This window comes from Dyadobacter chenhuakuii, from assembly GCF_023821985.2.
Taxonomy (GTDB): domain Bacteria; phylum Bacteroidota; class Bacteroidia; order Cytophagales; family Spirosomataceae; genus Dyadobacter; species Dyadobacter chenhuakuii.
The window spans coordinates 5594044-5651714 of sequence record NZ_CP098805.1 but is presented as its reverse complement, the minus strand read 5'-3'; the positions used below and the strand labels follow the sequence as shown (position 1 = coordinate 5651714).

The following is a 57671-nucleotide window of genomic DNA, read 5'->3' as shown; positions in this document are numbered from 1 at the left end:
CAGGAACCAGGGAAACATCAAGGCTGCGAAAAGCAATATCAGTTATTTCAAAACGGCTGAAACGGCCAAAGTGAACAGCATTAACAACCAGGTTGACGCCGCATTACAGAAGGTTAATGTGGCTGAAAAGGCTTACCAGGGCGTCGAAAGCCAGTTCTCGGATCAGTTCCAGCTCCTTAGCAAAGGCATTTACGACAATTTCCAGAAAAGGAACATTACCCTCCTCGAATTCATCGATTTTATAGAAACCTACAACGAAAGCATCAAGGAATATAACCGCCTGCAAGCCGACCGCATCAAGGTTTACGAAGAACTCAACTTCGTAGTCGGTGAAGAGCTTTTTAACTAATCGAATTTATCACATCATGGCAATCGCCACTAATATTTTTCCAATGAAAAATTCTCTGAGCATGGTTCTGCTGGCCGCTGCGGGCCTATGGCTGACCGGATGCAATACTACAAAAGAAGATCCCGAAGAATCGAAGGCCTTTATGCTTTCGGACACGATGATGAGCCGGATCACGCTCGATACGGTGAAGACCGAGCCGGTCCGTAACGAGCTGACACTGGTTGGAAAAGTTGTTCCTGATGAAAATCAGGTAATTAAGATCTACCCCTTGGTAGGCGGCAATGTGGAAGAAGTCGACGTGGAATTGGGCGACAATGTTCGCAAAGGCCAGAAACTGGCTACGATCCGTTCGGGTGAAGTTGCTGATTTTGAAAGACAAATGATTCAGGCACAATCTGATTTGCTCATTGCCCAAAAGAATTTGTCGTCTACCGAGGATCTTTTTGAAAGTAAGCTGGTGCCTGAGCGGGACGTCATTACGGCGCGCCAGGTGGTAGACAAAGCGCAGGCGGATGTGAGCCGGGTGAAGGAAATTTTCTCGATCTATGGTTTGGGGAAATCCACAAACTACACGGTTAAGTCGCCTATCAACGGTTTTATCATTGACAAAAGCGTGAACCGCGGCATGCAGCTGCGATCGGATAATGCAGAGAGCCTTTTCACAGTCGGGCAGATTGCAGATGTGTGGGTAATGGCCAATGTGAATGAGAGCGACATTTCCAAGATTAAACTCGGAATGCCTGCTGATGTGCGTACGATCAGTTTTTCCAATGAAGTTTTTAAAGGAAAAGTGGACAAAATTTACAATGTCCTCGACCCGGATACAAAAGCGATGAAAATCCGTATTCAGTTGCAAAATGTAGGTTTAAAACTAAAACCCGAAATGCACGCAACGGTCAACCTGAACTTTGAGGAAGGTGGAGAAATGCAAGCCATTCCATCCCAGGCTGTCATTTTCGACCGTAGTAAAAACTGGGTCATGGTCTATCACGGCCGGTCCAACATTGAAACCCGTCCCGTCGAAATTTACCGCTCCCTGGCCAACAGGACCTACATTACCAGCGGCCTGAAACCCGGCGAAGCCATCATTTCCAAAAATCAACTTCTCGTTTACGACGCGCTAAATGACTAATGCTGAATGACTGAATGAGTGAATGAGTGAATAGAAAAAAAATCATTCAGTCATTCACTCATTCACTCATTCACTCATTCAAAATTCACTCATTCACTCATTCAAAAATGAATAAATTCATTCGGGGAATTGTGGGCTTTTCTTTGAAAAACCGCTTTTTCATATTCTTTATGACCGGCCTGCTGATCATCGCAGGGATCGTCAGCTATCGGGACACGCCGTTGGAAGCGTTTCCGGATGTTACTAATACACAGATCATTATCGTTACGCAATGGAACGGACGAAGCGCAGAGGAGATTGAGCGGTTCGTAACCGTTCCGATTGAAGTTGCGATGAATTCGGTTCAGCAAAAAACGAATGTGCGCAGCACAACAATGTTTGGTTTGAGCATTATCAAAATCATTTTCGATGATAATGTAGAGGATTTCTTCGCACGGCAGCAAGTTAATAATCAGCTCCGTAACATCTCGCTCCCCGATGGCGTCGAGCCGGACGTCCAGCCTCCGTACGGACCGACCGGTGAGATTTTCAGGTTTACATTAAAAAGTAAAGATCGTGACAGCCGTGAGCTGCTAACATTGCACAACTGGATCATCGACAGGCAATTGCGAAGTATTCCCGGCGTTGCAGACGTAGTTGCATTTGGAGGTAGAGAGAAGATCTACGAAGTGCAGGTTAACCCTACCAAGCTCGTTAAGTACAACATTACGCCGCTGGAAGTGTATCAGGCAGTAACGAAAAGCAATGTCAATGTGGGCGGTGATGTGATCGAGAAAAACGGGCAGGCCTATGTGGTGCGCGGGATCGGTTTACTGAACTCCATTCCTGATATTCAGAACATTATCGTCGAGTTCATAAAGGATAATCCGGTTTTGGTAAAGGATGTTGCGAATGTGAAGGAATCGGATATGCCACGTGTGGGCCAGGTTGGGCTAGATGGGAACGATGATGTTGTGGAAGGCATTGTGGTGCAGCGTAAAGGCGAAAATCCGAGCGAAGTGCTGGCGCGTATAAAGGATAAGGTTGAGGAGCTGAACACAAAAATTCTTCCGCCGGATGTCAAAATGGTGACATTCTACGACCGTGATAACCTGATCGAGTTTTGCGCGCATACCGTAAAGCATAACCTCATTGAGGGCATCGTGCTGGTAACCGTGATCGTTTTTCTTTTCATGGCCGATTGGCGCACGACGGTGATCGTATCCATCATCATCCCTCTCGCGCTTTTGTTCGCATTTATGTGCCTGAAATTGAAGGGAATGTCTGCTAACCTGCTTTCGATGGGGGCGATTGATTTTGGGATCATTATCGACGGCGCCGTTGTAATGGTCGAAGGGATTTTTGTGGCGCTGGATCATTTGGCGCATCGCAATGGAATGGATCGGTTCAATAAGTTATCAAAGCTTGGTTTAATCAAAAAAACAGGTGGGGAGCTTGGTAAGGCCATCTTCTTCTCCAAGCTGATCATTATCACCGCATTGATCCCCATTTTCAGTTTCCAGAAAGTAGAGGGTAAAATGTTCACCCCACTTGCCTATACGCTCGGATTTGCATTGCTAGGCGCATTACTCTATACATTAACGCTGGTTCCGGTACTTTGCTCGATATTGTTGAATAAAAACGTCCGCGAGAAGAGTAATCCGGTCGTTCGTTTTTTCGACAGGACGGTTACCAATGGTTTTGAATGGTGTTATAAACGGAAGAAGTTAAGTCTGGTATTTGCCACTGTTTTCCTGGGTCTCAGCTTGTTTTCAGCCAAATTTCTCGGAACCGAGTTCCTGCCGACACTTAATGAAGGCGCATTATGGGTCGAAGCGAAAATGCCGATGAGCAGCTCCCTGAACGAAACGATCAAAATGGTGACCACGCTTAGGGCTAAATTGAATGAATTCCCGGAAGTGAATGGCGTCTTATCGCAAACCGGCCGTTCCAACGACGGAACCGATCCGTCCGGTTTTTACTACGTTCAAATGCAGGTTAATCTTAAACCAAAGGACGAGTGGAAGCGGAAAATCACCCAGGATCAGCTGATTGAAGAAATGGATACGAAGCTGAAACAGTTCCAGGGTATTAATTACAATTATTCTCAGCCGATCATCGATAATGTGGCGGAAGCAGTTGCAGGGATGAATGCGAGCAACGCGGTCAAAATCTATGGGGACGATCTCGAAACACTGAATGCAAAGGCAGACCAGGTTTTGGAGGCGATCAAGAATGTGCCCGGGATTAAGGACGTCGGCATTTTGCGGAACATTGGCCAGCCAGAGATCAGCGTAATTTTACACGACCACAAAATGGCTCAATATGGTGTAAGTACAGCTGATGCACAGGCAGTTATTGAAATGGCTATCGGTGGAAAAACGGCTTCGATCCTGTATGAAGGCGAACGGAAATTTGACATTCGTCTGCGCTACGAAGAGCAATATCGCCGCACGGTGGACGACATCCAGCAACTCATGGTGCCCACGCTTACCGGCGGAAAGATTCCGTTGAAAGAAATATCATCCATCCGGACGGTTACGGGTCCCGCATTTGTATACCGGGACAACAACAAACGTTTCATAGGCGTCAAATTTTCCGTTCGTGAACGCGACCTGGGAAGCACCATTGCGGATGCTCAAAACCGGGTAAAACCATTGCTCAAAAACCTGCCTAAGGGTTATTCCGTGAACTGGTCAGGAGAATTTGAGAATCAGGTGAGGGCGACGGCTCGCCTGGGACAGGTGGTCCCTATCAGCCTTATCGGCATTTTTATACTTTTGTTTATCATGTTTAATAATGCAAAAGATGCCGGTTTGGTCTTGGTCAATGTCCCTTTTGCACTCATCGGCGGCATTCTGGCGCTGCACGTTACGCATATGAACTTTGGGATCTCGGCGGGTGTAGGCTTTATCGCATTGTTTGGTTTATGTGTACAAAACGGCGTTATCCTGATCTCAGTTTTCAACAAAAACCTGGCAGCAAGGATGTCGCTGGATGAAGCGATCCGGGAAGGCGTTAAGTCCAGGATCAGACCGGTGATTATGACCGCATTAATGGCCGCAATCGGCCTGCTGCCCGCTGCCACGTCCACCGGAATCGGCTCGGAAACCCAGAAACCGCTGGCCATAGTTGTCATAGGAGGCCTGGTTACCGCCACTGTGCTAACGTTGCTGATCTTCCCGATTATTTACGGATTTTTTAACAGGAAAAGTGGGGCTGTGCGCGGGGGCTTAGAGGGTTTAAGCTAGCAAGCAAGCTGGGAGTCACTCCTCCTGTCACCCTGAGCGGAGCCGAAGGGGGCGTTACTGCTTGGTGGTAACGCCCCTTCGGCCGCCCGGCGGCCCGGTCCGCTCAGGGTGACAGGGCCATCGGCCGCCCGGTCCGCTCAGGGTGACAGGGCCATCGGCCGCCTGGTACGCTCAGGGTGACAGGGGCCACGTGCTTACTACTTCCCGTTCTGAAACGTGATCGTAAACGTCGTCCCCGTCCCTATCTCCGATTCCACGTCGATGCGGCCGTGGTGGGCGTGGATGATGCTCATGGTTGTGGATAAGCCGATGCCCATTCCGTTGTTTTTTCCAGTGAAATATGGCTCGAAGATCTTTTCCATGTGTTCTTCACTGATACCGCAGCCGTTATCCGTAAAAATAACCTGAATGTTCTCTCCCTGGCTTTTGGTAGTAATCCTCAGAATGCCCTTATCCTCTTCCATCGCCTCAATGGCATTTGTAATAATGTTCAGGAAGGCCATTTGCAGGGAAACAGGATCAAGCGGCAATGCCATTTCCTCTTCAGCAAACTGGTTGACGATCTGAATGCGCTTCAGCTGGACCCGGTCGAGGGCAGCGCCGATAGCCTGGATGAGAACGGTGTGCACGGAGCTCGTAACGAGCTCTATATCAGCCGAGCTGGACGGTTGCAAAAGCTGCGATATAAGGTCATTGATCCGGTTGCAATTCCGTTTAATGATCTGTGTATAAAACTTCTGGTCTTCATCAACCAACTCCATTTCCAGCTGTTCAGCGGAAAGGTTAACATTGGTTAGCGGATTCCTGACTTCATGGGCAAGCATTCTTACCAAACGACCTGTAACGGCCATTTTTTCGGAAAACAATCTTTCTCTTTCGGATTGCTTGCGAGCGGTCATATCATGCAGCCTGCCTTGTATATACGGGTGATCGTCGTCCACTTCCAGCGTTGCTGAAAAGAGGCAATATTTCTTGTCACCATCTTTGGTCACCAGCCTTACTTCAAGATCGTGGATCGGATGGTCTTTTATATTGTTCCAGAATGAATCAAACTGCGCGTCTTCCAGCAATTCCAGGATATTTTTGAGCCGGAGATCGTCTTCCGTATATCCCGTTAATACGCTGGCCGAGGCGTTCAGATCGATAATGTTCCCGGCAAGGTCACTGATGAACAGGAAGTCATTGGATTCTTCAAAAATCCTCCGGTAACGCCGTTCACTGTGTTTCAAAGCTTTCAGCACCGAAGTCCTTTCCAGTGCATACCGGATACTTCTTTCAAGCTTTTCGGAATCCAGCTCGCTTTTGATCAGATAGTCAGCTGCACCCAGCCTCAATGCTTCTACGGCGATTTTAGTATCCCCTTTTCCTGTCAGCAGAATAATCGGTTCTTCACATTCAAACTGACAGGCTAGTTCGATCAGGTCTATCCCGGTGCTTTCACCTAATAAGTAATCAAACAGATACAGATCGTATTTATGATCCTTGATATGCTGCTGTGCATCCCTGAAAGTGGAGCACCAGGTTATATCAAACTTCCAGTTGACCAGTTCCTGAAAATATTCACGTGTGAGGAAGTAATCATCCTCGTCGTCATCAACCAGGAGGACCCTTATTAATTTTGTATTCATTCTAGTTTATAGCTCAGCGTAACTCAACAATTAAATGTCAAATTGTTTCATCTTATTGTAGAGTGTCTTCCTGTCAATGTTCAACAGCCGCGCTGCTTTACTTTTATTAAAATTAACATCCCGAAGCACCTGCATGATCATGTCATACTCGGCTTCATTGGCAACTGTTTTCAGGCTGGGCTTGGAATCATCGCCGTCCAGTGTTTCCATTACCGGAGCTGCTATGCTCGTGGTTGCTGCCAATGTTACAGGCTCCTCGTCCAGGTCTTTCAGCTTTTTATAATTGACAATTTCAAAAGGCAGTGACTTCTCCTCGATCAGGTCGCCATCGGAAAGCAGCGTAGCGCGTTTGATGACGTTTTTCAGCTCTCTCAGGTTACCCGGCCAAGAATAGCTCAGGAAATCGTTCTTAACATCCTCCGAAAACCCGCTTACATTCTTGTTCAGCTCCACATTGGTAGTATCCAGGAATGTCGTTGCAAAAAGCATCAGATCATCTTTTCTGTTTCTCAATGCAGGCACTTCTATCGTGAATTCATTGAATCGATAGTAAAGATCTTCCCTGAATTTCCCGTTTCTGGCCGATTCAAGCAACCTTTCATTACTCGCAACAATGATCCTTACGTCCAGATCGATCTCCTTTGATCCGCCGATGCGGCGCATCTTACGCTCCTGCACTACACGCAGCAAAGCCACCTGTATTTCATAAGACAAATTGGAAACTTCATCCAGGAACAATGTACCGCCATTCGCCATTTCGAAGTGGCCTATCTTGGTATTCAATGCACCTGTAAATGATCCTTTTTCGTGACCAAAAAGCTCGCTGCCGGCCAGTTCCTTGGATATGGCACCGCAGTCCATCGCTACAAAAGGCATATCCCGTCTTTTTGACCGGTTATGGATTTCTGCTGCAATGGCTTCCTTTCCAGATCCGCTTTCTCCGTAAATGATAACGCTGAAATTAGTAGGCGCAACAAGGTCAACCTGGCGGAAAAGATTATCCGAGACTTCACTCTGACCCATTACATAACCAGCCTTAGTCCGCGAGCTCATCTTGCGGGCAGGTTTTGTGGTTTCAGTAGATCCTCCGCTTGGGCCGGACGCAACCGCTGTATATTCAAATTCCTCGTTCTCTCTGGATTCCGCGTCAGCAATAGCCTTTTTCACCGTTACCAAAATTTCGTCCGGAAACAATGGTTTGGTGATATAGTCATATGCTCCTAGTTTCATCACGCTAACCGCCACCTTAATGTCGGAATAGCCGGTTATAATGAGTACGGGCACATTTGGACGCTTTGCTTTGATGGCAGTGAGCAATTCTGTTCCGGTGATGTCACCCAAACGGAAGTCGGTCATAACCAAATCAGGCGAGATGGAATCGATCAGCGCAAGGCCGTCTTTACCATTCTGTGCAGTTTCAACTATAAAGTCATTCTTTGATAAAAATCTCTTCAACAAGAAGCAGATATCTGCCTCATCATCAACAACAACAATTTTTTTCATGCCAGGTTTTTAGGGCTAAATCCAGTTGGTTTGTAAGCTGCTTAAATGGTTACTCTTAATCTTGCAGTCGGGATATTTAATTGTTCCCGGTATTTCGCAACGGTCCTTCTAGCCACAGAATAGCCTTTTTCAGAAAGCATGTCTGTAATTTGCTGGTCGTTGTATGGATGTCTTTTGTCTTCTGCTCCTACGATCTCCCGGATCGCCTCCTGAATTTCACGGTTGGAAACCTCTGTGCCGTCCTCATTGGTAACGCCTTCTGTGAAAAGGTCTTTGAGCAGTACGATCCCGAAAGGTGTCTGAACGTATTTATTCGTCGTTACCCTCGATACTGTCGAAATATCCATACTGATGATCTCGGCAACGTCTTTCAGGATCATGGGGCGTAACTTCTTGATGTCGCCCGTTTGGAAATAGTCGTATTGCAACTTAACGATGGCCCTTAATGTGCTCAGCATTGTGTTTTCACGCTGCTTGATCGCATCAATGAACCATTTCGCCGAATTCATCTTATTTTTCAGGAACTGGTTCGTTGCCTTATCGTTCTTTTGTTCGGCCATTTGGGTAAACAATTTGTTCAACCGCAAAGCCGGGCTGTTACCCCATGTAAGCTGCACTTCTATATCACCGTCCTCCGTATACCGAAGCATAAAATCCGGCTTAATGCTTTCATTCACGATGGAATCATTGCGGAGGCCGGATGCTGGTTTTGGATTCAATGTGGTGATCAGTGCGATGGCCTTCTTCAACGATTCCTCGTCGAGGCCGGTAATGCGCATGATCTTGTCATAATTTCTTGAACCCAGCTCATCAAACGCATCTGTAACAATTTTGCAGGCCCACTTCCAGGTGTCGTCCTGGTTTTCGATGCGGCCAAGCTGAATCAGCAGACATTCCCGAAGATCGCTCGCCGCGATTCCTGCGGGATCAAGCTGCTGAATGATTTTAAGCATCCAATTGACCTCTTCGGTGTCAATAAACATGCTGTTGGCAAAGGAAATATCATCGGCAATTACATCGCTTTCACGTCTCAGGAAACCATCTTCATCCAGGGAATCCAGAATAAAATCCGCAATCAGCTGCTGGCGCTCGTCCAGCCTCAGGAAATGTACTTGCTGTTTAAGGTCGTCCCGGAAGGAAATTGTTTCCACCATAGGACGTGTGTAAAGCTCATTATCAGGCGACTGGTTGTTGGCATAAGTCTTATAATCCGGAACATCATCGTCCCTGAACTCATCCCAGTCGTAATAATCCTGCATGGTATTATCATCACCGGTTCCGGTGTCGGCAGGATCTTGAAAGTCGTCAACAGTATCTTCCGAAGCATTATCGTCCTTACCCTCCTCTAAAATAGGATTTTCTTCAAGCTCCTCTTTAATTCTTTGTTCAAGCTCCATTGTTGTCAAATGCAGTAAATTCAGCATCTGAATTTGCAACGGAGAATATTTCAGGGTCTGTCTTTGCGTCTGCGTTTGTCTTTGCATATAGCAACCAAGGGTAAATAATTAGAATTCTTAAAGTTTAAATTTACGACTCTTTAGCCAATATCTGCAACGAGCGGGCCGATTCTAAATATTGCGTACTTATTTCCACATTCTGAGTACAATTATTCAGAATGCTCGACGAATAGACGAACATTTGTGCTTCTTACTATTTTCAGAACACCGGCGTAGCCGTATTGAACAGACCTGGTCAGGCTAAACGTTACAACATATTTATCTTTTGACCAAAATATCTAACTCCCATTCTCTCATTAAGTTACTACGAAAACCGGGTGGAAAACCAGAGCAGAATTCCGGGAACCCAGACTTTAACCATAACAAAAGAACGGACAGCCAACGATTTCATCAGTCCAATCGCGAAGAGGCATATCAACCAACTTTACAAAATTCTTGCCGCGGTCTGTTTGCAAAAAAAGAACCTTTCAGGACTGAAAGGTTCTATACTTCTAAGGAAATTGTAATTTATTAAGCCACATTAACAGGCTTCTCATCGGTATTTCTTTTTACCCAGCGAAGTCCTTTGAGTAGCAACTCCCTGCCTTCCGGCACACCGTGCTTCACGATTACATTTTTAACGATAAGCGGCACCACGTAATTAAGTGGCGGCGGCAGGCGACGCAATGCTGTTTTGGCAAGAATTGCACTTACGCCCATCTCAATACTTTTGCCTGAGCTGCTGTTCGGTCCTGCAAGAAACATGTTCTTCACATAATTGACAGTGCTCTCAATAGGTGTAGAAGTTTCCTCTTTCCCAGGGTTTGCTGATGAATATTTCATTGTATGATGAAGTGATAAAATTTCCGGCGGCTTACACCACCGGAAAAGATGTTATTGATATCTGTTGATTTCTTCTTTTGCAGTGTTCGAATATTCTTCTGCCTTGTCGAAAGCTGCGTTTTTATATTCTTCGCCTTCTTCCTTAATCTGTCCGGCTACATCAGAAGCCTTTTCTTTGCTTTTTTCGAGCGCGTCGATCAGATCAGATGCGAGGCTATTCGTTTTTTTCTTGATTTTCTTTATTGTCTTGTTACCGTCTTCTGGCGCAAATAGCAACCCGATTACTGCTCCAACCGCTGCTGCTGTTATGATTCCCCAAAATGCTTTATTACCATTCATGATTTTCTTCTTTTAATGTGAAAATTTCATTTACCCTCCACCATCCCCAAATCCTGTACCAGTAATTGGCTGCATAGCAAACGGGATAATCGTTCTACACATTACATGAAGCAACATCAACTTTCATTACCAAATCTATCTTAAACGCCTGCTGTGCCTCTCAGATGGCAGGATTATTGTAAATACGGCTTCTGTATGCATGTTTTAAAACAACCTGGAATACTTTTAAAATCTACCTTCCTTCAAATGACTAAAAATTCTATTTCTGACACATCGCTATGAGAATTGTAATTATTGAAGATGAAAAGGATCTGGGTGTGTTGATGCGCAATTTTCTAGTGAAACAGTTACATATTAAGTCTCCGGAGGCATCCATAAAGGTGGCTGCTTCGCTTACAGAAGGCTTTCAGTGTATAGTTGAACTTAATCCTGACTGGATTTTCATTGATAATAACTTGCCCGATGGAAAAGGAATTAATGAGATTCAGCGCATTAAGACTTCCATAATCGTTAAAGACACGAAGATCGTAATGATGAGTGCTATGACAAATCTGCGTGAGGAAGCTTTCAAACAAGGTGCGGATTACTTCCTGGACAAACCGATCAGTTTCGTTGAAGTGAAGAACCTGTTTGCTAATAACAGCAACGGTCACGAATAAGTAATGTGTAAGATTAACAGTAGAGAATATTGCGTATAGTGTGGATTTGCACGATAAATACGTAGAAATTAATTCTCAAATAGCATTTTACTAATATTCAGGAAGAATGTTGGATTAAAATAAAACCGGGCATTTTGTCCCTGATTTCCCACGCGATCCAGGCAGTTTTACCTTCTGACTTTTGTAGCGGATGTGCTTTTTCTTCTCCTTATCTCCCTTTTTCTTCTCATAAGGGATCATCTTAAAATCGTATTCCGGTATAAAATAGTCTTCCTTGTACTCAGCAACGGGAAGCGGCATGTAATGTCTTCCGGGAAATGTAAGCACATCATATTCATAATCGTAGAGATATATCGTCACAAAACCGTCACGGCTGTATTTTATCCCTATATCAGAAAACGGGCTGTTCTCATCGGCTGACGCTACGAGCCGCATCATTTCCTTCTGCTTTCCTTTGGCCAGAATAGTCATATTATACTGAAAAACGCGATGCAGCGAATCAATTTGTAATGCAACGCCCAGATAATATTTGGCCTCCTTCATCTTGTCTTTGCCCGCATACATGACCGCCGTATTATTCAATGCGCTTTTGTCCTGATAGGCCTGGTAACTCAGTTTTGCCTGATCGAAATTGTCGAGATAACGATATACATTCCCTTGGTTCACATTGTAAAATTTCCGCGAAGGTGCATTATCGAGGGCAGTTTTAAAATCGTTGTAAGCCCCGTCATATCTTGCATTTGCCTCATTGACCTGATGCCGCTGTTCATGCCTGTTTCCTATATACGCCTGAATGATACCATGGTTATTGTGTAAAAACGGCAGCTCAGGCTTTTCTTTAACCAGACTGTCAAACAACGCCATTGACTTATCCAGCTGGTCATTTTCAAGCAAGACGATCCCCCATCCGTTCTGTGCGTTCACATTGGCGGGATTGAGTGAAACGGCTTTCTTGAAAACCTGATATCCCTTTTTATACATATCAAAATGCATGAGAAGATTTCCGTAATTGCTCCACATCAGGTCATAACCTTGCTCATATACGAGTGCTTTCGATAGGAACTGCCCGGCTTCGGAATAGCGCTTCTGGTCAATCATGATGCTGCTCATGCCGGCCAGCGCCTCGTAGCGCGTGGGATCCAGCCTGATTGCCTTGTTGAAGTCGTCCTGGGCTAGATTAACCTGTTTCAGATAATATTCGGAGAATGCTTTTGTCACAAAAAGATCTGCAAAAAACTTGTTATCCTCGTTCAGGGCGCTCTCTGCTTTCTTAAAATCTTTCAATGCCAGGTCATACTTTTTTTGCCCGTAATAGGAAACTGCACGACCCAGGTAGGCTGGTAAATAAGTCGAGTCCTTTTTTATAACCCGGTCAAAAAGTGTGAATGCTGTCTGATATTCATGTTTTGAAAGGTGCGTATTAGCTATTCCCGATTGCAGCGCAGGCGTTTCACGTTTTAATGTTGAGGCCAGCTTATAATAGCGCTGCGCTTCACTGATCTGCTTTAAACCATAAAACGAGTGCGCCATTCCCAGATAGGCATCGCCCCGGAAAGTACGGTCATCTGTTTCAAGATATTTTTCAAAAACGGCCTTCGCCTGGCCAAACTGATTGAGTGATAACAACGCATTGGCGTAGCGGATCTGCGCTTTCAGATGGTTTCGTGAAACCTTTTCAAAATCCTTCACCGCTTTCTTTTCATCGCCCGTCCGCATGAGCATGTCGCCCCTTTGCAAGCGGTAAGCCATTTCATCTTTCTGGCGGATGGCCGTTGCCATTTCATCCACAGCCTCGGGAAGCTGGCCTTTGTATTTGTAAACCATTCCGAGATTGTAATTCCACTTCCCGCTGGTGTTTTTTGCATTGTTACCATTGGCAAAGCTCAATGCATCGCCATATTTTTTCTGCTTACCATAGGAAACCAATGTGTTCAAAATGGCCTGCGTGCCGCCGGGCGCATCCGTAAAGTCATTTCTTGCAGCGTCGTATTTACCGGACAACATGCCAAAAAGCCCCCTGTTATAATGTAAATGCGGATCCTGGCTGCTCAAATCCAGCTCTTCCATAATGTGATGTGCCTTTTGAAAGTTGCCAAGCAACGCGAGAATAACGGCCTCATTGTTCATGCGCTGCACAGAATCGGATGGCTGAAAAGCCTGTTTGTGATATAGCGCGTAAGCGGCTTGTAAATTGCGGAGGCCTCGCTGGTAAGTGTCTTCACGAAGCAGCGCGGGGTTATTTTCCTCGAAAGACCGGTTAAAAACGGGAAGCAGCTCTTTGACTATCCGCTGGCATTCACTGAAATCCTGTGCTAACGTAACGCCGGGAGTTAAAAGCGTCAACATCAACAACATACCTTGGAGAAAAAACAGGCGGATCTTTTGTAGCATTACCAAAAAAGATGGCTCAAAAGACCGAACCTACAAGTAATGTTTCAGATTTACAATAATTACGGTAGCCGATTAATAGAATCCGCTAAAAATATAATTTTTTCAATAAATAAGATTATCGAAATCAGAACTACTTTTACAAGGTTCAATTCTTCCTACTGCCGGGTGATGTAATGTTTTCTAAATGTACCGCTAACAACCCGAGCCCCAACTAAAAACGCCCGGACGGATTCGGGGCATATTATTTCAAATTTAATATCTTGCAATAGTAAGTTTTGCCAGGTCCAACTTTACAGGCGCCGTTCAGGGTGCTACGGGAGGGTTTGGTAAATGTGTTTTTTATAAATAATTCAACTTGATATGCCCACGGTTAATAAAGATAAATTCATAGTATATCAGGTATTTACCCGCCTATTCGGGAACCAGTGCGCGACTAACAAATTGTACGGCTCCATTGAAGAAAATGGCTGCGGAAAGTTTAATGATATCACCGAAACTGCGCTTGCTGCACTGACTGATTTTGGCATTACGCACGTGTGGTATACGGGTGTGCTGGAACATGCGACATTGACCGATTACAGTGAATTTGGAATAAATGCCGACCATCCCCTGATCGTAAAAGGAATCGCAGGCTCACCCTATGCTGTTAAAGACTATTACGACGTAGATCCGGACCTCGCGGTGGACGTTAATAATCGAATGCAGGAGTTTGAGCAGCTTGTTCAGCGGACGCATGACAAGGGTTTGAAAGTGATTATCGACTTCATTCCTAACCATGTTGCCAGACAGTATTTTTCGGATGCCAGGTCTTCGGACGTCAGGGATTTTGGAGAGGATGACGATAATACGGTAAGTTTTAATCCAAAAAACAACTTTTATTACATTCCCAACCATGATTTTGTGGTCCCTGAGGGTCATAAGCCGCCCGTCGAGATTACTGCCCCATATCATGAACGGCCGGCCAAAGCAACCGGTAACGACGTTTTCCAGGCACAGCCAAGCCAGTACGACTGGTATGAGACCATTAAGCTGAATTATGGTGTGGATTATCAAAACGGCGGATTGCGCTATTTTGATCCTATCCCTTCGACCTGGCTGAAAATGTACGATATCCTCCGCTTCTGGACCGAGAAAGGTGTAGATGGTTTCCGGTGTGATATGGCGGAAATGGTCCCGGCTGAGTTTTGGGCTTGGGTTATACCAAAGGTTAAGGAGCTGAAAGACAGCGTTATCTTCATTGCCGAAATCTATAATCCTGCTCAATATCATCATTATATCAAGACAGGAAAGTTTGACTATTTGTACGATAAAGTAGGCTTATACAATTCTTTGCGGAGCCTGATGGAAGGCCATGGAACGGTGGAGGACATTACGCGCATATGGCAGCAGGAATCGGGTGATATCAGTGAAAATATGCTCCGGTTCCTTGAAAATCACGATGAGCAACGCATTGCGTCGCGGTACTTTGCGGGCGATCCGTGGGCAGCGATTCCAGCTATGACATTGAGCGCTACATTGCATACAGGTCCGATGATGATCTATTTCGGCCAGGAGCTGGGGGCCAATCCCGTGGAGGCGGAAGGTTTCCAGGGTGAAGACGGGCGCACGACCATTTTCGATTATTGGGGCGTTACCGAATTCCAGCAATGGGTCAATGGCGGGAAATTTGATCTGGAAAAACTCACTGCAGACCAGAAAAAATTGCGCGCTTTTTACGAAACGCTCAACCACTTTGTCCGTGAAAACGAAGCCGTTTATGCCGGATCGTTTTACGATTTACAATATGCGAATGTCGACGGCCAATCTCAAAATTACGACAAAAGGCTGCAATACAGCTATTTGCGTTTCACTGAAAATCAGAAGCTGCTTTTTATTTGCAATTTTGATAAAGAAAAAACTGTTGAAACAACCGTTAAAATCCCACAGGACGCCTGGGAAAACTTTCTGAAATTAGGCAATACGGCGGCTTACAGATTGAAACCGGTTTTCCCGACATTCATTCCTTCTCCAAGCCTGAGGACCAATGAGATCACATCTACGGGTGTGCAGGTGGGACTGGCGCCCAACTCTGTTTCGGTATATGAAATTGAGGCAAAATGAGCATGGTCAAAGCTGGAATGCTTAAATTTGATTCAGGCAAATGTTTATTTGACAGTTATAAAGCGTAAACTTTACGCAAAAAAGGAAATTTCAGCATGATCAGAATTATTGTTCTATCCATTTGTCTTCTTTCAGCAACCGCTTCATTTGCACAGCTCGCTGTTCAAAAGGTGTTTGCACAGAAAATGGATTTACCGGAGAGCAGGGATATCGGGACGCAGGTTTTGCGTATGGGTGAATCGTTTCTGGGAACGCCGTATGTTGCGGGAACATTGGAAGGAAATCCAACAGAACGGCTTGTGTGCAAATTCGATGGGCTGGACTGCACTACACTGGTGGAAAGCGCTGTGGCTCTGGCCATCGCCAAAAACGAAAACCCTACTTACGAAGGGTTCAAAAACGAGCTGACCAAATTGCGTTACCGGGACGGCGTTATAGACGGATATCCTTCGAGACTGCATTATGTGCTCGATTGGATGTATGAGAATGAAAAGCGAGGACGACTTGAAAACATTACGACCAAAGTTGGCGGCGTCCCGTTCAGGAAGGAAATCAATTTTATGTCCAATCATGCAAATCTTTATCCCTCTATGGCTGAAACGGCTGTCTGGGAAAAAGTGCGTGAGCAGGAAAGCACCATTAATACGCGGGAGCACAGTTATATCCCCAAGTCGGGCATCCATAAAGCGGAGCCTATGCTGCACGATGGCGACATTGTTGCATTTACGTCCTCCGTGGAAGGCCTTGACGTTAACCATATGGGGATCATTTCCAAAGTAGGCAGCCGCGCTTACCTGATCCACGCATCGTCTACGGGCAAAAAGGTGATTATGACCAGTGTGCCGCTTGCGGAATATGTAGCTTCGGTCCCCAAGCATACGGGAATGATCGTAGCGCGACTCAACGATATCTGATCCAATGAATGAATTTTTGAATGTGCTCGATTATCGGAATTTGCCGTGGTTAATCGTGCTGGTCGCGACTGTCATCGGTCTGATATGCAGCGCAATCGTTATTAATCTTATCAAAATCACAGCTTCAAGGAAGGAATGGCGGGCAGTCAGGGCGATTAAAGACAACCTTACAAGTGTGCTTTATTTCTTCATTCCGCTTGTCTTAATCACCGCCTCGCTTAAAACTTATTCTTTTGGCAATAAGGAGTACTACTGGACCTTCACGATCAGTAAGGTGATGTTAATCGCAGTGACAACGTGGCTCATGACGCGCATTGTCATCATTGTCGAAAAAGTACTGATTGACCAGCTTGATTTTACCTCGCCGGACAACAACCAGGCCAGACGCTTGTTCACTAAGATCAAGTTCGTGAAGCGCATTGTAATTATCCTGATCATTATTATAGGCGTTTCTATCCTGTTGCTGAGCTTCGAAAGCGTGCGGCAATATGGGGTTGGTATCCTTACATCTGCGGGTATTTTCAGTGTGATTATTGGTTTTGCAGCGCAAAAATCGCTGGCTAATCTCATGGCCGGAATTCAGATCGCATTCACACAGCCGATTAAGATCGATGACGTTGTTATTGTGGAAGGCGAATGGGGACGCATTGAAGAAATTAACTTGACCTACGTGGTGGTCAACATCTGGGACTTGCGAAGGATTGTCCTTCCGATCACTTACTTTATTGAAACACCATTCCAAAACTGGACGCGCAATGACAGTGCGCTCGTGGGAACCGCTTTTTTTCACCTCAACTATCTGACGCCTGTCCCGAAACTCAGGGAAAAGCTGAAAGAGATCCTGGATGAAACACCGCTTTGGGATGGCCGTTCATGGGCATTGCAGGTAACGGATACGCAAGGGCAGCTCATGGTAGTGCGAGCCATCATGTCGGCCCGGAATTCTTCCCAGACATTCGATTTGCGCTGCCTGGTCCGGGAAAAAATGATTGAATTTATTTCCCAGGAATATCCGGAAGCATTGCCCAGCCACCGGATCGAAGAAGCGCACAAGCAGGAAAATATGCTGCCCGAAACGAAACTCAACAGATAAAAACAATGGCCTCCGGAAGATCCGAGGGCCATTTTTTTCTTACTACTCACCTAACTCAATTTAACTTACCACTGCGCGGAATAGCTAATGAATGTTTTCTGGTACAAATGACATTTAACCGGGTTAAATGCACATTAATACCGAATTAAATATCCGTTAAAAAGGAGGGAATTTCAGAATGAATGTCGTTCCTGAGCCCATAACTGACTCAACCTCAATGCTGGCACCCTGCATGTTTATAATTCGCTTGGTCAATGCCAGTCCTATGCCATAACCTGCCTTACTGATTGTGGTGGCACTTCTGTAAAATGTGTCGAAAATATAAGGAAGCTCGTCGGGCGCGATACCTATGCCCACATCTTTGAAAAAGATTTTGATCAGGTCCTTATGGATTTCCAGAAACACATTCACGGTCCCATCATTGGAATATTTGCAGGCATTGTCCATGAGGTTCATGAATGCTGTTTTGAGCAGGCTTTCGTCGCCATACCGCTTCAATTGCTCCTCATCATCAGGGATATTGTCGTAATGAATGTGCACCTTGTAACCCGGATTCTTCTGCTGTACGGATGCTTTTGCCTGCCAGAGAACTTCATCCACCCTTATTTTTGAGAATGTTACCCTGAATGCGTGTTCTTCCGTTCGGGCCAGTTCCAGGAGGCGGCTCACCAGCTCATTCATTTCCCGAGCCTCAGACCAGATTCCTCTTAATGCATCTTTATATTCTTCCGTAGGCCGGTCCTTCATCAGGCTCAGCTCGGCCTCGCTCATGATCAATGCAAGCGGTGTGCGCAGCTCATGCGATGCGTGGGAAACGAAGTTTTTCTGGGCAATAAATGCTATCTCCAGCCGGCTCAGCATCTGGTTGAATGTCTGCGCGAGTGCGGCCAGTTCGTCCTTTTCCCTTCCTACCGTCACTTTCTCGTGCAGGTTGCCTGCCGAAATGTTGTTAACCTGTGAGATAATGTCGGAAACGGGTTTAATGGCATCATTCGCAAACTGCCAACCAGCCACGCCTACCAGAATAAGGGATAAAAGCCAGCCTATCAAAAGTATTTCACGAAGTCGTTTCAACTGGTTCATTCCCGGAAAATCATTGGCCACGGCCATCACAACCCAGGGTTTCCTGTGATCCTGTAAAACGTGCCTGATAATGATAGCCTCTTTGTTATCATGCTTGGTGCGGATCTCCTTCCCTCCCCGGGCTTCTGCCAGTATGTTTTTGGAAAGGGTAAATTTCTCGTCCCCGCTTGTAAATATGAGTGAATCCGAGCCGTCGTAGATGGTTATTTCTTCATTCAGCAGAATGGCATTATTCGCTTTTTCAATTTTTTCAATGTCCGCCTTACTAATGCCCTGGCTCGCTTCTACCAGCTGCGCAATGGTCTGCCCGCGTTCGTTCAGAAACGAATAGAATTGTTTTTCCCTGTACTGGTCGTAAAAGAAGTAAATGGCGATGCAGAACAATGCCATGATGGAGCCTACCAGCATGGTAAAAAGCAATGTCAGGCGCGATTTAATGTTCATTCTTCCTTGAAGATGTAACCCATTCCTACTACGGTATGGATCAGCTTGGTAGGGTAATCTTTGTCTACTTTCTTTCTTAAAAAATTAATGTAAACATCAATTACATTGGTTCCTGTATCAAAGCGGATATCCCAAACCTGCTCGGCAATGTCTACACGTGAAACCACGCGGCCTTTGTTCCGCATGAGATATTCCAGCAGGGCAAATTCCTTGGCAGTAAGGTCAATGCGGTTTCCGCCGCGGCGCGCCACTTTTTCATCCAGATTCAGTTCAAGATCAGCCAGGCTGAGAATCTGATTGGACTGCTCGCGGTTGCTGTTTCGTTGGGACAAAACCTTGATACGCGCGATCAATTCCCTGAATTCGAATGGCTTGACAAGATAATCATCACCGCCTGCTTCAAAGCCATCCAGCTTGTCATCAATGGTTCCCAGTGCAGTCAGGAAAAGAATGGGTGTGGCCAGGCCGTCGTGACGGAGCTGGCGCGCGAGGTCGTATCCGTTTAGTAGAGGCAGGTTAACGTCAAGAATGATCACGTCAAAACGATAGTTAGCGGCCATTTTCTTGCCTACCTGCCCATCATATGCCAATTCAACTTCCCAAGACTGTTCTTCAAGGCCTCGTTTGAGGAACCCGGCGAGTTTGGGTTCATCTTCGACAATCAAAATCTTCATATGAGTGGTGAGCAATTTTATTTGCCAAATGTTGCACAGAATTTCTCTTAAAAAAAGGCTGTCCGAAAATATCGGGCAGCCTTTTCGTCTATATCCACACCATTAGAACGCTAGCAACCAAGTGCATTCCGTTCTATTATAATGCAAAATATATATTATTTATTATAAAACATACGCATTGGACGATTTTACAAAATTAAATGCAAGTGTTTCAGTAATAATCAGTTCCGTTATCTAACTCCGAGCGCTCGTCAAATGCACCAAAGTCGTCTTCTTCCAACCGCATTCCTTTCACCGCTTTTTTGATCAGTCCGATCTGCCCTGCATGGTATACATCGTGCTGGATAACTCCGTGAATCAAAGTATAATAACTATAATCACGACCCGGAACGAACTCTTCGAGGAAGCTGTCACTTTCAATTTTTTCAAGCTCCGAAATCAATTCTTCCTGCGAAAGGCTGAGCTCCATTTGAATGGCTTCCCACTCAAATTCGTCAACCAATGGGAATTTTTTCCAGTCCTTATCCTGCGTTTTAATGTCAAACTCAGCATCTCCCTGTATTTTCCGAACGGCAAAAATGCGCCAAGTGGTCATGTGATAGACGATCTCTGCAATCGAATGTGTATTGGTGCTAAGCCTTACTTCCGCCATTTTGGGTGTCACATCACGCAATGCTTCCACCACAGAAGGCCCATACCATGCTTCCTCACTTTCGTAGGTATCGTTCAGTACATCTATAATCCTTAAAATCTCTTCTTTTGTTTCCATATAAAATGAATGTGTTTGTGCGATGTTAAATGATTTTCGGTTTGCTGCAACCAATTTAGTTTTTTAATAGTCCTGAAAGATATCTGCAACGAATAAAACTAAAAAATTGAGCTAAGAAATTACCTAAAATAAAATGTTCAATTTCAAATTTCGTTTAATTATCATATTTAAATATAAGAAGGAAACATGTTAAAAAAAGCTTCATTGTTCATACTCATGGCAGGAATAGGAATGATGTCCTGCTCCAAAGATCCTATCAGTGATTTATCAACGGAAGAAACCCTTGTTTACATAACAAATCACGATAAAGCGGCTAATTTCAATCAATACAAGACATTCAGCATTGTGGACTCGGTGCTGGTTGTGGAAAACGGACAGACGGGAACCGCATTAAGCGAGCTGGACCGGGACGTTTTGATCCGCATTATTTCCAACATGGAAAAGCTGGGTTACAAGTATGTCAGCCCTAAAAGCAAGCCGGATATAGGCATCAACGCCAGCTGGATTTCCAACACTTACCTGAATGTGGTTTCGCAGCCAGTATCATCTTACTATGGCGGCTACTGGGGCGGCGGCGGATATGGTTACGGCTATCCGAATTACTATCAGTATTATCAGACCAGCGAAAGTTACTGGCTTATTTCCATGCTCGATTTCAAAAACCCGAACACCGTGGATAAGACGTTTAAAGTGGTGTGGGACGCGCAGATCCGCGGCGCAGGAATAGGTGACAGACAATTTGTGGACACAATGGTTGACTCGATTTTTGGTCAGTCAGGTTATTTAAAAATTAATTAAAATGAAGAGAATCATCGTTATAGCCCTTTTTGTCATTGGTGCTTTTAAATCATATGCGCAGGAACCGGCGCCAAAGCTTTATACACTCCCCTCTCCATTTGAACGCTACACCCATTACCTGGCTACCGCGAGGTTGATGGGCGCAACGCCACTGGGATCATTTGCGGACAACTACATCGATAAGGCTTCTTTTCAGAACTACTCCCTCTCTATTGAATGGGTTTTAAGAAACTCGCCAATCTCCGTTGGCGGTGAAATCGGCTCGACTTACTTCGAAAAACGGATCCCGAGAGCATTATATCAAAATGGCGAAGAGGTCCTTTCGGCAGTTCAGACGCGCACCGTTTCACAATATCCGGTTGAAATTTTCGGGAATTATCACATTCTGCCAAGAAATTCGAGTATACAGCCTTATGTGCAGGTAAGCGGTGGGGTCAGCATTCTGGACTACACTTTGTTTTACGGCAATCTGGCGTCTCAGGATCAGAAAGTTCGTCCAAAATATGGCATTGGAGTAGGATCAAAATTCCTTTTCAAACGCGACGGGGCTTTTGGTCTGGACGTTCGCGTGAAGTATGATGGCGTTTCTTACAAGCACGAATATATCGATAAGGGGATTTCATCTGTGAACGGGTCGATTGGTTTATTCTATCGGTGGTGGTAAGTTTGCCTGATCCTTTCCATCAATCTGAATAATCTGTGCCCAATAACAACCGTATTTTGTCAAAAACAACGTTCTTCTGGATTACCGCAATACTAGTTTTTATGACGGGATCCGGTCTTTGGCTCTGGAACCGTTTTGGCCCGTCTACCAGCCGTGATTATCCTCAGAAAGTAGAAGCATATCCTGTTGCCCAAACAATCGATTCTTCTTCATCGGCCTGCGACCTGGTGATAAGGCGTTATAAACAGATCGGGAACGAGATGCAGTTCGAACTTGCTGCCAATGTGGGTGGCCTCTCTCCTTACAATGTTGAAATAACGCAAAAAGGCAAGGTTCAGCAGTTTAAGGAAGTGCCGCATCGCTTGGGCATATGGCTTTCAATCCAACAGCTGGATCTGGAAACGGGCCCGGCTACCATTAAGATCATAAGCTTAGGACAGCCGGGGTGTGAAACTTCGGCTTCTTTTAATTTTGATAAATCCAGAAAAGTTGAGATCCTGGATGTAAATAACTGGATCAGGAAGGGAAGTCAGGACAACTGGCTCGATGTTCGCCCGGTTATCGTTAATGGAAAGGTGCATTTGAAAGACTTCGGTAACTATGAAGACGGCCGCACCAAAGTGATCATGATCGATGGCATTGAAGTGAAAGGGCTGGAAAATGGCATCGAAGTGAAGCCCGGTTATTTATATTCCATCACTGCACGCTGGATCGACGCGCCGTATAATGATTGGTGGAACAAAATGCGGAATCGCTCCATACGGCAACAAAATATTTGGGTCTCAGGCAACGCGAAACCGAAAGAGGATACAAAGCTCACTCGGATTGAAATCCCGCAGTGGTTCTCTCCTTCGAAAACGATGAATGTGGATTTCGACACAAAATTCCCTGAATTTGAACCGATTAAGGGAAAGTTGGTGAGTCAGTATCGACTCAATAATTACGTTCCCGACGAGAATTATTTCGAACGCGGCATTACTTTCCTTTACGGAGGCAAGAATACGCCCTACCAGCGGATGCATTACACGGTCACGCCCAACTATTTTGCGGATCGGGATGAAAAATGGTTTTCTACATTATCTAAAACGGATGTGGAAGTGTACGCCGGCGTTCCAAGCTTCGGGCTATATGCCCTGGACTTTGAGTTCTGGAACCAACATTACATTCCGGAAGTAAAGCAGCGGCTTATATGGCTGGTGAAGGCGATCCGTGAACGTAATCCGAACATGTATTTACTGGATTACTGGGGCGGCGGTGCTTACACCAATCCACATATCAACACCATAGGCGGGAAAAGTCCGAAAGAGCTCATGGGCGATTACAATGATCCCAAGCCAAACAATTCCAATTTCGAGCCGTTGCCGAATGGAGAAAGTTTCCATAATATCTTCAATGCGACGCCGATTGACGTGTATCCGAAACCCATGTTCGCTAAAGATGAACAGGGAAACACGCCGAACAACTTTGTGCTTTTATCAGCGGTCCATTCCCTGCGGATCAATAAGCTGATTCCTTATCAAAAGAACAATAAATTCATTTTTTACGGCTGGAACCGCTATATGCCGCTCCACCATGACCCGATTATTCCCTGGAACTTCCAATTGACGGACCCAAAAGGTGAATTGGTCATGAACCAGCTTGAAACGATGCCGGCAAGCCAGGCACTGAGCATGTCGCTATTTTCACTGATCCTGTTTGACGGTTACTATTTATGGCACGACAGCGGCCCGAGCGGTAACGATCCGGATGGATATAAAGTGGGTGGCGACGCCTCGCCCTGGGGATTTGAATGGTATCCTGCCAATGGCAAGACGCCGGTAACAGAGATCGGCAAAAAACCCCGTGAAGGCGACGCCGCTTATTATTGGGATTACCCTACCCAATTTTATTCGCTTGGAAACTGGATGGCAAAGCAGGTGGAAGATGTAATTGTTGACGGTAAAACCCAGGATCTTGCTTTTCAATTGAATGGAAATTGGGTCGAGCCTAAGAAAGAACAGGTTTTACTGGCCATTGACCGGAAAGAGCCATTTATAACCTCCATCGTAAAAGGAAATCAGATTGTAGTGTTGGGCGTCGATTCGTTCCAATCCCCTACTGCCAGCCGCATGGTAAAAGTGAAGCTGCCGGATGGCTCCGAAACCACTATTGAACTTTATGGAAACTGGCCTTCACTTTACAGAGGCACATTAAAATAGATAAACAAAAAAACAATTGCCGGGGGCTTAAGCCCCCGGCAATTGTTTTTTTGTTATGAAACTCTGATGTAGCTGCCGAGCCATTTCAAGTGCGACCCATATTTGTGCATTACTTCCTGCACAGGCGCATCATCCACGTGTCCCAGGAACTCTACCAGAAACCAGGCTCTGAACGTCGACGTTCCTCTTACCGGACGGCTTTCTATTTTCGTGAGGTTAATTCCCCTGTCATTAAAGTCTTTCAAAAACTCGTATAAAACACCCGGACGGTTTGTGTTGGGCAAATTCGCAATGATTGTCGTCTTATCATCATCACTTTTAATGTTCACAAAATCTTTTGCTAAAATCAGAAAGCGTGTCCGGTTCTGGTCGCTGTCTTCAATGTTATCGTAAAGAATCGGAACGCCAAATAGCCTGGCGGATATCGAAGAGCATATAGCTGCCGAATCGGGTTCCTGCGCGGCCATTTTCGCAGCCTTCGAAGTAGATTCCACCGGGATCAGCTCGATATCCATGCCTTCCAGATACTCGCTGATAAATTTTCCGCATTGCCTGAATGCAATATCCTTGGAGTATATACGCCTGATATTTTTAAGGGAATCGGATTGCGATGCGAATGTGAAATGCACTTGCAGCAACACTTCCGCTACAATAGAAAGATTTTTCTCCCGCAGAAAATCGACTGTTTCAATAACAATTCCCTCCTGGTTATTCTCGATAGGCACAACCCCGAACTTGGCACGCCCCGTTTCTACACTTTCAAATACAGAATGAATGGTAGGCAACACGAGATATTCACTCATCCCACCAAAACGGCTCTCGGCAGCCTGATGCGTAAAACTGCCTTCCGGCCCCAGATAAGAGACTCTTTCGGGCAGTTCCAGGTTACGGGAAACCGCGAAGATCTCGAAGAAAATGGCATCAATCGCTTGCCGGGTAAGCAGGCCATCATTGCGTTTTTCAAGCCGGTCGAGGATCTGCTTTTCCCGTTCGGGACGGTAGATGATAGATTGGGACGAACGTTTCAGATCTCCTACTTTTTTGACGAGCTCCATACGCTCGTTCAAAATGCCAAGCAGCTGATCGTCAAGCGCGTCTATTCTGTTCCTTAGGTCTTGTAATTCCACTAAATGGTGATTAATATGTGTCGAAAGGTCCGGTCAGAATTTAAAGACCCGACCTTCCGAATATTACTTTTATGACTTCAAAGATAAACAAAGAGAGTCCTACACTGCCAGTGCAAGTTCTTCAATGTTCTTTTCCGTCTTCAAATTATCAATGATAAATCGCTGACGCTCAGGGGTATTTTTACCCATGAAATAACTCAATAATTTCTGAATCGAAGTTTCCTTTTGAAGGATAACAGGCTCCACGCGCATATCTTCACCAATAAATTTCCCGAACTCGTCCGGCGATATTTCACCAAGGCCTTTGAAGCGGGTAATCTCAGGTTTATTTCCCAGCTTGTTCACTGCCTGCTGCTTCTCTTCCTCGCTGTAACAATAAATAGTCTCTTTTTTATTCCTAACCCTGAAAAGCGGCGTTTCAAGAACGAAAAGATGCCCGTTCCGGACAAGGTCGGGGAAGAATTGCAGGAAAAACGTCATGAGCAGCAAACGAATGTGCATACCATCCACATCTGCATCCGTTGCGATCACGATACGGTTGAAACGCAGGTTTTCCACGCCGTTTTCAATGTCGAGCGCATGTTGCAGCAAATTAAATTCTTCATTTTCGTAGACAATTTTTTTCGTTAAGCCAAAGCAATTCAATGGCTTACCCCGTAAACTGAAAACAGCCTGCGTCTGAATGTTCCTGGATTTCGTGATCGAGCCGCTTGCGGAATCTCCTTCCGTAATGAACAATGTGCTTTCATAACGCAACTCATTTTTAAGATCCGTTAAATGCAAACGACAGTCTCTCAGCTTTTTATTATGCAAATTCGCCTTCTTAGCACGGTCGTTGGCCAGTTTTTTAATGCCCGCCAGCTCTTTCCGCTCCCGCTCGGACTGTTCGATGCGCTTTTTCAATGCATCCCTTGATTCCGGGTGCATATGCAGGTAATTATCGAGTCTTTCTTTAACAAAATCATTGACGAAGGTCCGCACGGTTGTGCTGTTAGGGTCCGGCGTGATCGTATTTGATCCTAATTTAGTTTTGGTCTGCGACTCAAAAACCGGCTCTTGCACCCGGATCGCCACGGCGGCAATGATGGACGAGCGAACGTCTTCCGGCGCGTAATCCTTGTTAAAGTGCTCTCTCACCGCCTTGACAACAGCTTCCCGAAAAGCCGCAAGGTGTGTTCCGCCCTGCGTTGTGTATTGTCCGTTTACAAAAGAATAATACTCTTCCCCATATTGATTACCGTGGGTCATAGCAAATTCAATGTCCTCTCCTTTCAAATGTATAATGGGATAGCGCAACGCCTCGGGATCCGATTTGCTTTGCAGCAGGTCCAACAGCCCATTCTGTGAAATATATTTCTGTCCGTTGAAATTAATGGTCAGGCCAGCATTCAGATAGCAGTAATTCCAGATCATATTATCCAGATACTGAGGAATGTAGCGAAAGTTCTTGAAAATTACCCCGTCCGGTTCAAAAGCAATGTGCGTTCCGTTCCGCTGGTTAGTCTGTATTTCTTTGGATTCGTTAACAAGCGCTCCCTGCGCAAATTCAGCGTTTTTGCTCTTCCCGTCGCGGAACGACTGCACTTTAAAATATTGTGAAAGTGCATTCACCGCTTTTGTCCCAACCCCATTCAATCCCACTGATTTCTGAAAAGCCCCGGAATCATATTTTCCACCTGTATTGATCTTTGAAACACAGTCTACAACCTTTCCAAGCGGAATTCCACGGCCATAATCGCGCACCTCCACGCGGTGCTCCGAAATTTTAATTTCTATGGTTTTTCCGTTGCCCATCATATGTTCGTCGATGGAATTATCGACGATTTCTTTCACTAAAACGTAGATCCCGTCGTCCACCGAAGATCCGTCGCCAAGCTTACCAATATACATCCCTGGCCTTAATCTGATATGTTCTTTCCAATCGAGTGACCTTATACTATCCTCATCATACTGCACGTTGGTACTTTCCATAAACTATGATCCCTTTGGAGGCTATTATTGATTTTGAATATTGTATTTTAATAATTTAAGACATTTGTCGTTACCCTGTTATAACTTTACACGAAAATAGCTTGGGCACGATTAATAGAAATTCTTTAAAAATAGGAAAAATCTAATTTACTTTGCCATGTTATACACGTCCAAATATTAAATATGCTCATATCCAAAATTCAAAAACACTAGTCTTATACAGAGTTTTAATGAATTGCAGGCATTTCAATAGTACAATATTACTTCATATGAACAGATTCAAATTGGCAAAAAGTTATAAAAGTATACTTCCTTATCTCCTCTGTTTATTCATTTCCTTACCATCCCTGTCCCAGGTAATCCCTCAATCCTTCCCTACCGCTCCGACCGGTATACCACAAGGCAGCAGCACGACCGGGACGCCACGCGGAACAACTGGTAATGCGGGCAATGCAGCGAACCAAGGCAATGCAGGAAACCAGCAAGGAAATCAGTCTGGACTGAGCAATCAGCAGCAACAGCAGGCAAATCAGCAAAAGGCTAACATTCAACGTGATAACCAGGGAAAAGTCCTCGGCGGTCAGAACGGACAGAACCAGGATGCTGGAAATCAGGGTAAGTTAAACGACTCCACATCTGCCAAACTTCCGCCTGTGGATGCAGAAAAGGAAGCATTTCGTCAGAAGATCTACGGATATTCGCTTTTTGCCAATAAAAGTCTTGATCCTATTCCAAATTTGCAGATCGCAACGCCTACAAACTACATTGTTGGCCCTGGCGATGAGCTTAAAATCTTCATTTACAACTACGCAGAAAGCACCTACGAGGTTACTGTTACCAAGGACGGCTTCATTTCGCTGCTGCGGGTGGGTAACGTATATGTGGCCGGCCGAACAATAGAAGAGGTCCGCAAGATATTAATTGATAAGTTCTCTAAGTTCACGCCCGGCCTGATTGGCAGCGGCGGCGAAACAGCACGCACCAAATTGATGGTAACCCTGGGCGATGTACGCACAGTAAAGGTCTTTGTAACAGGGGAAGTCATCAATCCGGGAACCTATCAGGTGTCCTCATTATCGTCTGCATTCAATGCCCTTTACCAGGCTGGCGGCCCGAACGAAATTGGATCTTTCCGTGATGTTCGTGTCGTGCGTGCCGGTAAGGTTATATCGCATATTGACATCTACGATTACCTTGTTAACGGTAAGATCGACGGTGATATCAGGGTTCAGGATAACGATAATGTTGTTGTTGGTTACTATTTAAAGAGAGCTGAGATCGCAGGAATGGTTAAGCGTCCTGGCATTTACGAACTGAAACCGGAAGAGAAGCTAGGTGATATGCTTCGTTATTCAGGTGGTTTTAATGATAAAGCCTACCGCGCAAGACTTAAAGTACAAAGGATCACTTCAAAAGAACGCAAGATCCTGGATGTTGCGGAGACGAATTATGAGTCTTTTGAAATCGTAACAGGTGACTCGGTTAATGTTGAAACCGTGTTAGACCGTTTTGAGAACATTGTAACGGTTGAAGGTGCGGTAATGCGTCCTGGTGATTACGCTTTGGACAACAGCCCGTCATTAAAGCAGCTGATCGATAATGCGCAGGGCTTGCGAGAAGATGCGTTCGTGGGACGTGTAAGCGTTTTGAGAACACGCCAGGATCTGGTTTTAGAAAGCATTTCTATCAACTATACGGATATTTTAAATAATGTCACGCCCGACCTGATCTTAACCCGATTGGACAGGGTTATTGTTCCCTCCAAATTTGACATGGCCGAAACAGCTTATGTAAGCGTTAACGGCGAAGTCAACAACACGAAAATCGGCGAAAACGAAGGCAAGTTCCCTTATACAGTGAACATGACGCTGGAAGATCTGCTGGTGCAAGCAGGAGGCCTCAAAGAATCAGCTTATACTTCGGAGATTGAAGTTATCAGAAGAAAAAGAAACAGCATCGCAGGAGCTGCAAACGCACAGATTTCAGAAGTTTTTAAATTTGATGTAGACCGCGACCTTTCACTTAACAGCAAAGGGAGCAACTTTACATTGATGCCGTTTGACCAGGTTACGGTTCGCAAATCCCCGAATTACGTGGAGCAACAAAGCGTGTTCGTGGAAGGTGAAGTGCTTATTGCAGGTCCTTATACCATTGTTAACAAGAACGATAAGATCAGTGATGTTATCAAAAGAGCAGGCGGCTTAACCGAACTGGCATATCCCGAAGGCGCGACGCTGCTGAGAAGAACCTTGGTAAGAGAACTGGACGAGCCAACGGATTTTGATCAGGCGGAACAAACTGAAAAAAGCATTAAATCAGGGACGATTATCGGTGATGTTCCGAACGTAAAAGAAGAGTCAATCGGGATTAAGTTGAAAAACATCCTGAAAAGCCCCGGGTCGTTTGAAGACCTTATCGTTCAGGAAGGTGACATTATCCGGATACCGAAGCGTTTGGAAACAGTTCAGGTTAATGGTTCTGTCCTTTACCCTACAACAGTCAAATATGGCAAAGGAATGGCTTTTTTGGACTACATTTCACAATCGGGTGGTTTCACAACACAGTCATTGAAAAAAAGCTCTTATATCAAATATCCAAATGGAAATGTCGACAGAACAAGAAGATTCCTGTTCTTCAACGTATACCCGAAAGTTGAGCCTGGCTCCGAAATTTTCGTTCCGCTGAGAGCTGCTCCTGCATTGAATCCGCAGCAGGCACTTCAGACCGCAACGGGTATCTTAGGTTCCGTAATGAGTTTAATTTTAGCAGTCTTGGCTTTCCGATCAATCAACTAATGTCAACAACGACACTACATCCGCAACAACAAGTGCCAGAAGATGAGTTGACCCCGAAAGAGGTTATCGAAAAAGTTCTGGTCGTGAAAACAGCGATTCTCCGTAACTGGAAAATGCTGGTGCTATTGCCTCTCCTTGGTTTTGGGATCGGATATGCTCTGGATACATTCATTGATAAACCGAACATGTACGAAGCTGAGGTTGTTTTCAATCTTGGTACAGGCCAGCAATCATCGGGTTTCGGCGATATGGCTGGGTTATTGGGGCTGGGAAATGCACCTGATGCTAACATCTTTACCGGTGAAAACTTCTTCTATTTCGTAAAATCCCGCCCGGTTCTGGAAAGAAACCTGATGAAGGAAGTAGAAGTGAACGGTCAAAAAATGATCCTGGCAAATTTCTTCATTGATTCAAGCGGGATCAAGAAAAAGGAATGGGAAGAAATTCCGCAAAATCACAACTTCCATTTCACCAGCCGTGATGTTAAGAAGCTGGATATGAGGTCAAGGAGAATTTTGAACGAGCTGGTTATCAAGGCAGCAGGTTCAACCGAAATTGCTTCGCTCGATCGGAAATCCTCTTTCATCTCGCTGTCAACCAGTATGGAAAACGGCACGCTGGCCGGACTCTGGGTGACTAAGCTTCTGGAAACTGTGGAAGAAATGTACACGGAAAACCAGACGCAAAAATCGCGTAAAACATTAAACCTCCTTCAACACCGCGCCGATTCCCTGGCAGCTGTATTGGGCATCGCCGAACACAAGCTTGCACGACAATTGGATTACAGCGCGCAGATCATGCTGCCGGAAGCGAAGATTTCGGCCAACAGCATGGAAAGAAAGTCATCCTTCCTTCAAACGCTTTACTATGAAGCAATGGGAAGCGCTGAAAAAATGCGTGTTACAATGGTTCGTGAAGCACCATTATTTACAGAAATAGAAGGCATTAAGGTGCCTTTGGATATCAAAGCAGAAGACAAAAGGAATGCAAAAATAGGCGCGTTGGTGGGCGTAATGCTCGCGCTGATCTTTATCTATTTCAGAACGGTATTTGCAACTCCAACAGTAGTAGTAGTAAAGCAATAAAATGGCATCTCAGCACTCAATTACCATAAAGGCAGGCGGATCCGAAAAGGATTACTGGAAAGATCTCTGGCTCAACAGACAGTTACTCTGGATTTTATCAAAAAGAGACATTTCAGTTCGTTACAAACAAACCCTGCTAGGCGTTGCGTGGAGCGTTTTAAGGCCAATTATGACGATGACTGTAATGGTTTTCGTTTTCAGTTATCTTGCTAAAATTAAAAGCGATCCGGGTGTTCCTTACCCGTTGATGGTTTTGAGCGGTCTTACGATCTGGACATTTTTCGCGAATACATTTACGCAGATCAGCAGCAGCATTCTGATCAATTCCAATCTGGTCTCCAAGGTTTACTTCCCCCGCTTACTGATGCCACTGAGCTCGATAGCGGTTGGATTCGTTGACTTTATGATCGCTTTCGGGATATTTTTGATCATGACGATTTTCTTTAAGCACCCCATTAGCTGGAACATCATATTTCTTCCTTGCTTCATTTTACTTACATTTATTACAAGTTTGGGTTTTGGCCTGTTCTTTGCGGTGCTAAATGTACGTTTTCGGGATATCGGTCAGTTAATTCCATTTTTAGTACAAGTTGGAATGTACGCCGTGCCAGTCGCTTACAGCAGCACGCTTGCACAAGGCACATGGTTTGAGAAATATTATAACTTGAATCCGCTGGTGGGTATCATCGATGGTTTTCGCTGGTGCTTACTGGGTGACAAGGCTTATTTCAATCCCCAGAGTCTTTACTCAACAACAATAATTTCCTTTTCGATAATGATATTGTCTTTGATTTATTTCCGTAAAAAAGAAAAAACTTTCGTCGATCATATCTGAAATAATTACCTTTAGGCATGCCTGTAATCGTAGCTGAAAACATCAGCAAGAAATATATTATAGACCATCAACGTAAAAATGGTTCTCCAAGCCTGCGCGACATTGTTTCCGAAAAGGTTGACAAGTTGTTCTCACGCAAGCAGGATAATTCCGACTTTGCCGAGAAAGAAGAGTTTTGGGCATTGCGGGATGTGAACTTTTCCATTGATCAGGGCGACCGCATCGGTATTGTTGGCCATAACGGCGCGGGAAAGTCGACCTTATTGAAAATCCTCAGCCGCATTACAGAACCTACCACAGGCCAGATCAAAATTGACGGTCGTATTGCCAGCTTGCTGGAAGTAGGGACCGGTTTTCACCCGGAACTAACCGGCCGTGAAAACATATTTCTGAACGGTGCCATTTTGGGCATGGCTAAGAGTGAGATCCGGCAATCATTTGACGCCATTGTTGACTTTGCTGGTGTTGAAAAATTTCTGGATACACCTGTTAAAAGATATTCCTCGGGTATGTATGTGCGGCTTGGTTTTGCGATCGCCGCGCATCTTAATCCTGAAATCCTGATCGTTGATGAAGTTTTAGCGGTTGGTGATACAGAATTTCAGAAAAAATGTCTCGGTAAGATGCGTGATGTTTCCGAAAGTGGAAGAACATTGCTTTTTGTGAGCCATAACCTTACCGCCATTCAGGCGCTCTGCAACAAGTCCTTTTATTTTGAAAAAGGAATGTTGATCGATCAGGGCGAAACAACGCATATCGTTACCAATTACCTCAGCAAGGTTTCTCATAAAACCTTGGAAAAGCATTGGGACAACATTGAAAATGCGCCCGGAAATGATCAGGTTCGCGTGAAAAGGTTTAAGCTTTTCCCTGAATACCAGGACGACCTGAACCATATTGACGTTCGTACGCCTATCAATTTTCAATTTGAATTCTGGAATTTGGTAGAAGGCGCAAGCTTGAACCTCAGCATGCATTTGTATACGTTTACAGGTGAGTGTATTTTTAATGTAGGTACACAGGCTGAAACTTTTTCAAAAGGATTGGTAAGCGGCGTGTGTGAGATTCCAGGCCATTTCCTGAATGATGGTTCCTATGTGGTTTCTATGATGATCGTAAAGGACACCAGCACCGTTCTTTACAACATGGAAGAAGCTTTAATTTTTGATATTGAGGATTATCGTGAAAATGTAACCTGGTATGGCAAATGGCCCGGATATATTCGCCCTCAACTTAATTTTTCCATTCGCCAAACTGAACATGTAGTGAATGATTAACGTCACTAAAACCTTTTTACCAGACCAGGAGAAATATCTGCAATATGTTCGGGAAATTTGGGAACGCGGATATCTTACCAATAACGGACCGGTTCTTCAGGAGCTTGAAGCAGAACTAAAAAAATACCTGGGGGTAGACCATCTCTATTTTTGCGGAAACGGAACTATCGTCCTTCAAATTGCGATCAAAGCGCTTGAAATCACTGGTGAGGTGATCACAACGCCGTTTTCATACGTGGCAACATCCAATGCAATCCTTTGGGAAAATTGCACGCCCGTTTTCGTTGACATTGATTCTCAGACATTCAATATAAATCCGGCACTGATCGAGGCATCCATTACGCCTGCAACGACCGGAATCCTGGCAACGCACGTTTATGGCAACCCATGTGATGTAGAGGCCATTGAAGTGATTGCTAAAAAGCACAATTTAAAAGTGATCTATGATGCCGCTCACGCATTTGGCGTCACCTATAAAGGGAAATCTTTGCTTTCCTTCGGAGATCTGAGCACTTGCAGCTTTCATGCAACCAAAGTTTTTCATACAATTGAAGGCGGTGCATTAATTTCCAATCACCCTGAACTTGATAAGAAACTGCACCTTCTGCGCGCATTCGGACATCAGGGCGATGAACATTATCTTTACGCAGGGATCAATGGTAAGAATTCCGAATTCCACGCAGCGATGGGATTGGTCAATCTTCCGCTTGTGAAAGACATTATTGCTGCCCGCAAGGAAGTTTTTGATGCTTATGACAGTCTGCTGAATTGGGACGTATTATATAAGCCGGTCATCAGCAAGGACATTGAATATAATTATGCTTATTACCCGGTTGTATTTCCTTCTGAGCAGGTTATGTTCCGCGTTATGGATGCATTGCGTGAGGAAGATGTTATTCCGCGGCGTTATTTTTATCCTTCATTAAACACGCTATCCTTCATGCCGAGGCAAATTGCCTGCCCGGTTTCGGAAGATATCGCGTTAAGAGTGTTAAGTTTGCCTTTATATGTAGGCCTTCCGTATTCGGACATCGAACGGATCTCCCGCATCATTAATGGTCATTTATCACCAGAATAGCATGAGTTTTGTTTACTGGCTTGCGTTCCTGCTGTTTTTATACAGTATCAGTTTTGTTGCTAAAAGGATAGCCCAGCCTTCATTGGCAGAGTGGCTTATCGTTTGTTTCATGCTGTTTGTTGGAAGCATCATTCCCGCAGGTTTCGTACTTTCTGCATTAGATCTTACCGCACAAACCTGGGCATGGATAGGCGCTACATTTGTTGCTTTGGGCTTGCATTATTTCATTTGGAATTCACTCCTCGCGACTCAGCCCTCCTACTCCATTCGCTCGGTTATTTCCAACCGGACTGAAACTTTCCGTTCGTGGTCCAAAGAGCTGTCTGTTTATCTTAAAACGATATTCTTTTTCATGTTTGGGACCATTGCGGTAATTGCAGTGACCAACTTTATCCTCGTTCTTTTCACAGCGCCGAATGAATGGGATAGCATGACCGGCCATTTAAATCGTGCGATCCGCTACATTCAGCGCGGCACGATGGCACATTTCGGAGGGACGAACTGGAATATGGACACGTATCCCAAAAGCCTTACGACCATCCAGATTTACAGCTATCTGATCAGCGGAAAGATTGAGAATGCATTCAAACTGATTCACCATACTTCTTACTACATCACGCTCGTATGCGTGTTTGGAATTGCGCAGCGCATTGGCAGGAATTTATCGGCAAGCTTCTTCTGCGCACTGGCTTACGGAATGTTCCTGAACTTCCTGATGCAGGCGGTAACAACAGAAACAGACATTGTCCTGACCGCTTATCTGAGCTGCCTGCTTTACTTCCTTTTCACTTATTACAGCACAAGAAACACCAAATATCTTTATTTGTCGGGGCTTGCATTCGGCATTGTGTTTGGCCATAAAGTGACATTTGCATTGTTACTGCCATCGGTTTTTGTGATCATGCTTTATACAGTGTTCCTGGCGCCCGACCTGAAAGTGTTTTTCAACCGGTTTATAAAACTCGCCGGCGCGATATTCGTTGCTATGCTCGTTTATACATTCCCGACAGGTTACATTAAAAACATCATGGTCTTCGGGCACCCGATAGGCCCGCCTACTGCATTGAAACATCAGTCCGTGGAGCGTTTTGGGTCGTTACCCAATCTTTTCGAGCAGGGAAGCCGCAATGTGGTCCGCTATACTTACGAGTTTTGTAACCTGGATGGCATCCGCAATGCGCAGTGGGGATATGATTTGAATACATTTATCCGCAAACCGCTTGTGGTTTTGGAAGATAAATTACGCATGCGACTGGACGAAGAAACGGAATACGCGATCGTCCCGTTTTCTTTCCAACGCCGTTTTGATAACTTCAATGCGAACCCTTACTGGGGCGTATTTGGTTTTGCGCTTATATTACCACTGATCTTTTTGACGCTAATCCGGGTTTTCCGCTCGCGGGTGCACTGGTTTCTGGCGCTGGCATTCTGTTTACATTTTGCAGCCATTTCCTACTCTGCCGTTTACGACCCTTTCAAGGGAAGATATTTTATAGAAACAGGCTTATTCGGCGTCCTTTTCTTACTGCTTTTATTTTCAAACCATCGTCTATCGATCCTTAAACCACGCAGAAATGTCTGGAAAGGATACATTATGGTTGTTGTAGGACTGGCCTGCGTTTCGGCCGTCATGTCGGTTTATCTGAATATCCGTTGCCTGCCTATTGCGGCTTATGGTTATAAATCAGCGCTTCAAACCGATAGGATTCAATTGCAGACATTTGCCCGTCCCGACATTACAAAGGCTTATCAGACATTTGATTCCATCGTTCCCAAAGACGCGACCGTTGCCTTAGCTACGATCAATGACGACTTTGAATATCCGCTTTATGGCGAAGATCTTTCGCGCAAACTGGTCACTATCAACCCGTTTGAACAAGGTTTAAAACCGATTCCCAAAGATGCTGACTATCTGTTTTATGCCAAAAGCGTGATCAATGACACCAGCCGCATCAAATCTTTGCCCACAGACATTCGTTTAGGAAGCGATACGACAATCACCAACGTGGCGGTCAGGGGTGAAGATTATTATCTCAGAAAGCTTAAATAGCAATCCATGACCATCGCCATTATGCAGCCCTATATATTTCCATATATAGGCTATTTTCAGCTGATCAACGCCGTTGATAAATTCATTATTTATGATGATGTGAATTTCATTAACAAAGGCTGGATCAATAGAAATAATGTGTTGGTGTCCTCCAAGCCGCATCTTTTTACAATTCCACTGAAAGATGCAAGCCAGAATAAGCTGATCAATGAGGTCGAACTTTCAAGAAGTGAGCCCTGGCAGAAGAAGTTTCTGAAAACCATTCAGCAATCGTATCAAAAAGCCCCCAATTATCAGAAGGTTTTTGTTCTGATAGAAGAAATTGTAAATTTAGATGTTCAAACCATATATGAACTAACTTTTCAGGCCCTGAAAAGAACCTGTGAGTATATGGAAATCACGACGGAGATTGTCCCCTCGTCCACGATATACCAGAACACACATTTGAAAGGTCAGGATAGGATTCTGGATATCTGTAAGCAGGAAAATGCCAGCCATTACATTAATCCGATTGGAGGAATGGAATTGTATGACAAAGCAAAATTTGAAAAGGAAGGGATAAAACTTGACTTCATTAAAAGTGTTTCGAGCCCTTATCCCCAATTTAAAAATGCTTTCGTACCTTGGCTGTCAATTATAGATATCCTGATGTTTAACGACCCGGCGGACATTAAGGAACATTTAAAGGCTTACGAACTGATTTAAGATGGCTAAGGTTATCGTTTTTGGAATACTCGACACAGCAGAACTGGCACACTATTATCTGACGCACGACTCAGAACACGAAATAGTCGCTTTCACTATCCACAGGGAATACATTCAGGATGAATCTTTTAAAGGACTGCCTGTTGTGGCCTTTGAAGACGTCGCCACCCTTTTCCCTCCTTCTGACTACGCGTTTTTCGCCCCTATGACCGGCAGAAATATGAACCGGAACCGGGAAGGGATTTACAACGAAGCAAAATCAAAAGGCTACCAATTCATCTCATATATAAGCTCCCACGCCACCATCTTCGACAGGAGCGTTATCGGCGATAACTGCTTTATCCTGGAAGACAACACCATTCAACCTTTTACGACGGTTGGAAATAACGTGGTGATGTGGAGCGGAAATCATATCGGTCACCATGGCCAGATCAAAGACCACGTATTTTTCACTTCCCATGTAGTGCTTTCGGGCCATTGCGTGGTGGAGTCCTATTCTTTCTTTGGCGTCAACAGCACAATTCGTGACTATACAACGATCGCCCAGGGAACTTTGGTGGGTATGGCTTCTGCCATCACCCGCGAAACCGAAGAATGGGGTATTTACATTGGTAACCCTGCGAAAAAAGTGCCGGGCAAGAAAAGTTTTGAGGCTTATTAAGCGCCTATCCGGGAGAGGAATGTAATCGGGTAAACCGAATTTGAGACAGTAATTTACTGGGCAATGGAGCAGAAGAAAATCTTATTTGTGAGTCATGATGCCAATCGGGCAGGAAGCCAGTTATTGCTGTTGCAACTGCTCAGGCTATTGAAAGAACGGGGCGTTCCCATGCATTTGTTGCTTTGCAGTGGCGGAGAGCTGGAAAAAGAGTTTGAGGCAGTTGTAAGCATTACGCGCCTGTATCAGAATATCAATGTAACCACCACCCCGCTTACCGGGAAACTGCTCAAAAAAGTCCCTTTATACAAATATTACCAGCAGCATTCAGCCCAAAAAATTAACGAAAGAATTGCTGCCGAGCTCTCGCACCAGAACATAGGGCTGGTTTTTGTTAATTCAATCGCCAATTCTGCGGTCTACTGCGATTTTCTGAAATTCCTGCACCATTTGCCGCTTGTGACATTCGTGCATGAGCTCGGCATGGCTGTAAAGCTTTATTCGCATGAAAAGCAACTGACTTTCATGCTGAAAAAAACCGGACACCTCATTGCGGTTTCACATGCAGTGGCCAATTACTATATTGGAAAGTACAATTACCCGGAAAGTCAGGTCAGCACGTTCACTTTAATCGATCACGAGCACATTGACCGGAAACTGCAATCTGTGCAGCGCGACATTCTTGAAAAAACCTATAATGTTCCAAAAGATGCCATTGTGATCGGTGGATGTGGAAATGCAGAATGGCGCAAGGGAAATGACATTTTCAACTGGATCGCAAAGCGCGTTATTCATAAAACAAGTCCTCTGCCCGTTTATTTCGTATGGGTTGGCGCAGGTCCCCAGCACGAAATTTACGAGCTGATTGAAAGCGATATTCGTCTTATGGGGCTGAGCGACAGGATTATCCTCATTCCGCCTACGCCGCGCGCGCTGGACTATATCAACCGGTTTGATGTATTGCTGCTGAGCTCACGGGAAGATCCCTATCCGCTTGTCGTTCTGGAAGCCGCTTTACAGGAAATTCCGGTGGTGTGTTTCGAAGATGCCGGCGGCGCACCCGAACTGATCGAATCGGACGCAGGATTCGTAGTTCCTTATATGGATATATCTGCTGCATCTGAGGCAATCATTCAATTGGCGCTCGATCCTTCACTTCGCGAAACGCTGGGTCGCGTTGGCAGGAAAAAAGTATTGGAGCGGCATAATACGGACAAAAGTGTTGCGAGCGTCGAAGCCATCATTCAAAAATATTTACCCTTACCGGTTTCGGAAAAGCAAAATCAATGACAATTGCCTTCACAATTTGCTCCATCAATTATTTAGCGCAGGCCAGGACATTAGGCGATTCACTTAAATCCACCAATCCCGACGTCCTTTTCTTCATCGGGCTGGTCGATTCCCTGAAAGGTGTTGTTTTTGAAAAAGGATACAATACCGATTTTCCAATGATCGAAATCGACAAGATCGAGATCCGGGATTTTCAGGAAATGGCTGACAGATATAACATTACCGAGCTTAATACAGCGGTAAAGCCTTTCTACTTTACTTATTTTTTCAAACATTATCCCGAAGCACATAATGTCATTTATTTCGATCCGGACATTATTGTATTTCAACCATTGACGGAGCTGCTGTCCTCACTATCCGCTCACAAAGCGGTTTTGACTCCACACATTAACACGCCCATCGAAGACCAGCTTACGCCCAACGAGCTTCACCACTTGAATACGGGTGTTTATAACCTGGGTTTTGTGGCTTTCAGCAGGTCGCCCGAAATCACAGCATTCATCAATTGGTGGGAAGAAAAGTTGCGTTACGAATGCCTTATTGATCTTTGTAATGGTCTTTTTGTAGACCAAAACTGGATGAACTTTCTGCCCGTTTTTGTTCCTGACACACATTTGGAACGAAACCCGGGCTATAATGCAGCATACTGGAACCTGCACGAAAGAATATTTTCGGAATCCGATGGCACGTTCTTCGTTAATGAGACCAATCCGTTAATTTTCTTTCATTACAGCGGTTATGATCCTCAGAAGCCGGCTGTTTTGTCCAAATATCAGGATCGCTTCGAATTATCGGCCCGCCCTGATCTTACGGCATTGTTTGATTTATACCGTAACAGCCTACTGACCAATGGTAATGCTTATTACCGCCAGTTTCATTGCGCTTACATTAAGCCAACGCCGGTCCGTCGCTATCAGCGGGTACGCAAATTGCTGAAAATGCCTATTAATTATGTCATTGATCAGCTGGAAACAATCTGATGAAAGAGCTTGTATCCGTTATTGTGCCCATTTTGGATCCGCAGATCAATCCCACAGAAGAGCGGCTTTTGCATCACTGCCTCAACACGCTCGATAAATATCCGGTCATTTTTATCACTTTTGAAGGCGCCGATCTATCCATCGTGAAGGAGCACAATGAAGATATAGACGTTATTTATTTTCCGAAAAAATACTTCCAGTCCAGATCTGCCCTCGCGGGATTGCTCTTAATGGAAGATTTTTACGACCGTTTCAGCTGGTGCGACTTTTTGCTGATCCACGAACTGAACAGCTGGGTTGTGCGCGACGAGCTCTATTACTGGTGCAAACAAGGTTATGATTATTTAAAAGCCGGACCACTCGAAGACGACAATATCAAAAGGCTGGCAGGAGTCGTTTCCCGGATTTCCGGATTGAAAGAAGACGAAAAACGACTGTTTGGTCAAGCATATGCGAACAATGGGATTTATCTTTGCCGGATTGAACGCATGATCAGTACGATCAAATCAAAGCAAAAAGAGGTTTACACGTATCGGCACAGCGACAATTTCCTGCACGCCGATTCTGTCTTCTGGGACCTGGAAGCAAACCGTTTCTGGCCACATTTAAGGAAGCCTACGCCCATCGTTCGGAATCATTTTGCGGTGGACGCAGCCAATATCAATTTAAACAAAACGTTACCTTTTGCATTAACCGGCATTTTGAAGGAAAATATTCATCATTTGCCTTATTTCAAATCATTGCCGGAAGCGGATTAATTGCACATGAATATTATTTATACGGTTTGTAACAGAATCAACCTTGCCCATGCGCTTGCTTTGGCGGATTCGGTTCTGCTTCACCAGCCGAACCATACTTTTTACTTAGCCTGGGTCGATAATGTGCCCGTACAAGTTCCTCCGCATGTTAAATTACTGACCATTGAGCAAGCAGAAATCCCAGCCTGGGAAAGTATGAATGCCAAATATTATCATTTTGAATTACTCGCAGCCTGCCGTCCATGGTTCGCATTAGCACTGCTGCGGCTGCATAGCGAATGCAAAAACCTTATTTTCCTGGCGCCGACTGTCCTGTTGGTTAAGCCGTTCGGGGAAGTGTTAAATGACTCCTCGGAAATTCACCTGACCCCGAACATTCGGAAGCCGCTTGCGCCTTCGAAGTTGCTGGATGACAAGCGGATTTTGAACATTGGCATGTTCCATTCGGGCAGCTGGATGTTGAAAGTTGGTGAGCAAACAACGAAATTGCTTCGCTGGTGGGCCGAAAGGACCATCGACCGGGCTGAGTTCGATCTCTGCAACGGAAAGAATATGGATCAATTGTGGCTTAATTATACCTTGGTATGGATTCCTGAAACAACTCAGATTGCGCATCCGGGCTGGCATTACGGACTGCATTCGATCCTTAATCACGAGCTTCAAAACAAAAACGGAGATTATTACATTGAAGGAGAGCCGTTAATCTCCCTTGATTTTGCAGGACTAGACTATTTTGATCCCGTGTGGTCAAATCATATTGGCCTAATGTCTTCAAACAGAGCATTTCACGTGTTATTTGATAACTACAAGAAAACGCTGACCAAGTATAAGCATTCACTTCCTGCCGATCGCATGCCTGGCTTTGGCAAGCCCGCAAAAATCAGGGAGAACAGGATTTTAAGAAATAACATTGCAGCAAAATTGAAATCAATTACTGCATTCATTGACCAGTTTTAATTAACCAGCCGAACCAGGACTATATGCACTTCCTAAAAAAAATGACGCAGGACTTGCGGAGTTTTCTATCTGAACTGAAAATCAACGGCACTCAGAACACGGCTGATCAGCAGGATTATCCCAAACTCACCATCATTACGCCTTCCTACAACCAGGCCGATTATCTGGAAAGGACGATTCTGAGTGTTTTAAACCAAAATTATCCTAACCTCGAATACATTATCGTAGATGGAGGCTCCACGGATCACAGCTTAGAAGTGATCAGGAAATACGAAAAATATGTCTCCTGGTGGGTTTCTGAAAAGGACAGAGGGCAGGTGCACGCGATCAACAAAGCGCTGGAAAGAGCAACGGGAGACTACATTGGCTTCCAAAATTCGGACGATGTATATTTTCCGGACACGTTTGCTCGTTTTGGAAAAGCGGCCAAGAGCCAGGAAGACGATATCATTTATGGTGACCTGTATATGATCACCCCGGATGATGAAGTGACAGAAATCCTGAAAACAACGTCATACAGCTTTGAATGTCAGATTTTGGAAGGAATGCAGATTCATAACCAAACGCTATTTTTCAAACGGGCATTGGTAGAAAAATACGGCAAATTCGATGAATCTTACCGGTTTGCCTTCGACTATGAATTTATCACGCGTTACACATACCAGAAATCGACAAAAGTGCGGAAAGTGGAAGGCTTAGGCGGGGCATTGCGCGTGCACCCTGATGCAAAGTCATCTACGATCGCATCTGTCGGAAAAGAGGAACACGCCAAAATTCAGAAATTGTACATTTCAACGAACGGTTCAGCAGCTCTCAACAAAATAAGGTATCTTTGGTGCCGAGTTCGTAAAATTCTCTATTTCGCGGTGCGATTAGATTTACAATATATCCGTTTCAGATTTTCCAGATGAATTGGAGTCTACTAAACATAGCCACAAACTTTAATAATCTCAGATATTCCGTTGGCATCGCGATGATGTTCAACGGTTTTCCGCTGATATTTTTTATCCGCGATACACTGGGAATCGGGCCGGCAAGTAGCGTTTTCACCGCCATTTTCTTTTCATTGGCGCTCACGATGATGGTGCCTATGCACCTATTCAAAAGACTTTACAAGCCAAATGTGATATTGTTCAATCTCGGTCTTGGCTTCCTGCTGCTTACATTATATTATTTCTTTTTTATTAATAAACAGGGGAAAGCGGTTGCGGATATTGGTAACTACGTGTTCATTTTCGGCTTTCTCGTTCTGCTGCTGCACGTTCCCAATGATGTCAAGGAAACGTTGGTGATGATCCTGTTTCTGATGTCATTATTTACCAATATAACCCTTGTCTACTCCATTTTGACGGACCCCAACTGGACGCCGGGAATGCGTGCTGCGGTAAATTTCGCCAATGAAGGAGCGCAACCCGGTGGGAATCCGCACATTACAGCCCGAAATGGCATCATTTGCATGTTAACCGGGATGGTCATGCTGAACCGGACACCGGGGATCATTACGAAATTATTTCTATTCTTTTCGGTCCTGTTTGGCCTTGGTGTTATTGTTATTTCACTCGCCAAATCCAGCTATCTGGCTGTCGGGCTGATGATAGGCGCTTATTTTGTTTTGCATTTCAAGATTTCCAATGTGTTTACTGCTATAGGAAGTGCCTTTAAACTGCGGAATATGGCCTTCATCATTTTGATATTGATCGGGCTCAGGTATTTTTTAATCCGCTACGGCAACATTCTGGATATGCTCCTGGGTTATTGGGACATGTTCCAAAATAGGATTATGGACGTAATTTTTACTTCAACCGGGGTCCGGATTACGGATACAGCTGATACGGATGCTTCCGCAATGGGGCGCGTAGGCGGTTTTGCTGAGTTTACAGAGACATTCTTTTCCTGGGATGTTTTCCTCGGCCGGGGCTTTAAATCGGATTACCTGGATATTCCGCTTCTTGAATCCTGGGTTAGTCATGGGATTTTCGGGTTTGTATTTTTCGCAGGATTCAATTTCTTCCTGTTCATTTACGCCATGCGCGAAATCAAGAGATATACCAATCCGCTAACAACATTCCTGGCCTATTTCTTTCTGTCTTTAATGGTGCTGCTGTTCACCGGCGGGAGGCCTTTCGACATTGCATTCTGGTTTCCTTACCTGGTCATGATCCGTTTTTTGGGAATCAAATATCTCGACAGTATTTCCAGAAGGCCGGTTGCAGCCCAACTTACAACGGTTACCAGCTAATTCCCTTTTTTACAATAAATCGTCATGCTGCTTTTTCATAGCCATGTAACGAGAAACCCTGCTCATGAGAGACCGCGTTGAACAATTAGATGGATTAAGAGGCATTTTTTCTATTCTCGTAATCGCACACCATCATAATGCGTTCAAGGAATCGGTTTTTTACAACAACTTTTTTGTCATCAATTCCAGCCTTTTTGTAGACTTTTTCTTTGTATTAAGCGGTTTCGTGATTGCGATGAATTACGTGAACAGGATCAGCAATGCCAGAGACTTTGGCACATTCCTGAAAAAGCGATTTATAAGGCTCTTCCCGCTGCTGTTTTATACAGAAATCATTTTTATAATCGCGAGTCTGATCGGCGAAAACAGCCCAATGAAAAATGTGGGCGAACTTGGCTTGCGCTATTACGCTTATACGGCCTTTGACACCCTTACTTTCATGGGTTCCGCACCTGTTTTCGGCTCCTGGGTCAGCAATAATTATCCCGCCTGGTCCATATCGTCTGAAATGATCTCCTATGCGGTCTTTGGGCTGGTTATTCTGTTGTTACCAAAAATAAAATACATCTCCTTTGCCGTAATCGCCTTGCTTTCGGGCCTTTTTATTATTTCAAAAGGTGAATATTTGCTGGCTTACGACTATGGCTTTGTCCGGGGATTGCTGTGTTTTTCGCTGGGCATCTTTACAAATCTGTTGCTTAGTAAGCGAACATTCAGCCTGTCTGCGTTCGAAATCCCCTTCCTGATCTTCCTTATTGCTGCCATGTATTTGGTACATCACTGGGAGCTGAATTTATGGAAGCTTGTTTTTCCTTTCATATTCGCAGTCGGGATCATTATTTTCGCGAGCTCCAAAGGCGTTGTTACGCAAGTGCTTAAAAGTGAGCCATTTCAGTATTTGGGTAAAATATCCTATTCCATTTATCTCAACCACGCCATTGTACTAATTCTCGTGAATGTGGTTCTTTTTCGGGCACTGAAATCGCCCGTTAATGAGGGCATGATCGCCATTTCACTAGTGACCTCTATTTCCCTGACGATCCTTTATTCTCACTTTACATATGAATTTATCGAGAAAAGGGCTGGGAAACTTTTGAAGAAAATCCTGGAATGAAAATTGATGACGGCAGGTAAACCTTTCATGCTATTGAATGGTTATTCTAACAAACCAAAGCAGAAATCATGGCCACATTTTCAGAACTTATCCAAGGTAACAAGCCTGTATTAGTCGATTTTTCAGCCGAATGGTGCGGACCTTGTAAAATGATGAAGCCGATTTTAGAAAAGGTGAAATCAGAACTCGGCGATTCCGCAACGATCATTAAAGTGGACGTTGATAAGAACAAATCAGCCGCTAATGCTTACAAAATCCAGGGCGTTCCTACATTGATCGTTTTCAAACATGGCAAACCCATGTGGAGACAATCGGGCGTTGTTCAGGCAGACCAGCTGAAATCCATTATCCAGAAATACATTTAGTTATTAACCCAACTCCGCAAGATTTTGAGAGGCAGTAATTTAGAAGTCATTGAAAACAAAGATTTCAGCATTGAAGAATTAACTGAAACCAGTTATGAACAAGTCAAATTCCTCAACTGCACATTCTCCGATCTTTCAGGCATAGACTTTATTGATTGCGTTTTTCAGGATTGCAATATGAGCAATGCAGGCGTTAAAAACTGCAAAATCTCTGACATTGAATTTATTAACTGCAAGTTGTTGGGAATCAATTTTTCAGAATCCAAAGATTTTGCCTTTGCAGCTAAATTTGAAAGCTGCATCCTGGATTATGCGATTTTTGAACAAAAGAAATTGAACAAATCCGCGTTCAGCAATTGCAAAATCCACGGTGCAGATTTCACGCAAGCTGACCTTTCAAAATCAAAATTCCATAATTGCGACTTCTGGGACGCTGTTTTTGCCAACACCAATCTGGCAGGCGTCGACTTTTCGAGCAGCAAGAATTTTACAATTGACCCAACCAGCAACAACATTCGCAAAGCCAAGTTCCTTTCCTCCGATCTGGCTGGCTTGCTTACCAAATTTGACATTATTATTAAGTAGCATTTTGACCGCCTGAGCATTTTTTGTTTCTTGACGGCTCAAAATGACCCTTAACATTATGTCACTTCAACTGTTTGCCGAAACCGTTTACACCGGCCAGGAAATTCTAAGAAACCAGCTTATACAAGTCCTCGACGGCCAGATTGCCGGCATGGAATACGCAGAACCAGACCCGACCGTCACACGCGTCGCCAACCTGGCACCCGGCCTTTTCGACAGTCACATTAACGGCGGGGAAAAATTCTATTTCACCGAACGCGCTGACGAAGAGACGATTGACGACATTTACCAAGCCAGCGTCAAAACCGGAACGGCCTATGTCCTGCCAACGCTCATCACATCGCCTCAGGATAATATTTTAAAAGGAATTGAAGCCACCAGAAATTACATCGCTAGAAACCCGAATTCCGGCGTTTTGGGCATGCATTTGGAAGGCCCGTTCCTGAATCCAATCAAACGCGGCGCGCATTTGGCAGGCTATGTTCGCAAACCTACCGACGCTGATTTACAGGAGATTATCACCCACGGAAAGGACATTATCAAGCTCATCACGATCGCGCCTGAAATGTTCACGACAGATCAGATCCAAATGTTGCTTGAATCCGGCATAACCGTTTCTGCGGGCCATTCCAATGCCACTTATGACGAAGCTACGGCTGCATTTAACCAGGGGATTCAGTTGGTAACACATTTATACAATGCGATGTCAGCATTCGGTCACCGGGCACCTGGCTTGGTAGGCGCCACATTTGACAACGAGAATGTATACGCCCCATTAATCATCGATGGCGTGCATTGCGATTTCGGCGCGGCGAGTGTAGCGTATAAGATCAAGAAAGACAAGCTGTTCCTGATTTCGGACGCATTGTTTCTGGGAGAAAAAGTGACCGAATTCAAGTGGGGTGAATTTGATGCCTATTTGAAAGATGGTCGCTATACAAATTCGGACGGTAACCTGGCAGGAGCCACCATTTCACTGCCGGATGCAGTCCGTAATGCAGTGAATGTGATTGGAATCCCCTTGCAGGAAGCAATTGAAATGGCCACAATCAGGCCAGCGCGTGCATTGGGATTGGAAAAGCAGATTGGCAGCATTGCCATCGGTTACCCCGCAACATTCACAACATTTGACAACAACCTCGAAAATTTCTCGGTTTTGAAAATGTAATGTTACAAAACCAGCATGCCACCGGCGCGAAGCTGCGTCCAGGTCATGGAAATCATAAATTCCTCGAAGCTGCCCAGTCCGGCGGCTTCGAAATCATTTCTCAATCGCTCCAATGGGTAAGCTTCGGCATTGGAAGACAGCAGCTTAGGCATCATTTCCACCAGCCACTCTCCTATCGCCACATCAGTCTCAACGGCCCATTCTTTTTTCTTATTATAGAAAACCAATTCAGCGATCTCGTAGACCTTTTTGCCTTTTTTCTCCTCAAAAACAGACATTTCAGGCAGGCTTCCCAGCCAGGTAACTACGGCATTGGGCCTGGTTCCCAGGTCAGGCAGCTCACTAATGCTTTTTTCAATGTAATTGGGCGGAATGGAAGTAGGCGGCACTTTGAAATCGAACCACCGGGAATGTGGAAAATCGAGGCAGACGCCGTGCATATAATTGAACAGCGATTTCCGCAAACCCTCGCCAAATAAATCGTGGTTCGCGCCCGAAGGATCATCGTGTTCCAGGTCATTATTCGCGAAATCACCAACATTCGGCCCGATCCGCATCACATCAAATTCCTCCGGGTGCAGTCCCACAGGACTATGCGCCGTCATCGCAAACCGATGCCAAAAGCCTGATTGCACGATGCCCGCCTGAAACAACTGCCGCACCATTTCAAGCGAATCAATTGTTTCCTGCGCCGTTTGCGTCGGAAAACCATACATTAAATATGCATGCACCATAATCCCCGCCTGCGTAAACGCATCCGCCACGCGCGCAACCTGCGCAACGGTCACGCCCTTCTTCATGCGCTCCAAAAGCCGGTCAGAAGCCACTTCAAGCCCGCCGGAAATCGCAATGCAGCCCGAAGCTTTTAACAGCAGACAAAGGTCGTGGGTAAAGTTCTTTTCAAAGCGAATGTTCGTCCACCAGACAACGGTGAGTTTCCGTCTTATAATTTCCAGGGCCAGATCCCGCAGCAATGCCGGCGGCGCGGCTTCGTCTACAAAATGAAAGCCATTTTGCTGCGTTTGCGCAATGATCTCTTCGATCCGATCGCAGAGTAAAGCGGCCGTCATGGGTTCGTAACGTCTGATGTAATCGAGTGATATGTCGCAAAACGAGCATTTGCCCCAGTAACAACCATGCGCTAATGTCAGCTTGTTCCAGCGCCCATCGCTCCAAAGCCTGTGCATGGGATTAACAATTTCAATCACCGACAAGTAATCGTGCAGAGGCAGATCGCTGTAATCCGGCGTGCCCGTATCGCGCTGCGGCACATCCTTTTCCTTCGCGCCATTATGATAAACGACCACGCCATCGACGCGCGAATAAACACGTTTCAGCTGCGAAATTTCCCTTTCACCATCCAGATATTCCAGCAGCGAAAGCAAAGGCGCTTCACCGTCATCAAGACATATAAAATCGATGTAGTTAAAAACCCGGGGTTCTTTCAATGTGCGCAGTTCCGTGTTCGGAAAGCCGCCGCCCATAACGATTTTAATGTTGGGATAATGCTTTTTTAAATATTGCCCACATTTAAAACCACCGTATAAGTTTCCCGGAAAAGGCACAGAAATGCAGACCATGTCAGGCTGGTATTTTTGTATTTTCTGTTCCAAAACATCGGTTAAGGTCCTGGACAACAGCGTATCCGGCGATTCCAACGCCGCTTCCATTTCATCAAAACTCGTTGCAGACCTCCCTAACCGCTCTGCATATCGGCTGAAACCAAAATGCGGATCAATAGCCTCCTGGATCAGATCGCCGAGATCTTCGAGATATAATGTTGCAAAATGCCGCGCCTTATCATGGATTCCCATTGTCCCAAATGCCCAATCCATATCTTCCAATTGCTGAAAACGGCCCGCTTCCGGCAAATAACTGCGGTCACAAATGCTGTGGGCTAATGTTGGGTTTTGGTTTTTGAGAAAGCGGATGACAGGATCAATGGTGGTGATATAATCATCTTTCAGCGAATAAATCCGGAAACTATTCTCCGTAAGCGCTATGTCCGAATCATCGAGCTGCGCAAAAAGCGTCTTTAACCCCTTCGAAGAAAATAACTCCAAAATCACATCAATCCCCAGATCCGCCTGATACGACTCCCTACCCAAGGTGTTCAAAAACCCTTTCAGATAAGCCGTAGCCGGATAAGGCGTATTCAACTGCGTAAATGGCGGCGTGACAAAAAGCGTTTTCTGCTGCAAGGTGACTTTTAGTTATTAAGCGGTGCAAAGGTACGACTGTAAAAGAAAAATCGCACCTTCCTGGATTAGTTGCGCATCCCTGATAGTTTCAGTAAGTTCGGCCCTCAATGGCGCAACGACTTATGGAGATTTTATCTGATGTTCTATTCCAACAATATCTTGATCAAAATAAATCGGATCTGGATCATGATTTAGAAGCCATTACCAACACGCCTTTCACAACAAGCGCATTTGATTTTTACACTTCTGTTGCCGTTATATCGTCATCCAAGATCGAAGGGGAACAACTTGAAGTGGACAGTTACGTCAAGCACAAAATCCAGCACATTGAATATTTGCCTGAGTTGACTCAAAAACCCAACGATTTATTTCGCGCCTATCAGTTTGCCAAAGAGAACAGATTGACCCGTGCCAACTTTCTCGAAAGCCACAAACTTATTTCCGAACATTTGTTGCCTGAGCAATGGCGTGGCGTTTTAAGGCAAAATAATATGCTTGTGATGGAGCATAACACTGGTAAAATTCAATTTGAAGCTGTGCATTTCGAGCAAGTGGAGGAAGAAATGGATAAGTTATGGTCTGACATTGAATTACTTGCACAAAAGACGTTGACGGTTGCTGAAACGTTTTACTATGCATCATTTATTCACATGGTTTTTGTTGCTATACATCCTTCTAATGATGGGAATGGGAGAGCAGGAAGGTTGTTGGAGAAATGGTTTTTGGCGGAAAATTTAGGAGAAACAGCGTGGTTCATTCAATCTGAAAAATATTACTATCAGCATGTTGACCAATATTATAAAAACCTGAATCGCCTCGGTGTCTTCTATGATCAGCTGGATTATGGTCAGGCAATGCCATTTCTATCCATGCTGCCTCAGGCAATCAAATTGTAATAGCCTGATTTTGTCGCCCCCCAGTAAGTTAAGTATCTCAACCATTCATATTTCACATGCGTGCCGTTTTTTCAAGCTCATTCGCCGGATTCTTCTTACTTATATTAATCAGCACCAATTCCACCCTTTTCGCCCAGAAAAGCAAAACATACCCTCCATCCCCTTTTCCTGACCGTGTTATTCTGGGCTATAAGGGTGCCCCGGCGACTTCGCAGGCTGTTAACTGGCGGACGGATTCGACGGTTGCGAAGGGAATTGCGGCGATTCATGAAGCGGATCCTTCACCGGATTTTGTGCCTAATGCAAAGATTGTGAATGCGCTGACTCAGGCAGTTAAGTTGGATGGAAAGCTCGTGCATTATCATGAGGTAAATTTTACGGATTTGAAGCCTTCTACGCAATATGTTTACCGCGTTGGCGATGGGGAGAATTGGAGTGAATGGTTTCATTTTACGACGGCTTCGGATAAAAATGAGCCGGTTTCCTTCCTTTATTTTGGAGATGCACAAACGGAAGTGCGCTCGCTATGGTCACGGGCCATTCGCGGGGCTTACTCGACATTGCCGAAAGCGGATTTCATGATCCATGCGGGCGATTTGATCAACCGATCCAATGAAGATCACGAGTGGGGCGAGTGGTTTGAGGCAGGTGGCTGGATCAATGGCATGATTCCCAACCTTTCGACGCCTGGGAATCATGAATATTTTAAAGACACAGATCATGATTTGAAAGTCTCCAAGCATTGGCGTCCGCAATTTGCCTTGCCCGAAAATGGACCGGAAGGAATGATCGAAACTGCATATTTCATTGATTATCAAAACAACAGATTCATTTTCCTCAACTCCGAAGAAGCTGATAACAGCATTCGCGCGATGAACCGGCAAGCGGAATGGTTCGAGGAAGTTGTAAAAACCAATCCAAACCGCTGGACGGTTGTGGTGCATCACCATCCCGTTTATTCCACCAAACAAGGCCGCAGTAACGACCGCTGGCGCAGGAAAATGGAGCCGCTTTATAAGAAATACAATGTCGATATCGTGCTGCAAGGGCACGATCACAGTTATGGTCGTGGCCTGAATATGCCCGTGGGCGAAAGCCGCCAGACACCGGATGGACCAATTTACGTCGTTTCCGTCAGCGGGCCGAAAATGTACGACATTGGTTTGCAGGACTGGATGGACCGCGCGGCCTCCAACACGCAATTATATCAGGTGATCACCATCGATTCGGCCAAATTAGCCTTTAAAGCATTCACTGTCAATGGTGATCTGTACGATTCATTTGAGTTGAATAAAGATGATAAGGGCAAAAATATGCTCGTGGAATTAGAAGGCACATTGCAAATGAAGGAAAGACTGGAACTGCCGGAGCGTTATATGAAGACATTCAAAGAGGCTGATCTGAAGCATTACAACGAGCGGTTCCAGGAATACAAAAAGAGAAAGGCGTTGAAGTGAGAAATTGGCATATTGATGTTTGCTAACCGAAATTTTGAAGCTATTTCCTGACAGCCCAGAAAATGGCATTCTTGAAAATAGTTTTATAAACAACACTTTCAAACAAAACCGGCGAATGTCCCATGAAGATGTAAACATTCTTCGCCTTCACTTTCGTATTAGACCAAATGACCGGATGGTCGCCCATTTTGACCTTTGAATCAGGCGAATAGGTGGATTCATCAACGCTCGCGAGCACATCCACATTAGGCCGCGGGCTTTTGTCATAAATGTACCACTCCTCTTTTTTAACCAAAAAAGATGCCGGAACGTCTTTCATAACCGGATGGTTCTTCTTCTCAATATTCACAGTTCCTGCCGCAAAATCGGCAATGTAATTTTTGTAACGAATGCCGCCCATAAATTCTGAAAACCAAGGCCATATTTTATAACCATCAAACTCACCAAGTAATGTGGCATGATGAAACCCGATCCAGCCGCCTTTTCCTTCATTGATATATTTTTCAAACGCCGCGGAAGCTTCCGGTTTCCAGGCATAAGGAACATAATCGAGTTGAATAATTAATTGATAGTTAGCAAGATAGGCCTCGTTAATAGGATCTGTTTTATCAATGTAATCAATAGTAAAATTCTCCTTGGCAGCCAATGAATCCAGCCAGATCCGCGCCCGTTTCGAATATTCAATGTGATGTCCGCCCGGCTCAGCCATGGCTAAAACCCTGAACTGCTCCTTTTTCGTTTGTGCAAAAGCTGCCGTGGATGCGACGAAAAGCAGGCACGCGATCAGATATGCGGGAAATTTCCCGGTGAACATTTTCATGATTTACAGGTGTTTAGGAATCAAAACCGTCCTTATTTCAAGACGGGCAATAAGATGCTGCTGCTGTATTGTGCGTTATGGTGAATCGTAATTTTTGATTTTTGAAAATCCGACTCACTGGCTTCAAAAATGTTCAGGAATTTCTGTGGGTTCCTGTCTACCAGCGGAAACCAGCTGCTCTGGATCTGCACCATAATGCGGTGGCCTTTTTTAAATGTGTGCGCCGTTTCGTTGAGCTTTACCGTCACTTTTTCCACTTTGTCTTTTGTAAAAGGCTCCGGTTTTGAAAAGCTGTTGCGGAATTTTCCACGAAGCACTTCTGCCCGCACCATTTGCTGGTAACCGCTCATATCCACTGCCTTATCACCCTCTTTAGCACCAGGAACCGACGTGTTGGCGGGCCATACATCAATCACTTTTACAATAAAATCCGCGTCAGAGCCAGTTGTGGAAACCATTAAATTGGCAATGATCTCGCCGGTTAATGTCACATTTGATGTCAAAGAATCTGTTTGAAAGCTAAGCACGTCCGGCCGTTTGGAGGCAAATCGCTGATCTTCGGCCATATATGCATTATTCCTGCGGCTGCCCGTCACGCTTGTGTAGGGAACCGGGTTGGCAGGATCGCTCTCATACGCCGTCTCACCTTTTTTTGCATTTGGCTTAGCTGCTGTTAGTGAACCTTTTGCATTCAAATAATAGGTCGTCGGCTCACTATTCTTCGGTGGCCAGACATCATAATTTTTCCATTGATTTGAACCCGTTTCGTAAACCGTCACCTCGGGCTGATCAGAGCTGCCTTTTCCTTTAAGATAAAAATTAAAAAACTTCGTCTCAATCTCTTCCTGGAAATATTTGTTCAAATCGCCGCCAAAATCATATTGCGCAAACGACTTCCATTGCGGCGCAGCCCAGCCGCCATGCGTCCAGGGGCCCATTACGAGGCGATTATTGTTGCCCGGCGTCTGCTTTTCGATGGCCGCATAAGTCTTCAAGGCACCATATAAATCCTCCGCATCAAACCAGCCGCCAACGACCAGCACAGCAGGTTTAATGTTTTTCAAATGCTTCTTAATGTTCCTGCTTTCCCAAAATTCGTCATAAACGGGATGTGCCACCGTTTGCCGCCAAATGCTGTTGGGATCCGAAAAATAGGCGTCTGTATTGGCTTTTTTCAAAGGACCGAAGTCGAGAAAATATTTGTAAGCATCCTTATATTCCGCATTGAAAAACGACTTATAATTTTCACCATCCGCGCTTTTTGGACCATCAAAACCGCTATAAAAACCGAAGTTATCCATCAGGAAAAATGCGCCATTGTGATAGCAGTCATCGCCGATAAACTCATCAGACATAGGCGCTTGCGGAGAAACGGCTTTCAATGCAGGGTGCGCATCGGGCAAGGCGGCAGAGGAATAAAACCCAGGGAAGGAAATGCCTGATTGACCCACCTTACCATTGTTTTTGGTGTTTTTTAAAAGCCATTCAATCGTGTCATATGTGTCGCTCGACTCGTCAACATCCTTATTGCCCGATTTCTTCTCAATGGCAGGCGTCATCTCCCGGAAGGTGCCTTCGCTTTTGTAACGGCCACGCGCATCCTGGTACACGAAAATGTATTTTTCACGCATTAAATAAACGTTCGGGCCTAGGCTGCGGCGATATTTATTCACGCCATAAGGCCGCACCGAATAAGGCGTCCGCTGCATAAGGATCGGGTAAGCCTGGGAAGAATCCCTGGGCGCATAAATAGCCGTAAAAAGCTTCACGCCATCACGCATGGTGATGTATTGCTCGGTTTTAATGTAATTTTCCCGGATCCAATTCGTATCGGGAGCCGCCTGATTTTGAGCCTGACAAATGCAGGTGGAAAGCAGCAAAATGAGCAACAGAAAACGTTTATGCATGGCTGGCTGTTAATGATGAAAATATAGTGACCAAAAATACAGAAGAAAGTGTTTGTCAAACATAAAACTTTTTACCTTCCCGTTTATTTGCATTTCCCCCGTCGATGATCCGAATTCTTAAAAAATCCCTTATGATATTATTTATTTTGCTGGCGTTGCTGGTCTTTGCCGGTTACATTTTTATGGAGCGGCCGCAGTTTGGCCGACAACCCTCCGGAGCGCGTTTGGAGCTGATCAAAAAATCCCCGAATTACAAGGATGGCAAGTTTCAAAATGAGAGTTACACGCCTGATTTGGCAGAAGGTTCCAGTTATTCCAAAGTGCTCATCAAGTTCTTTTTTGGCAAAAGCAAATACAACATTCCGGGTGCACCCATTCCTTCCCAAAAGACTGATTTACTGCATTTAGACCCAAGTGAGAACGTTTTAGTATGGTTTGGACATTCTTCCTACTTCATGCAGATCGATGGCAAAACATTCCTAGTCGACCCTGTTTTCAGCGGCAGCGCCTCCCCCGTCCATTTCACAACGCCCAGCTTTAAAGGCACCGATGTGTATGATGTTGAGGATTTCCCGAACATTGATTACCTGATGATTTCGCACGATCACTGGGACCATTTGGATTATCCGACCATATTAAAACTGAAAGCCAAGGTTAAAACCGTCATCACGGGCCTCGGCACAGGCGAACATTTCGAGCGTTGGGGTTATAAAACAAGCACGCTGATTGAAAAAGATTGGAACCAGGGCGCAGATCTGGGCGGCGGGTTCCGGGTTGACATTACGCCGGGGAGACACTTTTCAGGCCGCGGCCTGAGCCGTAACAAGGCACTTTGGGTCTCCTTTGTACTGCAAACCCCAACCATGAAAATCTTCATCGGCGGCGACTCCGGCTATGACCAGCATTTCAAAAGAATCGGCGACAAATTCGGTCCATTCGACCTCGCCATACTCGAATGCGGCCAATACAACGAAGCCTGGAAATACATCCACATGATGCCCGAAGAAACCGTAACGGCAGCCCACGAGCTGAAAGCCACCAAACTAATGCCCGTCCACTGGTCCAAATTCTCCCTCGCCCTCCACGACTGGAACGAACCCATCCAAAGAGCCACTACCGAAGCAAAAAAACAAAACATGCCGCTGGTAACGCCCATGATCGGACAGAAAGTGAATTTGAAAGGGGATAATGTCTTCACCGAATGGTGGAAACAAGCCGCGCTGCAACCGGAGGATTAACCAGCTCTGCCGCAGGGACAATATAGTTGTGAATGTTGTGGGATGTTTTGAAATTGAGTTTCTGTACGTAAACACTTGGAATTATGACACAGGAATTGGTTGATAAGGTTAGGGCTTATGTGAAGGCAAGGCGAGAGGAAATTGATAATTCTCCTGATCCCAGGCAAGCATCGATTGACCATTTAAAAGAAATTGGTTATCTGGATGAGAAAGGGGAAGTGGCAGAACAATATCGGGGTGGGTTGCCTCATATCAATAAAAAGACTAAAATGTCTGCCTAAGGTTAAAATTACTCACACACTATATTAATGCATCCATTTCACTACTGTAACGTCACAGTCTACGGCTTTCATGGCTGTAGTGCAGCTGTCAAAAGCAAAATTTTAAGCGGCTCTGCTCAATTTAATAGAAGTGCTAATCGCTATGATTGGCTAGGACCTGGGGTTTATTTCTGGGAAAATGACTTTCTGCGAGCACAGAGTTGGGCGAGAGACATGCATGGTAACAGTGCTGGTGTGATAGGAGCGAAAATCCAGCTTGGACATTGTTTTGACATCTCTAACTCTTTTGCTAAAGCTATCTTAAAAATCGCCTATGACGATCTTCAGGCAGATTTATCAGCCGCACGTCTTTCGATACTCATTAACAAACCCCATCCGTGGAATAAAGGCAATCCGGATGATAAGGTTTTAAGATATCTGGACAAGGTTGTAATAGACTATGCAATGGCGATATCCCAACAAAATCAGCCTAACAATTTATACGACACGATCCGCGCACCCTTTCAGGAAGGCTTTCCAGTCTATCCCGGCAGCGCTTTTCGCGAACATGACCACATTCATTTATGCGTTCGAAATCCTGATTTGTTGATTGATTTATTTGATCCGGAAGAGGTCGGATGAATTGTATCCTTAGTAGATCTTAAACTCTAATACACTAGCACAACTTTTACGATGAATGCCGAAAAGGAATCTGACACAACACAATTTGCTTTAATCATTGAAGGCAGTACAAGCACTCTCTGGGGACAGATAAAATATAATGGGAATTCAATTGTCGAAGAAGCTGATTCTATCGAAACTTTGGAGGCAAAGATATAGAAATTGCTATTGGATTTCCATAATCTTGACCCGGACACTTATGGTTTCAAGGTTAAATTGATTTCGAGCGTCGGCTAAATCATCGAATCAGTTTAGACATTCACAAAATGCCTGATATTCTCCCGGCTAACATTTTTTTCCGCCTGCCACAGATCGTAATTTTTTTGTAAGTTCAACCATAGCTCAGCACTTGTGTTGAACCCTTCCGAAAGCTTAACTGCCATTTCTGAACTTACCGACGCCTTTTGATTCAATATCGCTGAAAGCGTGCTTCTGCTAATCCCTAGCCCCGCAGCAATTTCAGTAATAGTAAAAGCCCTGCCCGACTCCTCGCGCAAACCTTCTATCATCCCCGCCAAAATCGCACCCGGATGAGACGGGCGCATTCCTCTCTTTAACATATGAATGCTCTTAATGATAGTCAAGATAGTTTACATCAAACACCTTTCCATCAACAAACCGAAAAATGATCCGATAGTTTCCGCTTACTCTTATTGAATAGAAGTCTTTGAATTCACCGGTTAATTTATGCAACCTGTATCCTGAAACGTTCAACTGCTCAATTGTTTCAGCCACGTCTAACAAAGATAAAATTTCCCGAATTCGTTCCACAAGATGAGGAGGCAGTTTTGACGAGTTATCTTCTTCAAATAGAAGACGTAAACCCTTATGCTGAATGCTTTCGATCATCTTAACACTGGCAAACTTTCAGACAAAATCTTGAAGTAAACAGCGCTGATGAACATTCGGGTAGTTTTGATATCATAT

The 57671-nt window shown here is 44.9% G+C and carries 49 protein-coding genes (1 of these 49 running past the window's edge); 33 read left to right on the top strand and 16 right to left on the bottom strand.

Features of this window, described 5'->3' with window-relative positions; translation table 11 throughout:
* From NFI80_RS23730 to NFI80_RS23720, 3 genes are all read left to right on the top strand, one after another.
* On the top strand, window positions 1-349 hold the 3' portion of the coding sequence (locus tag NFI80_RS23730; RefSeq protein ID WP_235164041.1) for a TolC family protein. Its footprint begins 899 nt before the window's first position; the window shows 349 of its 1248 coding nt (coding positions 900-1248); its start codon lies beyond the left edge, outside the window; the stop codon is at window positions 347-349.
* 43 nt (window positions 350-392) lie between these two features.
* Window positions 393-1481 carry an efflux RND transporter periplasmic adaptor subunit gene (locus tag NFI80_RS23725; protein ID WP_235164040.1) on the top strand — a complete coding sequence of 363 codons (1089 nt, stop codon included), beginning with the start codon at window positions 393-395 and terminating at the stop codon, window positions 1479-1481.
* 107 nt (window positions 1482-1588) lie between these two features.
* Window positions 1589-4711: an efflux RND transporter permease subunit gene (locus tag NFI80_RS23720; protein ID WP_235164039.1), complete on the top strand. Its 3123-nt coding sequence runs from the start codon at window positions 1589-1591 to the stop codon at window positions 4709-4711.
* Between the two features lie 197 nt (window positions 4712-4908).
* Here the strand turns inward: NFI80_RS23720 and NFI80_RS23715 are convergent, their stop codons facing one another.
* The 5 genes from NFI80_RS23715 to NFI80_RS23695 all read right to left on the bottom strand — a co-directional run bounded on the left by NFI80_RS23715 (window position 4909) and on the right by NFI80_RS23695 (window position 10460).
* Window positions 4909-6339, bottom strand: coding sequence for a hybrid sensor histidine kinase/response regulator (locus tag NFI80_RS23715; RefSeq protein WP_233797161.1), 1431 nt, complete (start codon window positions 6337-6339; stop codon window positions 4909-4911).
* Between the two features lie 30 nt (window positions 6340-6369).
* A complete protein-coding gene (locus NFI80_RS23710) occupies window positions 6370-7842 on the bottom strand; it encodes a sigma-54-dependent transcriptional regulator (RefSeq protein WP_233797162.1) in 1473 nt (490 codons plus the stop codon).
* Between the two features lie 41 nt (window positions 7843-7883).
* Entirely contained in the window at window positions 7884-9326 is a 1443-nt protein-coding gene (gene rpoN / locus NFI80_RS23705) for an RNA polymerase factor sigma-54 (RefSeq protein WP_233797163.1), read from the bottom strand.
* A gap of 483 nt (window positions 9327-9809) precedes the next feature.
* Window positions 9810-10121 carry a hypothetical protein gene (locus tag NFI80_RS23700; RefSeq protein ID WP_233797164.1) on the bottom strand — a complete coding sequence of 104 codons (312 nt, stop codon included), beginning with the start codon at window positions 10119-10121 and terminating at the stop codon, window positions 9810-9812.
* A 51-nt stretch (window positions 10122-10172) separates the two neighbouring features.
* A complete protein-coding gene (locus NFI80_RS23695) occupies window positions 10173-10460 on the bottom strand; it encodes a YtxH domain-containing protein (RefSeq protein ID WP_235164038.1) in 288 nt (95 codons plus the stop codon).
* 278 nt (window positions 10461-10738) lie between these two features.
* Between NFI80_RS23695 and NFI80_RS23690 the strand changes: the two genes are divergently transcribed.
* Complete coding sequence (locus NFI80_RS23690) at window positions 10739-11119, top strand: response regulator (protein ID WP_235164037.1); 381 nt, start codon at window positions 10739-10741, stop codon at window positions 11117-11119.
* A gap of 114 nt (window positions 11120-11233) precedes the next feature.
* Here NFI80_RS23690 and NFI80_RS23685 read toward each other — a convergent pair whose 3' ends face one another.
* Window positions 11234-13465, bottom strand: coding sequence for a tetratricopeptide repeat protein (locus tag NFI80_RS23685; protein WP_235164036.1), 2232 nt, complete (start codon window positions 13463-13465; stop codon window positions 11234-11236).
* Between the two features lie 405 nt (window positions 13466-13870).
* Here NFI80_RS23685 and NFI80_RS23680 point away from each other — a divergent pair, with 405 nt between their 5' ends.
* The 3 genes from NFI80_RS23680 (at window position 13871) to NFI80_RS23670 (ending at window position 17617) form a co-directional block, all read left to right on the top strand.
* Window positions 13871-15610: an alpha-amylase family protein gene (locus NFI80_RS23680; RefSeq protein ID WP_235164035.1), complete on the top strand. Its 1740-nt coding sequence runs from the start codon at window positions 13871-13873 to the stop codon at window positions 15608-15610.
* A 95-nt stretch (window positions 15611-15705) separates the two neighbouring features.
* Window positions 15706-16524: an N-acetylmuramoyl-L-alanine amidase-like domain-containing protein gene (locus NFI80_RS23675; protein ID WP_235164034.1), complete on the top strand. Its 819-nt coding sequence runs from the start codon at window positions 15706-15708 to the stop codon at window positions 16522-16524.
* A 4-nt stretch (window positions 16525-16528) separates the two neighbouring features.
* Window positions 16529-17617, top strand: a complete 1089-nt coding sequence (locus NFI80_RS23670; protein ID WP_233797170.1) for a mechanosensitive ion channel family protein — start codon at window positions 16529-16531, stop codon at window positions 17615-17617.
* A gap of 156 nt (window positions 17618-17773) precedes the next feature.
* Here the strand turns inward: NFI80_RS23670 and NFI80_RS23665 are convergent, their stop codons facing one another.
* The 3 genes from NFI80_RS23665 to NFI80_RS23655 all read right to left on the bottom strand — a co-directional run bounded on the left by NFI80_RS23665 (window position 17774) and on the right by NFI80_RS23655 (window position 20587).
* A complete protein-coding gene (locus NFI80_RS23665; protein ID WP_233797171.1) occupies window positions 17774-19144 on the bottom strand; it encodes a sensor histidine kinase in 1371 nt (456 codons plus the stop codon).
* Entirely contained in the window at window positions 19141-19818 is a 678-nt protein-coding gene (locus NFI80_RS23660; protein ID WP_026628310.1) for a response regulator, read from the bottom strand. The genes NFI80_RS23665 and NFI80_RS23660 overlap by 4 nt, the downstream gene beginning before the upstream one ends.
* A gap of 211 nt (window positions 19819-20029) precedes the next feature.
* Complete coding sequence (locus NFI80_RS23655; RefSeq protein WP_026628311.1) at window positions 20030-20587, bottom strand: DinB family protein; 558 nt, start codon at window positions 20585-20587, stop codon at window positions 20030-20032.
* A 186-nt stretch (window positions 20588-20773) separates the two neighbouring features.
* Here NFI80_RS23655 and NFI80_RS23650 point away from each other — a divergent pair, with 186 nt between their 5' ends.
* From NFI80_RS23650 to NFI80_RS23640, 3 genes are all read left to right on the top strand, one after another.
* Window positions 20774-21385: a DUF4136 domain-containing protein gene (locus NFI80_RS23650; protein WP_233797172.1), complete on the top strand. Its 612-nt coding sequence runs from the start codon at window positions 20774-20776 to the stop codon at window positions 21383-21385.
* A 1-nt stretch (window position 21386) separates the two neighbouring features.
* Entirely contained in the window at window positions 21387-22049 is a 663-nt protein-coding gene (locus NFI80_RS23645; protein ID WP_235164033.1) for a hypothetical protein, read from the top strand.
* Window positions 22050-22150: 101 nt separating this feature from the next.
* On the top strand, window positions 22151-24247 hold the full coding sequence (locus tag NFI80_RS23640) for a hypothetical protein (protein ID WP_235164032.1): 2097 nt from the start codon (window positions 22151-22153) through the stop codon (window positions 24245-24247).
* 53 nt (window positions 24248-24300) lie between these two features.
* Here NFI80_RS23640 and pheA read toward each other — a convergent pair whose 3' ends face one another.
* Both pheA and NFI80_RS23630 read right to left on the bottom strand, forming a co-directional pair.
* On the bottom strand, window positions 24301-25374 hold the full coding sequence (pheA, locus tag NFI80_RS23635; RefSeq protein WP_233797175.1) for a prephenate dehydratase: 1074 nt from the start codon (window positions 25372-25374) through the stop codon (window positions 24301-24303).
* Between the two features lie 99 nt (window positions 25375-25473).
* Window positions 25474-27345, bottom strand: a complete 1872-nt coding sequence (locus NFI80_RS23630; RefSeq protein ID WP_233797176.1) for a DNA topoisomerase IV subunit B — start codon at window positions 27343-27345, stop codon at window positions 25474-25476.
* A gap of 269 nt (window positions 27346-27614) precedes the next feature.
* Between NFI80_RS23630 and NFI80_RS23625 the strand changes: the two genes are divergently transcribed.
* From NFI80_RS23625 to nagA, 18 genes are all read left to right on the top strand, one after another.
* On the top strand, window positions 27615-30140 hold the full coding sequence (locus tag NFI80_RS23625; protein ID WP_235164031.1) for an SLBB domain-containing protein: 2526 nt from the start codon (window positions 27615-27617) through the stop codon (window positions 30138-30140).
* Complete coding sequence (locus NFI80_RS23620) at window positions 30140-31225, top strand: GumC domain-containing protein (RefSeq protein WP_233797178.1); 1086 nt, start codon at window positions 30140-30142, stop codon at window positions 31223-31225. The genes NFI80_RS23625 and NFI80_RS23620 overlap by 1 nt, the downstream gene beginning before the upstream one ends.
* A 1-nt stretch (window position 31226) precedes the next feature.
* Window positions 31227-32060 carry an ABC transporter permease gene (locus NFI80_RS23615; protein ID WP_026628319.1) on the top strand — a complete coding sequence of 278 codons (834 nt, stop codon included), beginning with the start codon at window positions 31227-31229 and terminating at the stop codon, window positions 32058-32060.
* Between the two features lie 17 nt (window positions 32061-32077).
* The gene (locus NFI80_RS23610; RefSeq protein ID WP_235159331.1) at window positions 32078-33337 is read left to right on the top strand and encodes an ABC transporter ATP-binding protein; all 1260 of its coding nucleotides are present in this window, start codon (window positions 32078-32080) and stop codon (window positions 33335-33337) included.
* Window positions 33330-34415: a DegT/DnrJ/EryC1/StrS family aminotransferase gene (locus NFI80_RS23605; protein ID WP_235164030.1), complete on the top strand. Its 1086-nt coding sequence runs from the start codon at window positions 33330-33332 to the stop codon at window positions 34413-34415. Before NFI80_RS23610 ends, NFI80_RS23605 begins: the two co-directional genes overlap by 8 nt.
* 1 nt (window position 34416) lies before the next feature.
* Complete coding sequence (locus NFI80_RS23600; protein ID WP_235164029.1) at window positions 34417-36465, top strand: ArnT family glycosyltransferase; 2049 nt, start codon at window positions 34417-34419, stop codon at window positions 36463-36465.
* Window positions 36466-36471: 6 nt separating this feature from the next.
* Window positions 36472-37170, top strand: a complete 699-nt coding sequence (locus NFI80_RS23595; RefSeq protein WP_026628323.1) for a WbqC family protein — start codon at window positions 36472-36474, stop codon at window positions 37168-37170.
* Window position 37171: 1 nt separating this feature from the next.
* On the top strand, window positions 37172-37831 hold the full coding sequence (locus NFI80_RS23590) for an acetyltransferase (protein WP_026628324.1): 660 nt from the start codon (window positions 37172-37174) through the stop codon (window positions 37829-37831).
* Window positions 37832-37894: 63 nt separating this feature from the next.
* Window positions 37895-39118, top strand: coding sequence for a glycosyltransferase family 4 protein (locus NFI80_RS23585; protein ID WP_235164028.1), 1224 nt, complete (start codon window positions 37895-37897; stop codon window positions 39116-39118).
* Window positions 39115-40098 carry a glycosyltransferase family protein gene (locus NFI80_RS23580; RefSeq protein ID WP_235164027.1) on the top strand — a complete coding sequence of 328 codons (984 nt, stop codon included), beginning with the start codon at window positions 39115-39117 and terminating at the stop codon, window positions 40096-40098. Before NFI80_RS23585 ends, NFI80_RS23580 begins: the two co-directional genes overlap by 4 nt.
* The gene (locus NFI80_RS23575) at window positions 40098-40856 is read left to right on the top strand and encodes a DUF5672 family protein (protein ID WP_235164026.1); all 759 of its coding nucleotides are present in this window, start codon (window positions 40098-40100) and stop codon (window positions 40854-40856) included. Before NFI80_RS23580 ends, NFI80_RS23575 begins: the two co-directional genes overlap by 1 nt.
* 6 nt (window positions 40857-40862) lie before the next feature.
* A complete protein-coding gene (locus NFI80_RS23570; protein ID WP_235164025.1) occupies window positions 40863-41813 on the top strand; it encodes a hypothetical protein in 951 nt (316 codons plus the stop codon).
* Between the two features lie 23 nt (window positions 41814-41836).
* Window positions 41837-42724 carry a glycosyltransferase family 2 protein gene (locus tag NFI80_RS23565; protein ID WP_235164024.1) on the top strand — a complete coding sequence of 296 codons (888 nt, stop codon included), beginning with the start codon at window positions 41837-41839 and terminating at the stop codon, window positions 42722-42724.
* Window positions 42721-44052, top strand: coding sequence for a hypothetical protein (locus tag NFI80_RS23560; protein ID WP_233797188.1), 1332 nt, complete (start codon window positions 42721-42723; stop codon window positions 44050-44052). Before NFI80_RS23565 ends, NFI80_RS23560 begins: the two co-directional genes overlap by 4 nt.
* Before the next feature lie 64 nt (window positions 44053-44116).
* Complete coding sequence (locus tag NFI80_RS23555) at window positions 44117-45166, top strand: acyltransferase family protein (protein ID WP_235164023.1); 1050 nt, start codon at window positions 44117-44119, stop codon at window positions 45164-45166.
* A 68-nt stretch (window positions 45167-45234) separates the two neighbouring features.
* On the top strand, window positions 45235-45531 hold the full coding sequence (gene trxA / locus NFI80_RS23550; protein WP_026628332.1) for a thioredoxin: 297 nt from the start codon (window positions 45235-45237) through the stop codon (window positions 45529-45531).
* A gap of 24 nt (window positions 45532-45555) precedes the next feature.
* Window positions 45556-46116, top strand: coding sequence for a pentapeptide repeat-containing protein (locus tag NFI80_RS23545; RefSeq protein ID WP_233797190.1), 561 nt, complete (start codon window positions 45556-45558; stop codon window positions 46114-46116).
* Between the two features lie 58 nt (window positions 46117-46174).
* Window positions 46175-47284 (top strand): N-acetylglucosamine-6-phosphate deacetylase, encoded by a 1110-nt coding sequence (nagA, locus tag NFI80_RS23540; RefSeq protein WP_235164022.1) that lies wholly within the window; start codon window positions 46175-46177, stop codon window positions 47282-47284.
* A gap of 2 nt (window positions 47285-47286) precedes the next feature.
* On the opposite strand, the gene NFI80_RS23535 is transcribed toward nagA, so the two are convergent.
* Window positions 47287-49485 (bottom strand): B12-binding domain-containing radical SAM protein, encoded by a 2199-nt coding sequence (locus NFI80_RS23535; RefSeq protein ID WP_235164021.1) that lies wholly within the window; start codon window positions 49483-49485, stop codon window positions 47287-47289.
* Window positions 49486-49607: 122 nt separating this feature from the next.
* On the opposite strand from NFI80_RS23535, the gene NFI80_RS23530 reads away from it, so the two are divergent.
* Together NFI80_RS23530 and NFI80_RS23525 are read left to right on the top strand one after the other, a co-directional pair.
* Window positions 49608-50381: a Fic family protein gene (locus NFI80_RS23530; RefSeq protein WP_235164020.1), complete on the top strand. Its 774-nt coding sequence runs from the start codon at window positions 49608-49610 to the stop codon at window positions 50379-50381.
* A 56-nt stretch (window positions 50382-50437) separates the two neighbouring features.
* Window positions 50438-51838, top strand: a complete 1401-nt coding sequence (locus NFI80_RS23525) for a purple acid phosphatase family protein (RefSeq protein WP_235164019.1) — start codon at window positions 50438-50440, stop codon at window positions 51836-51838.
* Window positions 51839-51878: 40 nt separating this feature from the next.
* Here the strand turns inward: NFI80_RS23525 and NFI80_RS23520 are convergent, their stop codons facing one another.
* Entirely contained in the window at window positions 51879-52658 is a 780-nt protein-coding gene (locus NFI80_RS23520) for a ThuA domain-containing protein (RefSeq protein WP_235164018.1), read from the bottom strand.
* Window positions 52659-52690: 32 nt separating this feature from the next.
* Complete coding sequence (locus tag NFI80_RS23515) at window positions 52691-54565, bottom strand: CocE/NonD family hydrolase (RefSeq protein WP_235164017.1); 1875 nt, start codon at window positions 54563-54565, stop codon at window positions 52691-52693.
* Between the two features lie 131 nt (window positions 54566-54696).
* Here NFI80_RS23515 and NFI80_RS23510 point away from each other — a divergent pair, with 131 nt between their 5' ends.
* From NFI80_RS23510 to NFI80_RS23500, 3 genes are all read left to right on the top strand, one after another.
* Window positions 54697-55803 carry an MBL fold metallo-hydrolase gene (locus NFI80_RS23510; RefSeq protein ID WP_235164016.1) on the top strand — a complete coding sequence of 369 codons (1107 nt, stop codon included), beginning with the start codon at window positions 54697-54699 and terminating at the stop codon, window positions 55801-55803.
* 83 nt (window positions 55804-55886) lie between these two features.
* Window positions 55887-56084 (top strand): hypothetical protein, encoded by a 198-nt coding sequence (locus NFI80_RS23505; protein ID WP_235164015.1) that lies wholly within the window; start codon window positions 55887-55889, stop codon window positions 56082-56084.
* Between the two features lie 27 nt (window positions 56085-56111).
* On the top strand, window positions 56112-56705 hold the full coding sequence (locus NFI80_RS23500; RefSeq protein WP_235164014.1) for a hypothetical protein: 594 nt from the start codon (window positions 56112-56114) through the stop codon (window positions 56703-56705).
* 290 nt (window positions 56706-56995) lie between these two features.
* On the opposite strand, the gene NFI80_RS23495 is transcribed toward NFI80_RS23500, so the two are convergent.
* On the bottom strand, window positions 56996-57304 hold the full coding sequence (locus NFI80_RS23495) for a HigA family addiction module antitoxin (RefSeq protein ID WP_235164013.1): 309 nt from the start codon (window positions 57302-57304) through the stop codon (window positions 56996-56998).
* A gap of 10 nt (window positions 57305-57314) precedes the next feature.
* Window positions 57315-57593: a type II toxin-antitoxin system RelE/ParE family toxin gene (locus tag NFI80_RS23490; protein WP_235164012.1), complete on the bottom strand. Its 279-nt coding sequence runs from the start codon at window positions 57591-57593 to the stop codon at window positions 57315-57317.
* Between the last annotated feature and the right edge of the window lie 78 nt (window positions 57594-57671).

What these genes read in the sequence shown, in the direction of transcription:
- NFI80_RS23720 (WP_235164039.1), top strand. Translation starts at nt 1,589, where the DNA reads ATGAATAAATTCATTCGGGGAATTGTGGGCTTTTCTTTGAAAAACCGC.
- NFI80_RS23510 (WP_235164016.1), top strand. Translation starts at nt 54,697, where the DNA reads ATGATATTATTTATTTTGCTGGCGTTGCTGGTCTTTGCCGGTTACATT.
- NFI80_RS23610 (WP_235159331.1), top strand. Translation starts at nt 32,078, where the DNA reads ATGCCTGTAATCGTAGCTGAAAACATCAGCAAGAAATATATTATAGAC.
- NFI80_RS23710 (WP_233797162.1), bottom strand. Translation starts at nt 7,842, where the DNA reads ATGAAAAAAATTGTTGTTGTTGATGATGAGGCAGATATCTGCTTCTTG.
- NFI80_RS23715 (WP_233797161.1), bottom strand. Translation starts at nt 6,339, where the DNA reads ATGAATACAAAATTAATAAGGGTCCTCCTGGTTGATGACGACGAGGAT.
- NFI80_RS23660 (WP_026628310.1), bottom strand. Translation starts at nt 19,818, where the DNA reads ATGAAGATTTTGATTGTCGAAGATGAACCCAAACTCGCCGGGTTCCTC.
- NFI80_RS23695 (WP_235164038.1), bottom strand. Translation starts at nt 10,460, where the DNA reads ATGAATGGTAATAAAGCATTTTGGGGAATCATAACAGCAGCAGCGGTT.
- nagA (WP_235164022.1), top strand. Translation starts at nt 46,175, where the DNA reads ATGTCACTTCAACTGTTTGCCGAAACCGTTTACACCGGCCAGGAAATT.
- NFI80_RS23600 (WP_235164029.1), top strand. Translation starts at nt 34,417, where the DNA reads ATGAGTTTTGTTTACTGGCTTGCGTTCCTGCTGTTTTTATACAGTATC.
- NFI80_RS23570 (WP_235164025.1), top strand. Translation starts at nt 40,863, where the DNA reads ATGAATATTATTTATACGGTTTGTAACAGAATCAACCTTGCCCATGCG.
- NFI80_RS23595 (WP_026628323.1), top strand. Translation starts at nt 36,472, where the DNA reads ATGACCATCGCCATTATGCAGCCCTATATATTTCCATATATAGGCTAT.
- NFI80_RS23605 (WP_235164030.1), top strand. Translation starts at nt 33,330, where the DNA reads ATGATTAACGTCACTAAAACCTTTTTACCAGACCAGGAGAAATATCTG.
- NFI80_RS23640 (WP_235164032.1), top strand. Translation starts at nt 22,151, where the DNA reads ATGACGGGATCCGGTCTTTGGCTCTGGAACCGTTTTGGCCCGTCTACC.
- NFI80_RS23520 (WP_235164018.1), bottom strand. Translation starts at nt 52,658, where the DNA reads ATGAAAATGTTCACCGGGAAATTTCCCGCATATCTGATCGCGTGCCTG.
- rpoN (WP_233797163.1), bottom strand. Translation starts at nt 9,326, where the DNA reads ATGCAAAGACAAACGCAGACGCAAAGACAGACCCTGAAATATTCTCCG.
- NFI80_RS23630 (WP_233797176.1), bottom strand. Translation starts at nt 27,345, where the DNA reads ATGGAAAGTACCAACGTGCAGTATGATGAGGATAGTATAAGGTCACTC.
- NFI80_RS23690 (WP_235164037.1), top strand. Translation starts at nt 10,739, where the DNA reads ATGAGAATTGTAATTATTGAAGATGAAAAGGATCTGGGTGTGTTGATG.
- trxA (WP_026628332.1), top strand. Translation starts at nt 45,235, where the DNA reads ATGGCCACATTTTCAGAACTTATCCAAGGTAACAAGCCTGTATTAGTC.
- NFI80_RS23675 (WP_235164034.1), top strand. Translation starts at nt 15,706, where the DNA reads ATGATCAGAATTATTGTTCTATCCATTTGTCTTCTTTCAGCAACCGCT.
- NFI80_RS23665 (WP_233797171.1), bottom strand. Translation starts at nt 19,144, where the DNA reads ATGAACATTAAATCGCGCCTGACATTGCTTTTTACCATGCTGGTAGGC.
- NFI80_RS23680 (WP_235164035.1), top strand. Translation starts at nt 13,871, where the DNA reads ATGCCCACGGTTAATAAAGATAAATTCATAGTATATCAGGTATTTACC.
- NFI80_RS23560 (WP_233797188.1), top strand. Translation starts at nt 42,721, where the DNA reads ATGAATTGGAGTCTACTAAACATAGCCACAAACTTTAATAATCTCAGA.
- NFI80_RS23655 (WP_026628311.1), bottom strand. Translation starts at nt 20,587, where the DNA reads ATGGAAACAAAAGAAGAGATTTTAAGGATTATAGATGTACTGAACGAT.
- NFI80_RS23580 (WP_235164027.1), top strand. Translation starts at nt 39,115, where the DNA reads ATGACAATTGCCTTCACAATTTGCTCCATCAATTATTTAGCGCAGGCC.
- NFI80_RS23650 (WP_233797172.1), top strand. Translation starts at nt 20,774, where the DNA reads ATGTTAAAAAAAGCTTCATTGTTCATACTCATGGCAGGAATAGGAATG.
- NFI80_RS23645 (WP_235164033.1), top strand. Translation starts at nt 21,387, where the DNA reads ATGAAGAGAATCATCGTTATAGCCCTTTTTGTCATTGGTGCTTTTAAA.
- NFI80_RS23495 (WP_235164013.1), bottom strand. Translation starts at nt 57,304, where the DNA reads ATGTTAAAGAGAGGAATGCGCCCGTCTCATCCGGGTGCGATTTTGGCG.
- NFI80_RS23625 (WP_235164031.1), top strand. Translation starts at nt 27,615, where the DNA reads ATGAACAGATTCAAATTGGCAAAAAGTTATAAAAGTATACTTCCTTAT.
- NFI80_RS23505 (WP_235164015.1), top strand. Translation starts at nt 55,887, where the DNA reads ATGACACAGGAATTGGTTGATAAGGTTAGGGCTTATGTGAAGGCAAGG.
- NFI80_RS23490 (WP_235164012.1), bottom strand. Translation starts at nt 57,593, where the DNA reads ATGATCGAAAGCATTCAGCATAAGGGTTTACGTCTTCTATTTGAAGAA.
- NFI80_RS23565 (WP_235164024.1), top strand. Translation starts at nt 41,837, where the DNA reads ATGCACTTCCTAAAAAAAATGACGCAGGACTTGCGGAGTTTTCTATCT.
- NFI80_RS23620 (WP_233797178.1), top strand. Translation starts at nt 30,140, where the DNA reads ATGTCAACAACGACACTACATCCGCAACAACAAGTGCCAGAAGATGAG.
- NFI80_RS23585 (WP_235164028.1), top strand. Translation starts at nt 37,895, where the DNA reads ATGGAGCAGAAGAAAATCTTATTTGTGAGTCATGATGCCAATCGGGCA.
- NFI80_RS23615 (WP_026628319.1), top strand. Translation starts at nt 31,227, where the DNA reads ATGGCATCTCAGCACTCAATTACCATAAAGGCAGGCGGATCCGAAAAG.
- NFI80_RS23530 (WP_235164020.1), top strand. Translation starts at nt 49,608, where the DNA reads ATGGAGATTTTATCTGATGTTCTATTCCAACAATATCTTGATCAAAAT.
- NFI80_RS23555 (WP_235164023.1), top strand. Translation starts at nt 44,117, where the DNA reads ATGAGAGACCGCGTTGAACAATTAGATGGATTAAGAGGCATTTTTTCT.
- NFI80_RS23670 (WP_233797170.1), top strand. Translation starts at nt 16,529, where the DNA reads ATGAATGAATTTTTGAATGTGCTCGATTATCGGAATTTGCCGTGGTTA.
- NFI80_RS23525 (WP_235164019.1), top strand. Translation starts at nt 50,438, where the DNA reads ATGCGTGCCGTTTTTTCAAGCTCATTCGCCGGATTCTTCTTACTTATA.
- NFI80_RS23590 (WP_026628324.1), top strand. Translation starts at nt 37,172, where the DNA reads ATGGCTAAGGTTATCGTTTTTGGAATACTCGACACAGCAGAACTGGCA.
- NFI80_RS23575 (WP_235164026.1), top strand. Translation starts at nt 40,098, where the DNA reads ATGAAAGAGCTTGTATCCGTTATTGTGCCCATTTTGGATCCGCAGATC.
- NFI80_RS23685 (WP_235164036.1), bottom strand. Translation starts at nt 13,465, where the DNA reads ATGTTGACGCTTTTAACTCCCGGCGTTACGTTAGCACAGGATTTCAGT.
- NFI80_RS23500 (WP_235164014.1), top strand. Translation starts at nt 56,112, where the DNA reads ATGCATCCATTTCACTACTGTAACGTCACAGTCTACGGCTTTCATGGC.
- NFI80_RS23725 (WP_235164040.1), top strand. Translation starts at nt 393, where the DNA reads ATGAAAAATTCTCTGAGCATGGTTCTGCTGGCCGCTGCGGGCCTATGG.
- NFI80_RS23700 (WP_233797164.1), bottom strand. Translation starts at nt 10,121, where the DNA reads ATGAAATATTCATCAGCAAACCCTGGGAAAGAGGAAACTTCTACACCT.
- NFI80_RS23515 (WP_235164017.1), bottom strand. Translation starts at nt 54,565, where the DNA reads ATGCATAAACGTTTTCTGTTGCTCATTTTGCTGCTTTCCACCTGCATT.